Annotated in this window: 47 protein-coding genes, 4 tRNA genes and 1 pseudogene; 33 read left to right on the top strand and 19 right to left on the bottom strand. The window is 67.9% G+C overall.

Annotated features, from left to right (window positions below; all coding sequences use genetic code 11):
* Window positions 1-320: DbpA RNA binding domain-containing protein (locus E5198_RS11005; RefSeq protein ID WP_178084061.1), on the top strand; the 320-nt coding region annotated here is incomplete at its 5' end.
* A gap of 70 nt (window positions 321-390) precedes the next feature.
* On the opposite strand, the gene E5198_RS11010 is transcribed toward E5198_RS11005, so the two are convergent.
* Window positions 391-1158 carry a class III extradiol ring-cleavage dioxygenase gene (locus tag E5198_RS11010; RefSeq protein WP_136490044.1) on the bottom strand — a complete coding sequence of 256 codons (768 nt, stop codon included), beginning with the start codon at window positions 1156-1158 and terminating at the stop codon, window positions 391-393.
* A 108-nt stretch (window positions 1159-1266) separates the two neighbouring features.
* On the opposite strand from E5198_RS11010, the gene E5198_RS11015 reads away from it, so the two are divergent.
* Window positions 1267-1923 (top strand): thiopurine S-methyltransferase, encoded by a 657-nt coding sequence (locus E5198_RS11015; protein WP_136490085.1) that lies wholly within the window; start codon window positions 1267-1269, stop codon window positions 1921-1923.
* 36 nt (window positions 1924-1959) lie between these two features.
* Here E5198_RS11015 and E5198_RS11020 read toward each other — a convergent pair whose 3' ends face one another.
* The 4 genes from E5198_RS11020 to E5198_RS11035 all read right to left on the bottom strand — a co-directional run bounded on the left by E5198_RS11020 (window position 1960) and on the right by E5198_RS11035 (window position 5390).
* A complete protein-coding gene (locus tag E5198_RS11020) occupies window positions 1960-2610 on the bottom strand; it encodes a DUF2959 domain-containing protein (RefSeq protein WP_136490045.1) in 651 nt (216 codons plus the stop codon).
* Window positions 2611-2710: 100 nt separating this feature from the next.
* Window positions 2711-3586, bottom strand: coding sequence for a protease HtpX (htpX, locus tag E5198_RS11025; protein ID WP_136490046.1), 876 nt, complete (start codon window positions 3584-3586; stop codon window positions 2711-2713).
* Window positions 3587-3676: 90 nt separating this feature from the next.
* Window positions 3677-4129, bottom strand: a complete 453-nt coding sequence (locus tag E5198_RS11030) for a hypothetical protein (protein ID WP_136490047.1) — start codon at window positions 4127-4129, stop codon at window positions 3677-3679.
* A 49-nt stretch (window positions 4130-4178) separates the two neighbouring features.
* Window positions 4179-5390: a pyridoxal phosphate-dependent aminotransferase gene (locus tag E5198_RS11035; RefSeq protein ID WP_136490048.1), complete on the bottom strand. Its 1212-nt coding sequence runs from the start codon at window positions 5388-5390 to the stop codon at window positions 4179-4181.
* A 168-nt stretch (window positions 5391-5558) separates the two neighbouring features.
* On the opposite strand from E5198_RS11035, the gene msrB reads away from it, so the two are divergent.
* Together msrB and E5198_RS11045 are read left to right on the top strand one after the other, a co-directional pair.
* Entirely contained in the window at window positions 5559-5954 is a 396-nt protein-coding gene (gene msrB / locus E5198_RS11040) for a peptide-methionine (R)-S-oxide reductase MsrB (RefSeq protein WP_136490049.1), read from the top strand.
* Window positions 5955-6155: 201 nt separating this feature from the next.
* Window positions 6156-7049 (top strand): ATP-binding protein, encoded by an 894-nt coding sequence (locus E5198_RS11045; RefSeq protein ID WP_136490050.1) that lies wholly within the window; start codon window positions 6156-6158, stop codon window positions 7047-7049.
* Window positions 7050-7065: 16 nt separating this feature from the next.
* On the opposite strand, the gene E5198_RS11050 is transcribed toward E5198_RS11045, so the two are convergent.
* On the bottom strand, window positions 7066-7746 hold the full coding sequence (locus tag E5198_RS11050) for a glutathione S-transferase family protein (protein WP_136490051.1): 681 nt from the start codon (window positions 7744-7746) through the stop codon (window positions 7066-7068).
* A gap of 272 nt (window positions 7747-8018) precedes the next feature.
* Between E5198_RS11050 and E5198_RS11055 the strand changes: the two genes are divergently transcribed.
* The 4 genes from E5198_RS11055 (at window position 8019) to E5198_RS11070 (ending at window position 8461) form a co-directional block, all read left to right on the top strand.
* Window positions 8019-8094, top strand: a tRNA-Glu gene (locus tag E5198_RS11055).
* 5 nt (window positions 8095-8099) lie between these two features.
* Window positions 8100-8175 (top strand) — tRNA-Gly (locus tag E5198_RS11060).
* Between the two features lie 67 nt (window positions 8176-8242).
* Window positions 8243-8318, top strand: a tRNA-Gly gene (locus tag E5198_RS11065).
* Window positions 8319-8385: 67 nt separating this feature from the next.
* Window positions 8386-8461, top strand: a tRNA-Gly gene (locus E5198_RS11070).
* 94 nt (window positions 8462-8555) lie between these two features.
* Here E5198_RS11070 and E5198_RS11075 read toward each other — a convergent pair.
* Complete coding sequence (locus E5198_RS11075; protein WP_136490052.1) at window positions 8556-8966, bottom strand: PA2817 family protein; 411 nt, start codon at window positions 8964-8966, stop codon at window positions 8556-8558.
* Window positions 8967-9120: 154 nt separating this feature from the next.
* Here E5198_RS11075 and E5198_RS11080 point away from each other — a divergent pair, with 154 nt between their 5' ends.
* The 3 genes from E5198_RS11080 (at window position 9121) to queF (ending at window position 11745) form a co-directional block, all read left to right on the top strand.
* Window positions 9121-10050 (top strand): ABC transporter ATP-binding protein, encoded by a 930-nt coding sequence (locus E5198_RS11080; RefSeq protein WP_136490053.1) that lies wholly within the window; start codon window positions 9121-9123, stop codon window positions 10048-10050.
* On the top strand, window positions 10051-10830 hold the full coding sequence (locus E5198_RS11085) for an ABC transporter permease (protein ID WP_136490054.1): 780 nt from the start codon (window positions 10051-10053) through the stop codon (window positions 10828-10830).
* Window positions 10831-10914: 84 nt separating this feature from the next.
* Window positions 10915-11745: an NADPH-dependent 7-cyano-7-deazaguanine reductase QueF gene (queF, locus tag E5198_RS11090; protein ID WP_136490055.1), complete on the top strand. Its 831-nt coding sequence runs from the start codon at window positions 10915-10917 to the stop codon at window positions 11743-11745.
* Window positions 11746-11799: 54 nt separating this feature from the next.
* On the opposite strand, the gene E5198_RS11095 is transcribed toward queF, so the two are convergent.
* On the bottom strand, window positions 11800-12066 hold the full coding sequence (locus E5198_RS11095; RefSeq protein WP_136490056.1) for a DUF4404 family protein: 267 nt from the start codon (window positions 12064-12066) through the stop codon (window positions 11800-11802).
* A gap of 207 nt (window positions 12067-12273) precedes the next feature.
* On the opposite strand from E5198_RS11095, the gene E5198_RS11100 reads away from it, so the two are divergent.
* The 3 genes from E5198_RS11100 (at window position 12274) to rssC (ending at window position 14836) form a co-directional block, all read left to right on the top strand.
* Window positions 12274-12975 (top strand): VacJ family lipoprotein, encoded by a 702-nt coding sequence (locus tag E5198_RS11100; RefSeq protein ID WP_136490057.1) that lies wholly within the window; start codon window positions 12274-12276, stop codon window positions 12973-12975.
* 191 nt (window positions 12976-13166) lie between these two features.
* Window positions 13167-14357, top strand: a complete 1191-nt coding sequence (gene rssB, locus E5198_RS11105) for a two-component system response regulator RssB (RefSeq protein WP_136490058.1) — start codon at window positions 13167-13169, stop codon at window positions 14355-14357.
* Entirely contained in the window at window positions 14354-14836 is a 483-nt protein-coding gene (rssC, locus tag E5198_RS11110) for an anti-sigma factor antagonist RssC (protein WP_136490059.1), read from the top strand. Before rssB ends, rssC begins: the two co-directional genes overlap by 4 nt.
* Window positions 14837-14895: 59 nt before the next feature.
* Here the strand turns inward: rssC and tal are convergent, their stop codons facing one another.
* The 4 genes from tal to E5198_RS22195 form a co-directional block, all read right to left on the bottom strand.
* Window positions 14896-15825, bottom strand: a complete 930-nt coding sequence (gene tal / locus E5198_RS11115; RefSeq protein WP_136490060.1) for a transaldolase — start codon at window positions 15823-15825, stop codon at window positions 14896-14898.
* 118 nt (window positions 15826-15943) lie between these two features.
* Window positions 15944-16969: a tRNA dihydrouridine(20/20a) synthase DusA gene (dusA, locus tag E5198_RS11120; RefSeq protein ID WP_136490061.1), complete on the bottom strand. Its 1026-nt coding sequence runs from the start codon at window positions 16967-16969 to the stop codon at window positions 15944-15946.
* Window positions 16970-17009: 40 nt separating this feature from the next.
* Entirely contained in the window at window positions 17010-17174 is a 165-nt protein-coding gene (locus E5198_RS21525) for a hypothetical protein (RefSeq protein WP_168772518.1), read from the bottom strand.
* Window positions 17171-17512, bottom strand: a complete 342-nt coding sequence (locus E5198_RS22195; protein ID WP_136490062.1) for a hypothetical protein — start codon at window positions 17510-17512, stop codon at window positions 17171-17173. The genes E5198_RS21525 and E5198_RS22195 overlap by 4 nt, the downstream gene beginning before the upstream one ends.
* Window positions 17513-17787: 275 nt before the next feature.
* On the opposite strand from E5198_RS22195, the gene pcaQ reads away from it, so the two are divergent.
* From pcaQ to E5198_RS11195, 14 genes are all read left to right on the top strand, one after another.
* Window positions 17788-18726, top strand: coding sequence for a pca operon transcription factor PcaQ (pcaQ, locus tag E5198_RS11130; RefSeq protein WP_136490063.1), 939 nt, complete (start codon window positions 17788-17790; stop codon window positions 18724-18726).
* A gap of 102 nt (window positions 18727-18828) precedes the next feature.
* Window positions 18829-19548, top strand: coding sequence for a protocatechuate 3,4-dioxygenase subunit beta (pcaH, locus tag E5198_RS11135; protein ID WP_090309803.1), 720 nt, complete (start codon window positions 18829-18831; stop codon window positions 19546-19548).
* A gap of 14 nt (window positions 19549-19562) precedes the next feature.
* Window positions 19563-20153, top strand: a complete 591-nt coding sequence (gene pcaG, locus E5198_RS11140; protein WP_136490064.1) for a protocatechuate 3,4-dioxygenase subunit alpha — start codon at window positions 19563-19565, stop codon at window positions 20151-20153.
* Window positions 20143-21204 (top strand): cell division protein ZapE, encoded by a 1062-nt coding sequence (gene zapE / locus E5198_RS11145; protein ID WP_136490065.1) that lies wholly within the window; start codon window positions 20143-20145, stop codon window positions 21202-21204. The genes pcaG and zapE overlap by 11 nt, the downstream gene beginning before the upstream one ends.
* Window positions 21198-22148, top strand: coding sequence for an AEC family transporter (locus E5198_RS11150; RefSeq protein WP_136490066.1), 951 nt, complete (start codon window positions 21198-21200; stop codon window positions 22146-22148). The genes zapE and E5198_RS11150 overlap by 7 nt, the downstream gene beginning before the upstream one ends.
* 71 nt (window positions 22149-22219) lie before the next feature.
* Window positions 22220-23059, top strand: a complete 840-nt coding sequence (locus tag E5198_RS11155; RefSeq protein WP_136490067.1) for an IclR family transcriptional regulator — start codon at window positions 22220-22222, stop codon at window positions 23057-23059.
* Between the two features lie 148 nt (window positions 23060-23207).
* Window positions 23208-24065: a CoA transferase subunit A gene (locus E5198_RS11160; RefSeq protein WP_136490068.1), complete on the top strand. Its 858-nt coding sequence runs from the start codon at window positions 23208-23210 to the stop codon at window positions 24063-24065.
* Complete coding sequence (locus E5198_RS11165) at window positions 24062-24847, top strand: CoA-transferase subunit beta (protein ID WP_178084062.1); 786 nt, start codon at window positions 24062-24064, stop codon at window positions 24845-24847. The genes E5198_RS11160 and E5198_RS11165 overlap by 4 nt, the downstream gene beginning before the upstream one ends.
* Complete coding sequence (pcaF, locus tag E5198_RS11170) at window positions 24844-26049, top strand: 3-oxoadipyl-CoA thiolase (protein ID WP_136490070.1); 1206 nt, start codon at window positions 24844-24846, stop codon at window positions 26047-26049. Before E5198_RS11165 ends, pcaF begins: the two co-directional genes overlap by 4 nt.
* Window positions 26050-26292: 243 nt before the next feature.
* Window positions 26293-27681, top strand: a complete 1389-nt coding sequence (locus tag E5198_RS11175; RefSeq protein WP_372239878.1) for a 3-carboxy-cis,cis-muconate cycloisomerase — start codon at window positions 26293-26295, stop codon at window positions 27679-27681.
* A gap of 10 nt (window positions 27682-27691) precedes the next feature.
* Entirely contained in the window at window positions 27692-28495 is an 804-nt protein-coding gene (pcaD, locus tag E5198_RS11180; protein WP_136490072.1) for a 3-oxoadipate enol-lactonase, read from the top strand.
* A 15-nt stretch (window positions 28496-28510) separates the two neighbouring features.
* Window positions 28511-28903 carry a 4-carboxymuconolactone decarboxylase gene (pcaC, locus tag E5198_RS11185; RefSeq protein ID WP_136490073.1) on the top strand — a complete coding sequence of 131 codons (393 nt, stop codon included), beginning with the start codon at window positions 28511-28513 and terminating at the stop codon, window positions 28901-28903.
* Between the two features lie 128 nt (window positions 28904-29031).
* Window positions 29032-29898 carry a DMT family transporter gene (locus E5198_RS11190; RefSeq protein WP_136490074.1) on the top strand — a complete coding sequence of 289 codons (867 nt, stop codon included), beginning with the start codon at window positions 29032-29034 and terminating at the stop codon, window positions 29896-29898.
* 13 nt (window positions 29899-29911) lie between these two features.
* Window positions 29912-30868 carry a Gfo/Idh/MocA family oxidoreductase gene (locus E5198_RS11195; protein ID WP_136490075.1) on the top strand — a complete coding sequence of 319 codons (957 nt, stop codon included), beginning with the start codon at window positions 29912-29914 and terminating at the stop codon, window positions 30866-30868.
* Window positions 30869-30877: 9 nt separating this feature from the next.
* Here the strand turns inward: E5198_RS11195 and alkB are convergent, their stop codons facing one another.
* Window positions 30878-31555 (bottom strand): DNA oxidative demethylase AlkB, encoded by a 678-nt coding sequence (alkB, locus tag E5198_RS11200; RefSeq protein ID WP_136490076.1) that lies wholly within the window; start codon window positions 31553-31555, stop codon window positions 30878-30880.
* Window positions 31556-31686: 131 nt separating this feature from the next.
* Between alkB and E5198_RS11205 the strand changes: the two genes are divergently transcribed.
* Window positions 31687-32100, top strand: a complete 414-nt coding sequence (locus E5198_RS11205) for a GFA family protein (RefSeq protein WP_136490077.1) — start codon at window positions 31687-31689, stop codon at window positions 32098-32100.
* A gap of 63 nt (window positions 32101-32163) precedes the next feature.
* Window positions 32164-32574, top strand: a complete 411-nt coding sequence (locus E5198_RS11210) for a cupin domain-containing protein (RefSeq protein WP_136490078.1) — start codon at window positions 32164-32166, stop codon at window positions 32572-32574.
* A gap of 100 nt (window positions 32575-32674) precedes the next feature.
* Here E5198_RS11210 and E5198_RS11215 read toward each other — a convergent pair whose 3' ends face one another.
* Window positions 32675-33928, bottom strand: a complete 1254-nt coding sequence (locus tag E5198_RS11215) for an OprD family porin (RefSeq protein ID WP_136490079.1) — start codon at window positions 33926-33928, stop codon at window positions 32675-32677.
* 437 nt (window positions 33929-34365) lie between these two features.
* Between E5198_RS11215 and quiC the strand changes: the two genes are divergently transcribed.
* Window positions 34366-36264 carry a 3-dehydroshikimate dehydratase QuiC gene (gene quiC, locus E5198_RS11220; RefSeq protein WP_136490080.1) on the top strand — a complete coding sequence of 633 codons (1899 nt, stop codon included), beginning with the start codon at window positions 34366-34368 and terminating at the stop codon, window positions 36262-36264.
* 96 nt (window positions 36265-36360) lie between these two features.
* On the top strand, window positions 36361-37014 hold the full coding sequence (locus E5198_RS11225; protein WP_136490081.1) for a TetR/AcrR family transcriptional regulator: 654 nt from the start codon (window positions 36361-36363) through the stop codon (window positions 37012-37014).
* 63 nt (window positions 37015-37077) lie between these two features.
* On the opposite strand, the pseudogene E5198_RS11230 reads toward E5198_RS11225, so the two are convergent.
* Window positions 37078-37454, bottom strand: a pseudogene (locus tag E5198_RS11230) (GFA family protein).
* Here E5198_RS11230 and E5198_RS21530 point away from each other — a divergent pair.
* Window positions 37368-37553 carry a hypothetical protein gene (locus E5198_RS21530; RefSeq protein ID WP_168772517.1) on the top strand — a complete coding sequence of 62 codons (186 nt, stop codon included), beginning with the start codon at window positions 37368-37370 and terminating at the stop codon, window positions 37551-37553. The pseudogene E5198_RS11230 and the gene E5198_RS21530 sit on opposite strands and share 87 nt — an antisense overlap.
* A gap of 63 nt (window positions 37554-37616) precedes the next feature.
* On the opposite strand, the gene E5198_RS11235 is transcribed toward E5198_RS21530, so the two are convergent.
* The 4 genes from E5198_RS11235 to E5198_RS11250 all read right to left on the bottom strand — a co-directional run.
* Entirely contained in the window at window positions 37617-38957 is a 1341-nt protein-coding gene (locus tag E5198_RS11235) for an MFS transporter (RefSeq protein WP_256659059.1), read from the bottom strand.
* Window positions 38958-39141: 184 nt separating this feature from the next.
* Window positions 39142-40890, bottom strand: a complete 1749-nt coding sequence (locus E5198_RS11240) for an FAD-dependent oxidoreductase (RefSeq protein ID WP_136490082.1) — start codon at window positions 40888-40890, stop codon at window positions 39142-39144.
* 144 nt (window positions 40891-41034) lie between these two features.
* Complete coding sequence (locus tag E5198_RS11245; RefSeq protein ID WP_136490083.1) at window positions 41035-41355, bottom strand: NIPSNAP family protein; 321 nt, start codon at window positions 41353-41355, stop codon at window positions 41035-41037.
* A 21-nt stretch (window positions 41356-41376) separates the two neighbouring features.
* The coding region (locus E5198_RS11250; protein WP_136490084.1) for an FAD-binding protein at window positions 41377-42294 on the bottom strand (918 nt) is incomplete at its 5' end.

Consider the following 42294-nt stretch of genomic DNA (forward strand, 5'->3'; position numbering starts at 1 on the left):
CGGCTGGCGAGCGCGGCGAGCGTGCTGGTGAGCGCAGCGGCGAGCCGCGCGCCCGCCGCCCGATGGAGCCGCTGGCCGAAGGCCGCGTGCGCTGCCGCACCGCGCTGGGCAAGCGCGACGGCATCGCCGCCAAGAACCTGCTGGGCGCCATCATCAACGAGGGCAAGCTGGTGCGCGAAGCCATCGGCCGCATCCAGGTGCGCGAGACCTTCAGCCTGGTCGAGCTGCCGGAAGAGGGCCTGGAGCGTCTGCTCGGTCGCCTGAAGGAAACCCGTGTCGCCGGCAAGGCCCTGCGCCTGCGTCGCTACCACGAGGATTGATCCTGCGCTGACACGAAAACGCCCCGACTGGTTCGGGGCGTTTTCGTTTGTGCCGGCGAATGCCCGGTGCTCAGCCGAAGCGGTAGATGTCCATGGCGATGGTGGCCTTGCTGAACCCCTCGTACTCGACGCTGAAGGCGCCGCCCGCGCCGCGGGCGAAGAACAGCGGCAGCAGGTGCTCGTCGCTGGGGTGGCTGCGCACCGCCCAGGGGGCCTGCTGGCGGTAGTCGTGCAGGGCGGCCTCGTCGTCGGCAGCCAGATGCGCGACCAGCCAGTCGCGGAACTCGCGGGCCCAGGGCTCGACCGTGCCGGGGGCGGCGTCCCAGTCCAGTTCGCGCAGGTTGTGGGTGATGCTGCCCGAACCGATCAGCAGCACGCCGCGCGCCCGCAGGTCGCCGAGCAGGCGGCCGAGTCGGGTCTGCAGCGCCGGCCCCTGGCGGCTGGGCAGCGACAGCTGCAGTACCGGGATGTCGGCCTCGGGGTACATCAGCATCAGCGGCACCCAGGCGCCGTGGTCGAGCGGGCGCTGCGGGTCGAGGTGCGCCGGCAGGTCGGCGTCCTCCAGCAGTTCGACGATCTCCAGGGCCAGATCGGGGGCGCCCGGCGGCTCGTAGTCCAGCGCGTAGAGCGCCGGCGGGAAACCGTAGAAGTCGTGCCAGGCCTGCTGGCGCGGCGCCGAGGTCAGGCGCAGGTCGGTGGTTTCCCAGTGCGCGGACACCACCAGGATGGCCCTGGGCCTGGCCAGCTCGCGGGCCAGGCGGGCGAGGGCGCGGCCGGTGTCGCCGGGCTGCAGGGCGACCATCGGCGAGCCGTGGGAAATGAACAGGCTGGGCAGCATGGGGTGTCTCCGGATGGCGATGTTGCTATCTTCGGCAGGCTAATGATCGAAATCCAGCATAAGTTTTCGACCATTGATATCGAATCCGGCAATCGAAGGAAGGCCCCGATGCACGAAGAGTTCTGGCAGGCGCGCTGGACGCGCAACGAGATCGGCTTTCACCTCCGGGAGGTGAACCCCTATCTGCAGGCCCACTGGGCCAATTTGCAGCTGCCGGCAGGCAGTGAGGTGCTGGTGCCTTTGTGTGGCAAGAGCCTGGACATGCCCTGGCTGGCTGCGCAGGGTTGCCGGGTACTCGGTGTCGAGCTGGCCGCGAAGGCGGTCGGCGATTTCTTCGCCGAGCAGGGGCTGCACGCCACAGTCAGCAGCGACGGCGGGCTGCAGCGGCACGAGGCGGAGGGCATTGCGCTCCTGCAGGGGGACTTCTTCGCTTTGACGCCGGCGCAGGCCGCCGGCTGCAGCGGCTACTACGATCGTGCCGCACTGATCGCCCTGCCGCCGGAGATGCGTCGGCGCTATGTCGCTCACTTGCAGACACTGCTGCCCAGCGGCTGTCGCGGCCTGCTGGTGACCCTCGACTATCCCCAGGAGCAGATGGATGGTCCGCCGTTCGCGGTGAGTGACACCGAGGTGCACGCGCTCTACGGGGAGGGCTGGCAGATCGAGCTGCTGGGTGAGTACGAAGTGCAGGACAAGAACTGGCGCTTCGTCGAGCGTGGCCTGAGTCGTCTGCACGAGCGGGTCTACCGGCTGACCCGCCGCTGAGCCAGAGGAAGGCGGGGCGCGGCGGCCCCGCCAGCCTCAGCCGGCGCTCTGCAGGCGGCGCACGAAGGCGTCGGATTCGTCGATGGCGCGCTGCATGTCGCGCAGCAGCTGGTCGACGTTGCCCTGCAGGGTGCGGTACTCGCCCTTGAGTGCGCCGATGGCGCGGGCGTTGAGGTTGTGCTTGAGGAACAGCACCTGGTCGCGAAGCACGCTGAGCACCGGCTCGATGCGCCGTTCGGCGGTCTTCATGCGCTGGATCAGGCTGCGGTAGTCCTGGCGGGTGCGCGCAAGCTCGCGGGCGCTGGCGCTGCGCAGACTGGCGTTGCTGTACTGCGCCAGCTCGCCTTCCCATTCGTCGAACAGCGCCTCGGCCACGTCCTCCACCGCCGCGATGCGCGCGCGCACAGCCTTGGCGCTGTCCTCGCTGGCGAGGTATTCGCTGTCCAGCGCCCGGTAGCGTTCCTCCAGCTCGCCGCCGTCGACCTGCACCACGCTGCGGTAGCGCTCCAGGGCGTCGCGGAACTGCTCCTTGGCCTCCTGCTGGGCGTCGCGCGCCGCCTCGACGCGGTCGACGAGGATGTCGCGCTTGTGCACGCCGACCTTTTCCATGGCGGCGTAGTAGGTGCTCTGGCAGCCGGCCAGCAGGAGCAGGGCGGCGGCGAACAGCAGGGGAAGGGGTTGGCGCATCGGGATATCTCGCTGACGGATGACGGCGCCATGGTAGCGAGCGGACAAAAAAAGGGCGACTCGCGTCGCCCCCAGTGTGAAACCTTGCTGCAGTCGCTGGTCAGCGGCCGCGTTGCATCAGTGCCTCGATGCGGTCTTCCAGCGGCGGGTGGGTCATCAGCAGGCCGGCCAGGCCGTGCTTGAGGCCGCCGTTGATGCCGAAGGCGGTCATGCTCGAGGGCATGTGCACCGGCAGGCCCTGTTCGGCGCGCAGGCGCTGCAGGGCGTTGATCATCGCGCCGGTGCCGGCCAGGTCGGCGCCGGCCGCGTCGGCCTTGAACTCGCGATGGCGCGAGAACCACATGACGATGATGCTGGCGAGGATGCCCAGCACCAGCTCGGCGAAGATGGTCGCGATGAAGTAGCCGATGCCGTTGCCTTCCTCGTTCTTGAGGATCGCCTTGTCGACGAAGGTGCCGAAGATGCGCGCGAAGAACATCACGAAGGTGTTCACCACGCCCTGGATCAGCGAGAGGGTGACCATGTCGCCGTTGGCCACGTGGCCGATCTCGTGGGCCAGCACGGCGCGTACCTCGTCGGGCGAGAAGCGCTCGAGCAGGCCCTGGCTGACGGCGACCAGCGCGTCGTTCTTGTTCCAGCCGGTGGCGAAGGCGTTGGCCTCGTAGGCCGGGAAGATGCCGACCTCGGGCATGCGGATGCCGGCGTCGCGCGACAGCTGTTCGACGGTCTGCAGCAGCCACTGCTCGTGGCGGGTGCGCGGCTGGCTGATGATCTCGGTGCCGGTGCTCATCTTCGCCATCCACTTGGAGATGAACAGCGAGATCAGCGAGCCGGCGAAGCCGAACACGGCGCAGTAGATCAGCAGGCTGCCGTAGTTCTGGCCGGTGAAGCGATCCACTCCGAGCAGCTTCAGGGTGATGCTGGCGATCACCAGTACGGCCAGGTTGGTGGCCAGGAACAGCAGAATACGCATCATGATTTGAACCGTCTCCTTGCGGCAGAGTCGCGATGAGTCTAGGCGGCTATATAAGGCTGCCCCGGGGGGCAATTCAACCGCAGCGCTATTTCAAACTGTGTCGCCTGCGCCGCTCTGGCTCGGGGCGAACAGCCGGCGGGCATGGCGGATCAGGCGTTCGCTGTCGCCGCTGGCCAGGCTTTCCTGCAGTTGCCAGGCGAGGGTGGCGTGCACGCGCAGCACGCTGGGCGGCAGATGGCTGTCGGTCAGCGCTGCGTCGGCGATGCGGCCGCTCAGGCGCAGGAAGCCCTTCTCGCTGAGTACCGCCTGCTCCAGCGCCTCGTGGCGGATGGTGCCTTCGTGGCGCAGGTAGCCTTCCTCGCCGAGCCACAGCAGGGTGCCCAGACAGCTCTGGTGGCGCACGGCGGGCAGGCCGTATTCGTCGGGCTCGTGGTAGCCGATCAGGTCGTCGATGTAGAGGGTGGTCTTGCGCGGGAAGGCCCGGTAGAGGGCGAGCAGGGCGCGGCTGGCGTCCTGGTAGAAATCGTCGATCTGCAGGTGCATGGCGAGGCTCGCACCCGCCGCCCGGAAGGGGCGGCGGGCCGGGAGTGGCTTACTGACGGTAGCCCTTGATGAAGTTGCCGATGCGGCCGATGGCCAGCTCGAGGTCGTCGACCCGCGGCAGGGTGACCACGCGGAAGTGGTCCGGCCACGGCCAGTTGAAGGCGGTGCCCTGGACGATCAGCAGCTTCTCGGAGAGCAGCAGGTCGAGGACGAACTTCTCGTCGTTGTGGATCGGGCAGACCTTGGGGTCGATCTTCGGGAAGGCGTAGAGCGCGCCCATCGGCTTGACGCAGCTGACCCCGGGGATGTCGTTGAGCAGTTCCCAGGCGCGGTTGCGCTGCTCGTACAGGCGGCCATGCGGCAGGACCAGGTCGTTGATGCTCTGGTAGCCGCCGAGGGCGGTCTGGATCGCATGCTGGGCCGGCACGTTGGCGCACAGGCGCATGTTGGCGAGGATGTCGAGGCCCTCGATGTAGCTCTGCGCCTTGTGCTTGGGACCGGAGATGATCACCCAGCCGGAGCGGAAGCCGGCCACCCGGTATGACTTGGACAGGCCGTTGAAGGTCAGGCACAGCACGTCCGGGGCCAGCGAGGCGGTGGAGATGTGCTCGGCGCCGTCGTAGAGGATCTTGTCGTAGATCTCGTCGGAGAAGATCACCAGGTTGTGCTGGCGGGCGACCTCGACGATCTGCTCCAGCACTTCCTTCGGATACACCGCGCCGGTCGGGTTGTTCGGGTTGATCAGCAGGATGGCCTTGGTGTTGCTGCTGACCTTTGCCTTGATGTCGTCGATGTCCGGGTACCAGTTCGACTGCTCGTCGCACAGGTAGTGCACCGCCTTGCCTCCGGCCAGGCTGGTGGCCGCGGTCCACAGCGGGTAGTCGGGGGCGGGGATCAGCACCTCGTCGCCGTTGTTGAGCAGGGCCTGCAGGGCCATGACGATCAGCTCGGACACGCCGTTGCCGAGGTAGATGTCCTCGATGGTGACGCCTTCGATGTTCTTCTGCTGGCAGTACTGCATCACCGCCTTGCGCGCGCTGAACAGGCCCTTGGAGTCGCTGTAGCCCTGGGAGATCGGCAGGTTGCGGATCACGTCCTGGAGGATTTCCTCCGGGGCTTCGAAGCCGAACGGCGCGGGGTTGCCGATGTTCAGCTTGAGGATGCGGTGGCCTTCCTCTTCGAGGCGCTTGGCGTGCTTGAGTACCGGCCCGCGGATGTCGTAGCAGACGTTGGCGAGCTTGTTGGATTTGCTGACCTGCATGAGGGGACCCCGATATGACCCGCCCGCTTCGGCGCTGGCGCAAATCGTCCGGGGGGCGGCTTGGCAGGCGCAGACGCGGGTGACAGACTGAAAGCCACGCATCATACGACTGCCCCGTGCCCGGTGAAAGGGAAGGGGCGGGCTTTTTTCCAAGGCGAGGTGAATTACATGGACAAGGTCGAGAAACCGCTGGAGTCCTGGCGCGAGGAGCTGTCGGAAAGCCAGTTCCAGGTCTGCCGGCTCAAGGGCACCGAGCGGCCTTTCACCGGCGCGTACTACCACTGCACCACGCCGGGCACCTACCACTGCGCCTGCTGCGATGCGCCGCTGTTCGATTCGGACGCCAAGTACGACTCCGGCAGCGGCTGGCCGAGCTACTTCCAGCCGGCCTCCGCGGAGGCGCTGCGCCAGGTGGAGGATTTCAGCCATGGCATGCACCGCGTCGAGGTGCTCTGTGCGCGCTGCGATGCCCACCTCGGGCATGTGTTCCCCGACGGCCCGGCGCCGACCGGCCTGCGCTACTGCATCAACTCGGTGGCCCTGCGCCTCAAGCCCCGCGCCTGAGGCGGCCCGTCGCGGTGCGGGCCGGCTGGCGGGTCGGCATGGTTTCCAGCGTCCCGCGGAGCTGGCCTGCCTGGAGGAAGGGCGCCGGCTGAAGGGGATATCCATATACGAAGGGCGACGCTGTGTGGTTGCGGGTGGAGTGGCCGCCCGGTCGCCGGTGTCGGCGGCCGGCGCGTCGCCGTCATTTTCAGGGAGTCTTGCGTGGAAAGTCGTCTGAATGAATTCCTGGGGCGGGTCGAAGGCCTGCTCGAGCGCGTCCGGCCGTTGTTGCCCGAGCCGGTGCAGACCATCGACTGGGAGACCTGTCTGGCGGCGCGCTGGCAGCGCAACGGCAGTCATGGTGCGCTGCGCCCGCTCGAGGTGCGCCTCGATCTGCAGCTGCACGATCTGCTCGGCGTGGACCGTCAGCGCGAGCAGCTGGGGCGCAACACCCGGCAGTTCGTCGCCGGCCTGCCGGCCAACCATGCGTTGCTGTGGGGCGCGCGCGGCACCGGCAAGTCGTCGCTGGTGCGCGCCCTGCTGGCGGCCTACGCCGCCGAGGGGTTGCGCCTGATCGAGATCGAGCGCGATGACCTGGCCGACCTGCCGCGGGTGGTCGCCCAGCTCGCCGGCCTGCCGCAGCGCTTCGTGCTGTTCTGTGACGACCTGTCGTTCGACGCCGGCGAGGGCGACTACCGGGTGCTCAAGAGCGTGCTGGACGGCTCGCTGGAGCAGGCGCCGGAAAACGTGCTGCTCTACGCCACCTCCAACCGCCGCCACCTGGTTCCCGAGCGGCTGAGCGACAACCTCGACTGGCAGCAGGTGGACGGCGAGGTGCATCCCTCCGAGGCGGTGGAGGACAAGGTCGCCCTGTCCGACCGCTTCGGCCTGTGGCTGTCCTTCTATCCGTTCACCCAGCCGGAGTATCTGCAGGTGGTGCAGCACTGGATCGGCGTGCTGGCGGCGCGTGCCGGACTGGATTGGCAGTGGGACGAGGCGGTGGAGAAGGCGGCGATCCGCTGGGCCAGTGGACGCGGCAACCGCAACGGTCGCTGCGCCCAGCAGTTCGCACGGCACTGGGTGGGGCTCGCCCTGCTCGAGGGCGAGGCGCGCTGAGCGGGCCGGCGCTCGATCAGGCCGGGGTGGCGTTCTGTGCGCGGGCCAGCAGCTTGGCTAGCAGGGTGCACTCGTCCGGCAGCACGCCCTGCAGGCTGGCGCGCTGGCACAGGCGCACGTACAGGGCGGCCAGGCCCGGCCAGCGCGCGGCGTCGATCGACTCGCCGCCGTGCTGGAGGTTGGCGATCTGGCAGGCGAAGGCCAGATCGGCCACGCTCAGTCGGTCGCCGACGAAGTAGTCGGCGCCGCCGAGGGCCTTCTCCAGATAGTCGAAGTGCCTGGGCAGCTTCTCGGCGAGAGCCTTCTGCACCGCCTCCTCGTTGCACGGCTTGCCCATGGTCGGGTTGAGCGCGCGGTTGAGGAACACGCAGAAGGTGGTCAGCGGCGACAGCTCGTAGTCGGCGTACTTCTCCAGCCAGCGGATGCGCGCGCGCTCGACGGCGTCGCGGCCGTACAGGGCGGGTGCCTCCGGATACTGCTCCTCGATGTACTGGGCGATCACGCCGGAGTCGGCCAGGGTCAGCTCGCCGTCGCGCAGGGCCGGGATGCGCCCCAGCGGGCTGATCTCCATGAACCAGTCCGGCTGGTTGAACGGGGCGACGATTTCCAGCTGGTAGTCGAGACCCTTTTCCGCCAGCAGCAGGCGGACCTTGCGGACGAAGGGCGAGAGCGTGGCACCGTAGAGGATCAGGCTCATGGAGCGATTCCTTGTTGTGGTCGGAGGCATCGTTTATAGCATGTGGCCCGGGTTCGCCAAGCGGCTTCGCGATCCGCCGCAGTCGCTGCGAATCGTGTGCAAGCCATTGATTTGAAAAAAAATTCGAAACAGGGGTTGACGCCTGGGGAGGCGCTTTCTAGAATGCGCGCACTTCCGGAGCGAAGCCCACGACGAAGCGAAAGCCGATTCGAGGGAAAGCCGGAAGGATTGGAAAGTGTGGCAGTCAAAAGCTGTTGTAAGTTCCAGGCCGCGTCCCCTTCGTCTAGTGGCCTAGGACACCGCCCTTTCACGGCGGTAACAGGGGTTCGAGTCCCCTAGGGGACGCCACTTTTGCGGGAATAGCTCAGTTGGTAGAGCACGACCTTGCCAAGGTCGGGGTCGCGAGTTCGAGTCTCGTTTCCCGCTCCAGTTTGCATCAGGCGCCACGCGCAAGCGGGGCGTAACTCCGGAGAGATCCGGAAGCCGTCAAGGCAATGCGGGAATAGCTCAGTTGGTAGAGCACGACCTTGCCAAGGTCGGGGTCGCGAGTTCGAGTCTCGTTTCCCGCTCCAGTTTGCACCAGGCGCCGCGCGCAAGCGCAGCGTAACCCCGGAGAGATCCGGGAGCCGTCAAGGCACTGCGGGAATAGCTCAGTTGGTAGAGCACGACCTTGCCAAGGTCGGGGTCGCGAGTTCGAGTCTCGTTTCCCGCTCCAAATCGAAAAAGACGCCACCTTCGGGTGGCGTCTTTTTTTGTGCGCGTTTTTTGCCGGCGCAGCCTCTCCCTTGTGGGGAGAGGCGGGCACGGCTTCAGTGGCGCGGGCTGTCGTCGGGCAACGCCAGCAGCTGCTTCTCGCGCTCCCAGTCGAACGGCTCGTCATTCTCCTCGGCGGCGAAGCGGCGCTCGTCGAGTTGCTGGTACAGCTCGATTTCCTCGTCGGGCATGTAGTGCAGGCAGTCGCCGCCGAAGAACCACAGCAGGTCGCGCGGCACCAGGTGGGCGATCTGCGGATAGCGGTGGAACACCTGGGCCATCAGTTCCTGGCCCAGGTAGATGGCGTCCTCGGTCTGGCGCGGCAGCTCGGCGAGCAGCTCGTCGAAGCGCTCGAGGAACAGCGCGTGATTGTCTTCCGGCACCTGCTCGGCCTCGCCCAGGGCGGCCAGGATGGTGCGCAGATGGGCGAGCAGGGCGAGGTGATGGTCGATATAGGAAGTGGCCATGGCAGAATCCGGCAGTGGAACGGCGGGCGAGTATAGCAGCTGGCCTTCGTGCGATTAGCGCCCGCAAATGCCCGCTCGCCGGTGCTCCGTGGTTGCATTTGCCTTCCCCAGCCCTTATCTAGTGCGCTCGAATTGTCGCGCGTGCCTCCTTTCAATGACTTCCGCACTGACCATCCGCCAGTTGACCAAGACCTACGGCAACGGCTTCCAGGCCCTCAAGGGCATCGACCTGGAGGTCGCCGAAGGCGACTTCTTCGCCCTGCTCGGTCCCAACGGGGCGGGCAAGTCGACCACCATCGGCATCCTCTCCACCCTGGTCAACAAGACCGGCGGCACGGTCGAGGTGTTCGGCCATGACCTCGACCGCGATCCCTCCGGGCTCAAGCGCTGCCTCGGCGTGGTGCCCCAGGAGTTCAACTTCAACCAGTTCGAGAAGGCCTTCGACATCCTCGTCGCCCAGGCCGGCTACTACGGCATCCCGGCGCGTCTCGCCGGCGAGCGCGCGGAGAAGTACCTCACCGAGCTGGGCCTGTGGGACAAGCGCAACGTGCCCTCGCGCATGCTCTCCGGCGGCATGAAGCGCCGCCTGATGATCGCCCGCGCGCTGATCCACCAGCCGCGCCTGCTGATCCTCGACGAGCCCACCGCCGGGGTCGACATCGAGCTGCGCCGCTCGATGTGGAGCTTCCTCACCGAGCTGAACCAGCAGGGCATCACCATCATCCTCACCACCCACTACCTCGAGGAAGCCGAACAGCTGTGCCGCAACATCGGCATCATCGACCACGGCCGCATCGTCGAGCACACCAGCATGCGCGAGCTCTTGATGAAGCTGCACGTGGAGACCTTCCTGCTCGACCTGCGCAGCCCGCAGCCGGCGGCGCCGCGCCTGGAGGGCTACCCGGTGAGCCTGGTCGACCCGCTGACCCTCGAGGTGCAGGTGGAGAAGAGCCAGGGGGTGAACGCGCTGTTCGCCCAGCTCGCCGCGCAGGGCATCGAGGTGCTCAGCCTGCGCAACAAGACCAACCGCCTGGAGGAGCTGTTCGTCTCCCTGGTGGCCAAGAATCTCGCCGGAGGCCAGTGAATGTCCGTTGAACTGCAAGCCAACTGGGTGGCGCTGCAAACCATCGTGCGCAAGGAAGTGCGCCGCTTCATGCGCATCTGGCCGCAGACCCTGCTGCCGCCGGCGATCACCATGGTTCTGTACTTCGTGATCTTCGGCAACCTGATCGGCCGGCAGATCGGCGACATGAACGGCTTCTCCTACATGGAGTACATCGTTCCCGGTCTGATCATGATGTCGGTGATCACCAACTCCTACGGCAACGTGGTGTCGAGTTTCTTCGGCACCAAGTTCCACCGCTCCGTCGAGGAGCTGATGGTCTCGCCGGCCTCGCCGCACGTGATCCTGGTCGGCTTCGTCATCGGCGGCGTGCTGCGCGGTCTGGCGGTGGCAGCCATCGTCACCGCGCTGTCGCTGTTCTTCACCCACCTGCAGATCCACCACGCGCTGGTGACCTTCGCGGTGATCCTGCTGGCGGCGACCATCTTCTCGCTGTGCGGGTTCATCAACGCGGTCTATGCGCGCAACTTCGACGACATCTCGATCATCCCGACCTTCGTGCTGACGCCGCTGACCTACCTGGGTGGGGTGTTCTACTCGATCCACATGCTGCCCGAGTTCTGGCAGACGGTATCGCTGGCCAACCCGATCCTGCACATGGTCAACGCCTTCCGCTATGGCATCCTCGGCGTCTCCGACATCCACATCGGTACCGCCATCATCCTGATGCTGCTGGCGGCGGCGATCCTCTACACGGTCAGCCTGCAGCTGCTCAAGCGTGGCGTGGGCATGCGCCAGTGACTCCGGCCGGATGGTCGCCGGGCGGGCTTGCCTTTGCCGCCCGCGGCCGTCAGGCTTCCACTTTTACGTTTGTCGAGTTTCGCAATGGCGCAAGATGTCCACCATTCCCCGCTGGGCAAGACCACCGAGTACGTGGCCGAGTACGCCCCCGAGCTGCTGTTCCCCATCCCGCGCGAGCCCAAGTGGCGCGAGCTGGGCATCGACCCGCAGGCGCTGCCGTTCCAGGGTGTCGACCTGTGGAGCTGCTACGAGCTGTCCTGGCTGAACGACAGGGGCAAGCCGCTGGTGGCCATCGGCGAGTTCGCGATTCCCGCCCATTCGCCCTGCATCATCGAGTCCAAGTCGTTCAAGCTGTACCTCAACTCGCTGAACCAGACCCGCTTCGCCAGCCGCGAGGCGCTCGCCGAGGTGCTGGCGCGCGACCTGTCGGCGGCGGCCGGCGCATCGGTGGCGGTGCGCGTGCGCACGCTGGACGAGGTGGCGGAGGAGGGCGTGGCACGTCCCGCCGGCGAATGCCTCGACGAGCTGGACGTGGCCATCGACTGCTACGGCCCACCGGATGCCGGACTGCTGGCCTGCGATCGTGCGCAGGTGGTCAGCGAGACGCTGTACAGCCACCTGCTCAAGTCCAACTGCCCGGTCACCGGCCAGCCTGACTGGGGCACGGTGGTGATCGACTATCGCGGTCCGGCACTGGACCGCGCCGCGCTGCTGGCCTACGTGGTGTCGCTGCGCATGCACGGCGATTTCCACGAGCAATGCGTCGAGCGCATCTACCTCGACCTCAAGGCACTGCTCGCGCCAGAGTATCTCTGCGTGCATGCCCGCTACGTACGCCGCGGCGGCCTGGACATCAACCCCTACCGCAGCACCCATCCGGTCAATCCTGACAACCGCCGGCTGGTGCGCCAGTAGCCGGACAGGCGAAAGCCGACCGGTACGAGTCGGCCTCGTCGTCCTGTCGCCGGCTCAGATGCCCATGTTGGCCAGGGTCTGCAGGATCGAGCGCAGGCTGCCGGCCAGGGTGGGATGGCTGGCCTCGAAGCGCTCCACCGCCAGGTTGACCCCGTCCACCAGGCTGGCGTCCGGCTCGCTGGCGATCTCGCGAGCCAGCTGCACTTCGATTTCGCTCATCAGCTCGATCAGTGCGGCCCTGTCCTCATCGTTCAGAGGCGGATCTTCGGCCAGCTGGTCGCGCAGGTCTTGCAGTTGCTGCTGGAGTTGGCGTGCGGGCATGACGTGGTTCCTTTTGCGGTGGAGGGGTGGCGACACTGCGGCCGCCCCGTGTTTTCAAGACTAACCCACCGCGCGAGCTCGCGGGTGATCGGCGTCAAGCGCCGCGGGTCGGCAGTGGCTGCAAGAAATCGCGGCAGGCGTATACTGCGCGGATAGTAAGTGGCCGGCCAAGAGGGCTGGTCGTGTGGAAGCACGAGGAGAAGGTACATGCGCGATCGTTGCGCTCGTTGGCTGAGTCGTTCGGCCGGTCTGCTGGCTGTGGCCGGCCTGGCGCTGCTGCCTGCCGTCACCCAGGCCAGCGAGGAAGATCCCTGGGAGGCTTTCAACCGCCCGGTCTTCGTGTTCAACGATACCCTCGACATCTGGGCGCTCAAGCCGCTGGCGCGGGGCTACCAGGCCGTGACGCCGCAGTTTCTCGAGGACGGTATCGGCAACGTGTTCGCCAACCTCGGCGAGGTCGGCAACTTCGCCAACAACAGCCTGCAGGGCAAGTTCCACGCTGCTGGTGTCGACACCGCGCGTTTCCTGATCAATACCACCGTCGGCGTGGGTGGCTTCTTCGACGTGGCCCGCCACGCCGGCCTGCTGCGCAACGACGAGGACTTCGGCCAGACCCTGGGTGCCTGGGGCGTTTCCTCCGGCCCCTATCTGGTGCTGCCGTTCTTCGGCCCGAGCTCGCCGCGCGATGCTTCCGGGCTGGCGGTGGACAGCCTGCACTCGTTCTATCGGGCCATCGACCATGTGCCGACGCGCAACACCACCCGTGCCGTCGACGTGGTGGATACCCGCGCCGAGCTGCTGTCGGCCGAGAAGGTCGTCACCGGCGACAAGTACGTGTTCATTCGCAACGCCTACCTGCAGAACCGCGAGTTCAAGGTCCAGGATGGCCAGGTCGAGGACGACTTCTGAACCTGGCTGCCTGACGGGAGCTGTCGCCGTGCGGCATCGGGCCGCTGCAAGCAGCCATGTCGGCAGCCGGCCCCCGGCTTGAACCCCGCAGCCGATGCGAGTAGTGTCGCGCCATAGATCGGCGGCCCCGGCCGCCGCTGTGATCAAACCGAGTTTCGAGCCGCCTGCGGCGCCGTTTGCCTGGATGATTCATGCACACAATCAGTGCCAAGCTGCTGGTCATTGATGACGACGACGAGGTTCGTGCCAGCCTGCACAGCTACCTCGAGGATGCCGGATTCTGTGTACTGCAGGCTGCCACTGGCAGTGCCGGTCTGCAGTTGCTCGAACTCGAGCGCCCCGATCTGGTGATATGCGACCTGGCCACGCCGCAGCTCGACGGGCTGGAAATGATCCGCCAGATCGCCGAGCGCGACTGCGAGGTGCCGGTCATCGTCATTTCCGCCGCCGGGGTGATGAGCGACGCTCTCGAGGCCCTGCGCCGCGGCGCGGCCGACTATCTGGTCAAGCCGCTGGACGATCTGGTCATGCTCGAGCATTCGGTGCGCCGCGCGCTCGACCGCGCGCGCCTGCGCCAGGAGAATCGCCGCTACCGCGAGCGTCTGGAGGCTACCAACCGCGAGCTGCAGGCCAGCCTGAGTCTTCTCCAGGAAGACCAGAACGCCGGGCGCCACGTGCAGATGAACATGCTGCCGGTGACGCCCTGGGAGGCCGGCGAATTCCACTTCGCCCACCAGATCATCCCGTCGCTCTACCTGTCCGGCGACTTCGTCGACTACTTTCGGGTCGATGAACGGCGGATCGGCTTCTATCTGGCCGACGTCTCCGGGCATGGCGCCTCCTCGGCCTTCGTCACCGTGCTGCTCAAGTTCATGACCACGCGCCTGCTCTACGAGTCGCGCCGTCACCGCAACCGTCCGCTGCCCGAGTTCCGTCCTTCCGACGTGCTCGGCCACATCAACCGCGGTTTGATCAACTGCAAGCTGGGCAAGCACGTGACCATGCTCGGCGGAGTGATCGACGAAAGCACCAACACCCTGACCTACAGCGTCGGTGGCCACCTGCCGCTGCCGGTGCTCTACTGCGATGGTCAGGCGCGTTACCTGGAAGGGCGAGGCCTGCCGGTCGGCCTGTTCGAGGAGGCCACCTTCGAGGATCGCGAGCTGCAGCTGCCCGAGCGCTTCAGCCTGACCCTGTTCTCCGATGGCATCCTTGATCTGCTGCCGGGCGACACGCTCAAGGCCAAGGAAGCCATCCTGCCGCTGATGGTCGGCCAGGCCGGCGGCAGTCTGGAAGGGCTGCGCCAGGTGTTCGGGCTGGCCAACCTCGGCGAGATGCCGGATGATATCGCCTTGCTGGTGCTGAGCAGGAAGTTTGCATGAGTACGGGTAAGATCCAGTTTGCCGAGCAGGATGGCACCTTCGTTCTCAAGTTTGTCGGTGAAGTGCGTCTGACCCTGTGCTCGGCGCTGGATGCGACCATCGAGAAGATCTTCGGGGCGCGCAATTTCTCGTCGATCGTCATCGACCTGACGGAAACCTCGAGCATCGACAGTACCACCCTCGGCCTGCTGGCCAAGCTGTCGATCCTCTCGCGGCAGAAGGTCGGCCTGCTGCCGGCGCTGGTGACCACCAATCCGGACATCACCCGCCTGCTCGAGTCCATGGGCTTCGACCAGGTGTTCAACATCCTCGGTACCCCGGTGCCCTGCCCGGACTGCCTGAGCGACCTGCCGGCGCAGGATGTTTCCGAGGAGCTGGTCAAGGCCAAGGTGCTCGAAGCACACCGCATCCTCATGGGGCTCAACGAGCACAACCGCGAGGCCTTCCGCGACCTGGTGACGGCGCTGGAGCGACACTGATCCGGCCGTGAATGAAAAAGCCGACCTGAGCAGGTCGGCTTTTTTCGTTGCAGGGGGACTCAGGCCTTGCTGGCCAGCAGCGCCTCCAGCTTCTCCTGGTCGCGGGCGAACAGGCGGATGCCCTCGGCCAGCTTCTCGGTGGCCATGGCGTCCTCGTTCATCTTCCAGCGGAAGGCGCGCTCGTCGAGGCTCTCGCGGGCTTCGCCTGCGGCGCCCTCGGCGCAGAGATGGCGGGGCAGTTCGCCCTGGTCGTCGGCCAGCTGCTGCATCAGCTCGGGGCTGATGGTCAGGCGGTCGCAGCCGGCCAGCTGCTCGATCTGGCCGATGTTGCGGAAGCTGGCGCCCATCACCACGGTCGCGTAGCCATTGGCCTTGTAGTAGTTGTAGATGCGCGTCACCGAGCGCACGCCGGGATCCTCGGCACCGACGAAATCGCGGCCCTCGGCCTTCTTGTACCAGTCGTAGATGCGGCCGACGAAGGGCGAGATGAGGAACACCCCGGCATCGGCGCAGGCCTGGGCCTGAGCGAAGGAGAACAGCAGGGTCAGGTTGGTCTGGATGCCGTCGCGTTCCAGCTGCTCGGCGGCGCGGATGCCTTCCCAGGTCGAGGCGACCTTGATCAGCACCCGCTCGCGGCCGATGCCGGCGGTCTCGTACAGGCCGATCAGGCGCCTGGCGCGCTCGATGGTGGCGGCGCTGTCGAAGGACAGCCGCGAATCCACCTCGGTGGATACCCGGCCGGGGATGATCTGCAGGATCTCGCTGCCCACCGCCACCGCAAAGCGGTCGCAGGCCAGGCCCAGGTCCTGCCCGGCGCCGGCGATGGCCGCCTTGAGCTGACCCTCGTAGCGGGGCAGGGCGGCGGCCTTGAGCAGCAGCGACGGGTTGGTGGTGGCGTCCACCGGCTGCAGGCGGGCGATGGCGTCGAAGTCGCCGGTATCGGCGACCACGGTGGTGTACTGCTTGAGTTGCTCCAGCTTGGATGACATCAGACGAAACCCTGTCGTTACAGATCATCCGACATTAACCGAGCTGAGCCCCTGTGCTCAACGCCATTTCGGTGACGCCGGGCAAGGCGCAGGCGTATTTTCGCCGGTGCGCAGTTGGTCAGTGGCTGCCGAGCAATTCGATGGCGTGGTCGAAGACCCCGAGCGGATCGTCGCTCTTGTGCACGTCCACCGACAGCACCTGGCGGAAACGCCGCGCCCCCGGGAAGCCCTGGGCCAGGCCGAGCACGTGGCGGGTGATGTGGTGCATGGCGCCGCCCGCGGCCATGTGCCGCTCGATGTAGGGACGCAGCTGGCGCAGCACCTCGCCGCGGCTGGGCACCGGGCGTTCGATGCCGAACAGCTGCTGGTCGACCTCTGCCAGCAGGTAGGGGTTGTGGTAGGCCTCGCGGCCGAGCATCACGCCGTCGAAGGTCTGCAGATGGGTCTGGCACTCCTCCAGCGTCTTGATCCCGCCGTTGAGGACGAACTCCAGGTCGGGGAAGTCGCGCTTGAGCTGCGCCGCCACTTCGTAGCGCAGCGGCGGCACCTCGCGGTTCTCCTTGGGCGACAGGCCCTCGAGGATGGCGATGCGCGCATGCACGGTGAAGCTGCGGCAGCCGGCCTCGGCCACCTGGCCGACGAAATCGCACAGCTCGGCATAGCTGTCGCGGCCGTTGATGCCGATGCGGTGCTTGACCGTCACCGGGATGCTCACCGCATCCAGCATGGCCTTCACGCAGTCGGCGACCAGCGCCGGATGGCCCATCAGGCAGGCGCCGATCATGTTGTGCTGCACCCGGTCGCTGGGGCAGCCGACGTTGAGGTTCACCTCGTCGTAGCCCCATTCCTCGGCCAGCCTCGCACAGGCCGCCAGCTCGACCGGCACGCTGCCGCCGAGCTGCAGCGCCAGTGGATGCTCGCTCTGGTCGTAGCCGAGGAAGCGCTGGCGATCACCATGCAGCAGCGCGCCGGTAGTGACCATCTCGGTGTAGAGCAGAGTGTTCCGGGAGAGCAGGCGCAGGAAGAAGCGGCAGTGGCGGTCGGTCCAGTCCATCATCGGCGCAACGCTGAAGCGGCGGGACGGCTCAGGCCGCGTGGTTTCTGGGGTTGAGCTAGGTTTTGAGGTGTTCACAGCGGTGTGCATTTCCGGGGTTTTTTGGGTGTTTCCGGGTGTTTTTTGAAGGTCAGTGGTAAAATTTACCACCTGAAAAATCAGATTTACCACCAATCTCGAAGGACTGCCGCATGGCCACCATCCGTACCCGGAAGAACAGGGACTCCTCCGGCGGCAAATCTGGACGGGTGAACAGCGGGTGGAGCACACCGTCGAAGTCGAGAAACAGGATCATGGCTCGTCGTCATCGAACATGTGGAGAACCCAGCGCTCGCGCTTGAGCGTCGACATCGCGTAGCCGAAGCAGGACTTGCACAGGCGCATGCCCTCGGCCTCGCCGTCGCGCCACTGGGCCTGCAGGACGCCATGGCCGGTCTCGGCGGTGCTGGCATCGCACACCTCGCAACGCACGACCTTCGTCAACCGCAGCGCCGCGCCATCGTTCGGGTCGCGCTCCACCTCCAGGGTGTCGCCCATCGCCAGGCCGGCGGCCTGCAGAAGATCGTCGGGCAGCTCCAGGATTACGTCGCCGCTGCCGTCGCCGGCGTCACGGCAAGTCACTTTCCAGCTCATCTCAGCCCCTCCGGTGCCCGCGTCGCTCCAAGATCAGCAGAGCCTGCTGGCCCTTGCCGACATGCGCCAGGGTGAATCGCCAGCGCCAGATTATTTGCCTGCGCGACGGAGGCGCTGACGTCGGGGCGTTGCCAGCGTGTACCTGCTGAGCGCCACGTTCAAAGCCTTGTTAATCGTCAGGAGTAGCATATCCACAGGTCATGTGGAGTGCTTGCCTCAATAGTGACGTTGCACGGAGTATCTAGGCCATCCTCCCTTAGCGATGAATAGCCGTCTTGAACATCGACAACCGCATCAAGTTCCGCCACCTCACCTGCTTTCTCGAGATCGCCCGCCAGCGCAGCTTCGCCCGCGCCGCCGACAGCTTGGCGGTCAGCCAGCCGGCGATCTCCAAGACCCTCAAGGAACTCGAGGAGATCCTCGACCACCCGCTGTTCGAGCGCGGCAAGGGCGGGGTGCTGCTCACCCCGGCGGGGGAGACCTTCCTGCGCTACGCCGGTCCCTGCGTGCAGGCGCTGCGCGACGGCGTCGGTGTGATGCGCGGCCATGCGCCGCAGGCGCTCGAGGTACGCGTCGGCGCGCTGTCCACGGTGGAGAGCCAGCTGCTGCCCGAGGCCATCGCCCTGCTGCATGCCCGCCACGGCGCGCTGGTGATCCAGGTCGCCGGCGGCTCCAGCGCCCAGCTACTGGCCCAGCTCAAGGTCGGCGAGCTGGATCTGGTGGTCGGGCGGATGACCGACAGCCCGGAGATCCAGGGCCTGACCTTCGAGCACCTGTACAGCGAGTCGATGACCCTGGTGGTGCGCGCCGGCCATCCGCTGCTGGCGCTGGGTGAGGGCGCGCTGGCGCATCTGGCCGACTACCCGCTGGTGCTGCCGCCGGCCGGCACCACCATCCGCAAGTACGCCGACGCCCTGTTCGTGCAGTGGGGCATCCCGCCGGCCGCGCAGCGCCTGGAAACCCTGTCCATCGCCCTTGGCCGCCGCTACGTGCTGGACAGCCAGGCGATCTGGGTGGCGCCGCAGGACGCGGTGCGTCGCGACCTGGCCGACGGCGTGCTGGCCGAACTGGCCCTCGGCATCCGCGAGCCGGGCGGCTCCATCGGCATCTGCTCCAGCAGCGCGCGGCCGCTGCCGCTGGCGGCGCAGTGGTTCTGCAGCGCGCTGCGCGAGGTGGCCGGGCGGCGCAGTGGGGAGGCTTCACATAACCAGTAGGTTATGAACCAGGCAGTACAATTCAATTTCCTCAAGGCGGGGAGCCGGGCAGACTGAACTCACTCAGATCCGCTCCGACAACTCCAACAAGAGGAACGCAGCATGCACGACGCGGAAAACAGCCGGTTCGTCACCCGTGACCGCAACTGGCAGCCGAAGGCCTACACCCCCGACTACAAGACCTCCGTGCCGCGCTCGCCGCGCCAGGCGCTGGTCAGCATCCCGCAGTCGATCTCCGAGACCACCGGTCCGGACTTCTCGCACCTCAAGCTCGGCAAGTACGACAACGACCTGCTGCTCAACTTCAACAACGGCGGTCTGCCGGTGGGCGAGCGCATCATCATGTTCGGCCGCGTGGTCGACCAGTACGGCCAGCCGATCCCGCACACCCTGGTGGAGATGTGGCAGGCCAACGCCGGCGGCCGCTACCGCCACAAGAACGACCGCTACCTGGCGCCGCTCGACCCCAACTTCGGCGGTGTCGGCCGTACCCTGACCGACGCCAACGGCAACTACTACTTCCGCACCATCAAGCCGGGTCCGTACCCGTGGCGCAACGGCCCGAACGAGTGGCGTCCGTCGCACATCCACGTTTCGATCGCCGGCCCGTCGATCTCCACCAAGCTGATCACCCAGATGTACTTCGAGGGCGATCCGCTGATTCCGAAGTGCCCGATCGTCCGCACCCTCGCCAACCCGGACGCCGTGCAGACCCTGATCGGTCGCCTGGACATGAGCATGGGCACGCCCATGGACAGCCTGGCCTACCGCTTCGACATCGTGCTGCGCGGCCAGCGCAAGACCCACTTCGAGAACCAGTGAGAGAGGAGCCGACCATGAATTTCGACCTGCTGCCGGAAACCCCTTCGCAGACCGCCGGCCCCTACGTGCACATCGGCCTGGCGCTGGCCGCCGCCGGCAACCCGACCCGTGACCAGGAAGTCTGGAACGAGATGGCCAAGCCGGGTGCCGCCGGCGAGCACATCGTGCTGATCGGCCGCGTGTTCGACGGCAACGGCCACCTGGTGCGCGACTCCTTCCTCGAGCTGTGGCAGGCCAACCACGAAGGCGTCTACGACTGCGCCTACGACCTGGAGAAGCCGTTCAACGGCTTCGGCCGCACCGCCACCACCTTCGACGCCGGCGAGTGGACGGTGCAGACCGTCAAGCCGGGCGCGGTGGGCAGGCAGGCCCCGCACATCAACGTGTCGCTGTTCGCCCGCGGGATCAACATCCACCTGCAGACGCGCATCTACTTCGAGGACGAAGTGGCGGCCAACGCCGCCGATCCGGTGCTCAACCTGATCGAAGCGGTGGAGCGTCGGCAGACCCTGGTGGCCAAGCGCTGCGAAGTGGACGGCCAGACCGCCTACCGCTTCGACATCCGCATCCAGGGTGAAGGCGAGACGGTGTTCTTTGACTTCTGAGTCCTCGAACAACCCGCTGTACCGACAGGCCGCCGCGCAGCTCGCCGCGCGCGGCCTGTCCCTGGACGGGGCGCAGCATCAGGCCCTGACCCGGCTGGCCGACTGGCTGCAGGCACGCCTGCAGCCGTCGGCCTGGCGCCGTCGTGCGCCGGCCGGCGCCTACCTGTGGGGCGGCGTCGGGCGCGGCAAGAGCCTGCTGCTGGACAGCCTGTTCGCCGCCGCGCCGCTCACCGCCAAGCGCCGCGTGCACGTCCACCAGCTGCTGCAGGAGCTGCAGCAGCGCCTGCTGGCCCACAGCGGCCAGGCCGATCCGCTGGCGCTGGTCGCGAGCGCGCTGGCCGGCGAGGCGCGCCTGCTGTGCTTCGACGAATTCCACGTCCACGACATCGGCGACGCCATCCTCCTCGGCCGGCTGCTGCAGCAGCTGCTGAAGGCCGGGACCATCCTGCTGTTCAGCTCCAACTACGCACCGCCGCAGCTCTGCCCCAATCCGCTCTACCACAGCCGCTTCAGGCCCTTCGCCGAACTGCTCGAGCGCCACTGCCTGGTCGTCGAGATGGCCGCCGGCGTGGACTACCGCCCGCTCAGCGACCGCCACTGGGGCCACTACCTGCAGGCGCCGTTGCCCGGGCTCGAAACGCTGCTGGCCGAGCGCCTGCAGCTGGTCATGCCGGCAGCGCCGCTGGCGCTCGGTCCGCGGCAGATCCAGCCGCTGGGGCAGGGCAGGGAAGTGTTGTGGCTGTCCTTCGCCGAGCTGTGCCAGCGCCCGCTGGCCAGCGCCGACTATCTCGACCTGTGTCGGCGCTTTGCGCGCCTGGCGGTCAGCGGGCTGCCGGAGCTGGCGCGCTGCTCGGCGGACGCCCAGCAGCGCCTGGTCAACTTCGTCGACATCGCCTACGACGCCGGCCGCGAGCTGCTGCTGCACGGCGAACAGCCGCTGGAGGCACTGTGCGCCGGCGTCAATCACATGGATTTCGGCCGCACCCGCAGCCGCCTGGCGCAGCTGCGCCGGCTGACGGCGGCCGACCACAGGGAGTATCAGGCATGTTAGCCGTGCTCGGCGTCACCGCGCCGATCTTCATCCTCATCGCCCTCGGCTTCCTTTCTGTACGCGGCGGCCTGATCGACCGCGGGCAGATCCGCGGCCTGGGCGCCTTCGTCATCAACTTCGCCCTGCCGGCGCTGGTGCTGCGGGCGCTCAGCGAGCGCAGCATCGGCGAGGTGCTCGACGGCCCCTACCTGCTGGCCTACACCCTGGCTTCCCTGGCGGTGTTCGCCGGCGGCCTGGCGGTGGCGCGCTGGCTGCGCGGCCAGGACCTGTCGGCCAGCGCCATCCTGGCGATGGGCATGTCGGTGCCCAACAGCGGCTTCATCGGCTACCCCATCGTGGCCATGGTGCTCGGCCCCACGGCGGCGCTGGCCATGGCCCTCGGCATGCTGGTGGAGAACCTGGTGATGATTCCACTGGCCCTGGCGCTGGCCGAGATCGGCCAGCAGTCCGGCGTCCGCGGGCGGGTGCTGGCGCGGGAAACCGCTCTGCGTCTGCTGCGCAATCCGATGATTTCTGCCATCGCCCTCGGCCTGCTGCTGTCGCTGCTGGAGCTGCGCCTGCCGCCGCTGCTGTTCCGGGTGGTGGACATGCTGGCCAGCGCCTCGGCGCCGCTGGCGCTGTTCGTCATCGGCGGCACCCTCTACGGCATCCGCCCGCGCGGCATGTGGGCGGACGTCGGGCAGACCGCCCTCGGCAAGCTGGTCCTCCACCCGCTGGCGCTGCTGCTCGCCTTCCTCCTGGTGCCGGACATCGATCCAGAGCTCAAGGTCGCCGGCCTGCTGTTCGCCAGCGCGCCGATGATGAGCATCTACCCGATCCTCGGCCTGCGCTTCGGCCTCGAGGAACGCTGCGCCGCCTCGCTGGTGGCAGCCACGGTGCTGGCCTTCGTCACCATCAGCACGCTGATCGGCGTGCTCGGCCAGGCGGGCTACCTGCAGACCTGAGTGGCAGAGTTTGCGATTATCGGACTGTGGTTCGATAATCGCCTGACTTTCCCGCCCGCCCCGGAGGCCCCATGAGCGACCTGCAACCCACCCCGTCCGGCCTGGCGCCGCCCCCGCAGCAGCTGGCCGTCGAGCAGATCAAGGCGTACGCCGGCGACCCCAACTTCATGTCCTCGCTGGCCCGCGGCCTGGCGGTGATCAACGCCTTCCAGGAGCGCAAGCGCCACCTGACCATCGCCCAGATCAGTCACCGCACCGGCATCCCGCGCGCCGCGGTGCAGCGCTGCCTGTACACCCTGATGCAGCTCGGCTACGTCGCCACCGACGGGCGCACCTACGCGCTGCTGCCCAAGGTGCTGACCCTCGGCCACGCCTACCTGTCGTCCACGCCGCTGGCGGTGTCGGCGCAGCCGTTCCTCGACCGCATCAGCGAGCAGCTGCACGAGGCCTGCAACCTGGCCACCCTGGAGGGCGACGAGGTGCTCTACATCGCCCGCTCGGCGATCCCGCAGCGGCTGATCTCGGTCGACCTGAGCGTCGGCAGCCGCCTGCCGGCCTACTGCACCTCGATGGGCCGCATCCTCCTCGCCGCGCTGGACGACGACAGCCTGCGCGCCTACCTGACGCGCGCCGACCTCAAGCCGCGCACCAGCCGCACCCTGCACACCCCCGAGGTGCTGTGGGAATGCCTGATGCAGGTGCGCGAGCAGGGCTGGTGCATCGTCGACCAGGAGCTGGAGCAGAGCCTGCGCTCGGTGGCCGTGCCGGTGCGTGACGCCAGCGGCCAGGTGCTGGCGGCGATGAACGTCAGCACCCACGCCGGGCGGGTCAGCCGCCAGGAGCTGGAGACGCGCTTCCTGCCGGTGCTGCTGAGCAGCAGCAAGGAGCTGGGTGCGCAGTTGTGGCGCTGAGGTGCGCGGCCATTGGCGGCCGAAGAATGGTCCGATTATCGAACGGATCATCGATTATCGGATTGTTCTGCAGGGCTCGCTTCCCTACTGTTGACCCACAGCCCGGTGCGATGCGCCGGACGACGTCAACCGAGCAAGAGCACAACCAATGGCCGAAATCCTCACCCTGCGCGAAGCCGTCCAGCGCTTCGTCAACGATGGCGACACCGTCGCCCTCGAAGGCTTCACCCACCTGATTCCGACCGCTGCCGGTCACGAGATCATCCGTCAGGGCAAGAAGGAGCTGACCCTGGTGCGCATGACCCCGGACCTGGTCTACGACCAGCTGATCGGTGCCGGTTGCGCCAGGAAGCTGATCTTCTCCTGGGGCGGCAACCCGGGCGTCGGTTCGCTGCACCGCCTGCGCGATGCGGTGGAGAAGCAGTGGCCGCACGCCCTGGAGATCGAGGAACACAGCCACGCCGACCTGGCCAACGCCTACGTCGCCGGCGCCTCCGGCCTGCCGTTCGCCGTGCTGCGCGCCTACGCCGGTTCCGACCTGCCCAAGGTCAACCCGCTGATCAAGCCGATCACCTGCCCGTTCACCGGCGAGAAGCTGGTCGCGGTGCCGAGCGTGCGTCCGGACGTCACCGTGATCCATGCGCAGAAGGCCGACCGCAAGGGCAACGTGCTGGTGCAGGGCATCCTCGGCGTGCAGAAGGAAGCCGTGCTGGCCGCCAAGCGCGCCATCGTCACCGTGGAGGAGATCGTCGACGACCTGAATGCGCCGATGAACGCCTGCGTGCTGCCGACCTGGGCACTCTCCGCCGTCTGCGTGGTACCGGGCGGTGCCCATCCGTCCTACGCCCACGGCTACTCCGAGCGCGACAACCGCTTCTACCAGGCCTGGGACCCGATCGCCCGCAGCCGCGACACCTTCACCGCCTGGATCGACACCTACATCCGCGGCACCGCCGATTTCACCGAATTCCAGGCCAAGCTGGCCGCGCAGCAGGAGGCCAAGTGATGAGCTACACCACCAACGAAATGATGACCGTGGCCGCCGCCCGCCGCCTGAAGAATGGCGCCGTGTGCTTCGTCGGCATCGGCCTGCCGTCCAAGGCCGCCAACCTGGCGCGCCTGACTTCCTCCCCGGATGTGGTGCTGATCTACGAATCGGGCCCGATCGGCGCCAAGCCGACCGTGCTGCCGCTGTCCATCGGTGACGGCGAACTGGCCGAAACCGCCGACACCGTGGTGCCCACCGGCGAGATCTTCCGCTACTGGCTGCAGGGCGGGCGCATCGACGTCGGCTTCCTCGGCGCGGCGCAGGTCGACAAGTACGGCAACATCAACACCACCGTGGTCGGCGACTACTTCGCGCCCAAGGTGCGCCTGCCCGGCGCCGGCGGCGCCCCGGAAATCGCCGGCAGCGCCAAGGAAGTGCTGATCATCCTCAAGCAGGGTCATCGCAGCTTCGTCGACAAGCTCGACTTCATCACCTCGGTCGGCTTCGGGGAGGGCGGCGACTACCGTAAGCAGCTCGGTCTGCCCGGCAAGGGCCCGGTCGGCATCATCACCGACCTGTGCATCATGGAGCCGGAAGCCAGCACCAACGAGTTCATCGTCACTTCGCTGCACCCGGGCGTGACCCGCGAGCAGGTGATCGAGAACACCGGCTGGGCGATCCGCTTCGCCGACAATGTGGCCACCACCGCCGAGCCGACCGCCGTCGAGCTGGACGCCCTGCGCGCCCTGGAAGCCCGCACCGCGGCCGCCCACGGCGGTCAGGTCGGAGGTGAGGCATGAGCCGCGACGTCTTCATCTGCGACGCCGTGCGTACACCCATCGGCCGCTTCGGCGGCGGGCTGGCCGCGGTGCGCGCCGACGACCTCGGCGCCATTCCGCTACAGGCCCTGCTCGAGCGCAACCCGCAGCTCGACCCGGCGGCCATCGACGACGTGTTCTACGGCTGCGCCAACCAGGCCGGCGAGGACAACCGCAACGTCGCGCGCATGTCGCTGCTGCTCGCCGGCCTGCCGCCGAGCGTGCCGGGCGTGACCCTCAACCGTCTGTGCGCCTCGGGCCTCGACGCGGTGGGCAGCGCCTTCCGCGCCATCGCCCTGGGCGAGATCGAAGTGGCCATCGCCGGCGGCGTCGAGTCGATGAGCCGCGCGCCCTATGTGATGGGCAAGGCCGACAGCGCCTTCGGCCGCAGCCAGAAGATCGAAGACACCACCATGGGCTGGCGCTTCGTCAACCCGCTGCTGAAAGCCCAGTACGGCGTCGAGGCCATGCCGCAGACCGCCGACAACGTGGCCGAGGACTTCGGCATCTCGCGCGCCGACCAGGACGCCTTCGCCCTGCGCAGCCAGCAGCGCGCCGGCCGCGCCCAGGCCGAGGGCTACTACGCCGAGGAAATCGTTCCGGTAGTGATCAAGGGCAAGAAGGGCGACACCGTGGTGGAGGCCGACGAGCATCCGCGCCCGGACACCACGCCGGAAGCCTTGGCCAAGCTCAAGCCGGTCAACGGCGAGGGCAAGACCGTCACCGCCGGCAACGCCTCGGGCATCAACGACGGCGCCGCGGCGATGATCCTGGCCTCCGCCGAGGCGGTGGCCAAGTACGGCCTCAAGCCGCGCGCCAGGGTGCTCGGCATGGCCGCCGCGGGCGTCGAGCCGCGCATCATGGGCATCGGCCCGGTGCCGGCGGTGCAGAAGCTCTGCGAGCGCCTGAATCTCGCGGTCGCCGACTTCGACGTGATCGAGCTGAACGAAGCCTTCGCCGCCCAGGGTCTGGCCTGCCTGCGCGAGCTGGGCATCGCCGACGACGACGCGCGGGTCAACCCGAACGGCGGCGCCATCGCCCTCGGCCACCCGCTGGGCATGAGCGGCGCGCGCCTGGTGCTGACCGCCGTGCACCAGCTGGAGAAGTCCGGCGGCAAGCTGGGCCTGGCCACCATGTGCATCGGCGTCGGCCAGGGCCTGGCGCTGGCCATCGAGCGGGTGTAACGGCCAAGGCGGAGTAGGGTAGCAAACGTCTGTAGGGGCGAATTTATTCGCCAAAAAACCTGCCAAGGCGAATGAATTCGCCCCTACAGCGGATTGAGCCGTGCCGTAGGGTGGACAACTCGCGCAGCGATTGTCTACCGCTTGCCGGATGGTTCGGTGGACAAGGCTGCGCCGTTGTCCACCCTACGTTGCCTGCGGCACCGCCGACTCCGCGCTGGACCCCGCCGCGCCGCGCTGCCAACCTTGCTCTTATCCCATCGCTCACAGGATGACACCGTCTTGAGCAACCAACTGTTCGATGCCTACTTCACCAGCGCGCCGATGCGCGCGGTGTTCTGCGACCGGGGCCGGCTGCAGGGCATGCTCGACTTCGAGGCCGCGCTGGCGCGCGCCGAGGCGGCGGTCGGGCTGATTCCGGCCTCCGCCGTTGCGCCCATCGCTGGCGCCTGCCGCGCCGAGCTTTACGACGTGCCGGCGCTGGCCACCTCCATCGCCACGGCCGGCAACTCGGCGATTCCGCTGGTCAAGGCCCTCGGCCGGCAGATCGCCGCCGTCGACGCCGAGGCCGAGCGCTACGTGCATCTCGGCGCCACCAGCCAGGACGCCATGGACAGCGGCCTGGTGCTGCAACTGCGCGCCGCCATCGCCCTGTTCGAAAGCGAGCTGGCGCAACTGGCCGAGGACCTCGCCGCCCAGGCCGAGCGCCACGCCGCCACGCCGCTGGCCGGGCGCACCTGGCTGCAGCACGCCACCCCGGTGACCCTCGGCATGAAGCTCGCCGGCCTGCTCGGCGCGCTCACCCGCCAGCGTCAGCGCCTGGCCGAACTGAAACCGCGCCTCTTGGTGCTGCAGTTCGGCGGCGCCGCCGGCACCCTGGCGGCGCTGGGCGAGCACGCCCTGCCGGTCTCCGAGGCGCTGGCCCGCGAACTCGAGCTGACCCTGCCCGAGCAGCCCTGGCACACCCAGCGCGACCGCCTGGTCGAGTTCGCCGGCTGGCTCGGCCTGCTCGCCGGCACCCTCGGCAAGCTCGGCCGCGACCTCAGCCTGCTGATGCAGACCGACGTCGGCGAGGCCTTCGAGCCGTCCGCGCCGGGCAAGGGCGGTTCCTCGACCATGCCGCACAAGCGCAACCCGGTCGGCGCCGCCGTGCTGATCGGCGCCGCCACCCGCGCGCCGGGGCTGGTCGCCACCATGCTGTCGGCCATGCCCCAGGAGCACGAGCGCAGCCTCGGCCTCTGGCATGCCGAGTGGGAAACCCTGCCCGAGCTGTGCTGCCTGCTGTCCGGCGCCCTGCAGCAGGCGCGCCTGCTGCTGCCGGGGCTGGAAGTGGATGCCGCGCGCATGCGCGAGAACCTCGACCTGACCCGCGGCCTGGTGCTGGCCGAGGCGGTGAGCATCGCCCTGGCCCAGCGCATCGGCCGCGAGCGCGCCCACCATCTGGTCGAGCAGTGCTGCCGTCAGGCGGTCAACGACGGTCGCCACCTGCGTGCGGTGCTCGGCGAGCACGCCGAGGTCGCCGCCGAGCTGTCCGCCGCTGAACTGGATCGCCTGCTCGATCCGTCTCATTACCTCGGCCTAGCGCAGAGCTGGGTCGCCCGTGCCGTGGCCGAACATCGCGCCACCCACAGCTAAGGAGTCTTCCATGCCGACCGTGCAACTCGCCGATGGCGCCCTGAACTATGTTTTGACAGAGCCGCAACTCGACGGCCCGGCCGGCGCGCCGGTGCTGGTGCTGTCCAACTCGCTGGGCACCGACCTGCACATGTGGGACGCGCAGATTCCGGCGTTCGCCAAAGAGTTCCGCGTGCTGCGCTTCGACACCCGCGGCCACGGCGCCTCGCTGGTGACCGCAGGCCCGTACAGCATCGAACAGCTCGGCCGCGATGTGCTGGCCCTGCTCGATGCCCTGAACATCCAGAGGTTCTCCTTCTGCGGCCTGTCGATGGGCGGCCTGATCGGCCAGTGGCTGGGCATCAACGCCGGCGCGCGCCTGGACAAGCTGGTGCTGTGCAACACCGCGGCGAAGATCGGCACTGATGAGGTGTGGAACACCCGCATCGACACCGTGCTGGCCGGCGGCCAGCAGGCCATGCGCGACCTGCGTGACGCGTCGATTGCCCGCTGGTTCACCGCCGAGTTCGCCAGCGCCCAGCCGGCCAAGGCCGAGCCGATCGTCGGCATGCTGGCGCAGACCTCGCCGCAGGGCTACGCCGCCAACTGCGCCGCGGTGCGCGACGCCGACTACCGCGAGCAGCTCGGCGCGATCACCGCGCCGACCCTGATCGTCTGCGGCAGCCATGACGCGGTGACCACCCCCGAGCACGGCCGCTTCATGCAGGAGCGCATCCAGGGCGCCGAGCTGGTCGAGTTCCACGCCGCGCACCTGTCCAACGTCGAGGCCGGCGACGCCTTCAGCCAGGCGGTGCTGGCGTTCCTCAGCAAATAAGTCACGGAGCCAAGAATGGACGAGAAACAACGCTACGAAGCCGGCATGCAGGTGCGCCGCGCGGTGCTCGGCGACGCCCACGTCGACCGCAGCCTGAAGAACATCACCGGGTTCAACGGCGAGTTCCAGGAAATGATCACCCGCCACGCCTGGGGCGACATCTGGACCCGCCCGGGCCTGCCGCGTCACACCCGCAGCCTGATCACCATCGCCATGCTGATCGGCATGAACCGCGAGGGCGAGCTCAAGCTGCACCTGCGCGCCGCGCGCAACAACGGCGTGACCCGCGACGAGATCAAGGAAGTGCTGCTGCAGAGCGCGATCTACTGCGGCATCCCGGCGGCCAACGCCACCTTCCACCTCGCCGAGGAAGTGTGGAACGAGCTGGGCGTCGAATCGCTGGAGTGACGGAGGCGGGGCGGTGGCCGGGAGGTGGAACGTATGGTTAATAAGTTAACATTGCCCCCTGTGCCCGCCGCCGTCCGCCCGGACGGGGCAGCACTCCCTGCCTACCTGACCAGGAACCTCCTTTCCGGATGACCATGTCCCGCCCGCTCAAGGGCATCCTGCTGACCTGCGCCGCGGTGTTCGCCTTCGCCTCGCTGGACAGCCTGTCGAAGTACCTCACCGCCTTCAACAGCGTGCTGATGATCCTCTGGGTGCGTTATCTGGCGCAGACCTTTCTGCTCGCCGCCTGGCAGCTGCCGCGCCACGGCCTGCGCGTGCTCAAGGTCAACTGCCCGGGCCTGCAGGTGCTGCGCGGCCTGTCGCTGCTGTCGATCAGCCTGTTCTTCCTGTTCGCCCTGCGCTACCTGCCGATCGGCGAGGCCACCGCGGTGCACTTTCTCACCCCGCTGCTGGTGATCCTGCTGGCCATCCCCATGCTCGGCGAGCGCGCCAGCCTGGCCCAGTGGCTGCTGGTGGCGGTCGGCTTCGCCGGGGTGCTGATCATCGTGCGCCCCGGCGGCGGCCTGCTGACCCCGGCCATGCTGCTGCCGGTGGGTTCAGCCTGCAGCTATGCGATCTTCCAGCTGCTCACCCGGCGCATCGGCAGCCGCGACAGCGCCGCCGCCACCAACCTGGTCACCGGGCTGGTCGGCTTCCTCTGCCTGACCCTGCTGCTGCCGCTGTTCTGGAGCGGCCTGCCGGCCTGGCCGCAGCTCTTGGGGATGATCTCCCTCGGGCTGATCGCGGTGACCGGCCACATGCTGCTCACCGTGGCCTTCCAGTACAGCTCGCCGGTGCTGCTGGCGCCGTTCAGCTACCTGCAGATCTTCTTCGCCGTGCTCTATGGCTTCGTCCTGTTCGACCACGCACCGGACTCCGGCGCCCTGCTGGGCATGGGCGTGATCGCCCTCAGCGGTCTGGGCAGCGCCTGGCTGCAGAGCCGCCGCCACGCCTGATCCGGAGACTCCCATGCACAACCAGCCGATCCGCATCCTGCTCGCCGGCGAGGGCGCCATCGCCGGCATCCACATGAACGCGCTCCGCGAGTTGCCCGGCGCCGAGGTGGTCTGCGTCGCCGGCGGGGTGGCCGCCGATACCGCGGCCTTCGCCGCGCAGTGGGGCATCCCCGCGCATTCGCAGGACTTCGCCGCCTGCCTGGCACGCGACGACATCGACGCGGTGATCCTCGCCAGCCCCAGTGCGCTGCATGCCGCGCAGGCCAGCGCGGCCATCGCCGCCGGCAAGCACGTGCTGGCCGAGATTCCCATGAGTCTCAACCTCGCCGACGCCGAGCGCCTGGCGGCCGAGGCCGCGTCGACCGAAAAGGTGTGCATGGTCGCCCATACCCGGCGCTTCAGCGCGCCGCACGTTGAGATGAGGCGGCGCATCGCTGCCGGCGAATTCCATTTGCAGCATCTGGTGGCCGAGACGTACTTCCTGCGCCGCGACAACCGCAACATGTTCGGCCAGCCGCGCAGCTGGACCGACTGCCTACTCTGGCACCACGCCTGCCACAGCGTCGACCTGTTCGCCTGGCTGCTCGACGACTTCGAACTGGAGGTGTGGGGCAGCGCCGGCCCTCGCCATGCCGAGCTGGGTATCCCGATGGACATGAACATCGGCCTGCGTTCGCGCAGCGGGGCGATGGCCACGCTGGTGCTGTCGTTCAACGCCCGCGGCCCTTTCGGCGGCCACTACCGCTACATCGGCGAGGAAGCGACCCTGCACGCCTACCGCGACGAGCTGAAGGATCACGAGGGCATCATCCAGCCGGTGCCCGAGGGCAGCAGCTTCGCCCGCCAGGACGCCGAGTTCCTCGCCGCCATCCGCGAAAGGCGCACGTCCGAATCTTCCTTCGCCGCCTGCCTGCCGAGCATGCGCCTGCTCGACAAGCTGGATCGGACGATGGGCCTTACCCCGCGCTGAGTCCGGGCTTCACCCGGCCTTGCGCAGGGTGAAATTGATCCGCTGCGCGCCGAGCAGCGGATGCACCGCCTCCTTGATCGGCAGGATGCCGTGAAAGCGCAGGCGGTCCGCGCCGCCCCACACCACCACGTCGCCGTGCAGCAGCGGCACCCGCTGCGCCGGATCGCGCCGCGCGTGGCCGCCGAACAGGAACAGCGCCGGGATGCCCAGCGACACCGAGACGATGGGGTGTTCGAAGCTGTGCTCGTCGCGGTCCTGATGCAGGCTCATGCGCGTGCCCGGCAGGTAGCGGTTGACCAGACAGGCGTCCGGGGTGAAGTCGGCGAAGCCCGCGGCCGTCGCCGCCTCCCGCGCCAGGCGGAGGAACGCCTGCGGCAGCGCCGGCCACGGCAGTCCTCTCTGCGGATCGACCGGGCTGTAGCGATAGCCGCCGCGGTCGCTGATCCAGCCCAGCTCCCCGCAGTTGGTCAGCGCCACCGACATCGACTGGCCGCCGGGGGTGAGCATGATGCGGAACGGCGCCGCCGCCTCGACCGCCGCCAGCGCCGGCAGCAGCGCGTCGACGAAGGGCAGGGCGAAGCCGCGCAGCAGCAGGGCCTGGGCGCCCAGACGCTCCTCGCGCGGCAGCTCGGCGGGCGTCTCGCCGAACAGGTCGGGGGTGAAGGGCGGATCGGTGCGGTGCGGCATGGACGGCGTTCCGGGCTGCTGGCCCGGTCGATTCTCCAGCCGAGGCCGCCGTGCCGTCCAGCCGGTCCCGCCCGTGCCTGCGCTGTCGGCTATGCTGCACCACACATGCCGAAGACTCCGGAGGCGCTGACATGACCATGCGCGGCAGCTGTCGGTGCGGAGCCGTGCGCTACGAGATTGCCGGCGCCTTCAAGTTCGTCGGCAACTGCCATTGCTCAATCTGCCGCAAGTCGCACGGGGCCGCCTTCGTCACCTGGGGCATCATCGATCCCGGGCAGTTCCGCTGGGTAGCGGGCGAGGAGTGCGTCCAGGGCCATGAGTCCTCGCCCGGCACCCTGCGCTGCTTCTGCGGGAGCTGCGGCTCGCCGCTGGTGTGCATGCATGCCGGCAAGGTCGGCGAGGTCGCGGTGGGAAGCCTGGACGATGATCCCGGCGCGCGGCCGCGTGAACATATCTTCGTCGGATCGAAAGCCTGCTGGCACGACATCACCGATGCGCTCCCCCAGTACGAGGAGTGGCCCCCTGGCATGGACTCCGCGCAGTAGTGCACAGGACTCCCGCTATAGTTGTCTGGTGTCAGCCGTTGCGCACTCGCGGAGGAAACAGCCATGGCCGCAGACGAGCGCAAGGTGCAAGCCGTACGCCCCGATACCGAGGTGATGACCCGCCAGCGGCTGCCCTATTTCGTCGGCATCTCGGGGCAGACGGTTGGCGCACAGGGGCTGTCCATGCACCTGGTGGTCATCCCGCCCGGCGGGCGGGCCGAACCGCACCTGCACCTCGGTTACGAGACAGGCATCTACGTGCTCGAAGGCCGCGTCCTCACCCGCTGGGGCGCGGCACTGGAGAACGAGATCGTCAGCGAAGCCGGCGAGTTCCTGTTCATCCCGCCCGGCGTGCCGCACGAGGCAATCAACCTCAGCACCAGCGAGCCGGCCCGCGCGGTCGTGGCGCGCAACGATCCGGCCGAGCAGGACAGGGTCGAGCCCTATGCCGGCACGCCTGTCCCCAGGCCATAGACTCCGTCGAAAAAAGAGCCCGTCGCGAGGACGGGCCGAAGAGGGACGAATCATCCCGGGAGACGGCCGCCGCTGCCACAGCGACCGGTGTTGCACGCGATCAGAAGATGTTCAGCGGGTAGTTGACGATCAGGCGGTGCTCGTCGAAGTCGGTGCCGTTGCTCACCCAGTCCTTGCGGATGCTCGAGGTGCGCCACTTGACGTTGAGGCTCTTCAGCGGACCGGCCTGCACGGTGTAGGCCAGCTCGATGTCGCGGATCCACTCCGAGCCGTCGTCGATGGCGGCGTTGACGTCGATGTCGTCGCCCTTGATGTAGCGGACCATGCTAGTCAGGCCGGGCACGCCGAGGGCGGCGAAGTCGTAGTCGTAGCGTACCTGCCAGGAGCGCTCGTCGGGGTTGTCGAAGCTGGCGTTGAGGCTGTCGTTGGCCAGGGTGCCGCCGCTGGTGCCGTTGACGCGCATCCAGCCGTTGTCGCCGCTGACCTTCTGCAGGCCGACGTAGAAGGTGTGCGCCTTGTACCTGGCGGAGAACAGGCCCGAGGCGGTCTTGTTGTCCAGCTCGCCGGCCAGTTCGTCGCCGTGCTCGCCGCCGATGAAGTAGCCGAGGTTGGCGCCCAGGGTCCAGTCGCCGAGCGGCTGGCTGTGCACCAGGTTGAAGTACTGCTGGTCGTAGATGTCCTCCAGCTCGGCGTACCAGACGCCGACCAGGGTGCGGTCCTGGTTGAAGCGGTACTCGCCGCCGGCGTAGTTGAAGCGGTCGGAGGTGGCGCCGAAGGCGTTCATGTCCTCCATGCTGGCGTCGTTGCGCGGGCTGTTCTGGCGGAACTGGCCGCCGTGCAGAGTCAGGCCGGTGATTTCCCTGGAGGTCAGCATGCCGCCCTGGAAGGTTTGCGGCAGCGAACGGCCGTCGTCCGAGCGCAGGATCGGCAGCACCGGCATCATCTCGCCGACCTTCAGCTCGGTGTTGGACAGCTTGGCCTTGCCAGCCACCGCCAGGCGGCCGTAGTCGTCGGCCGGCTTGCCGTCGTCGTGGATCGGCAGTAGCTGGGTGCCGCGGGTGCCTTCGCCGCCGTCGAGCTTCACCGAGTACAAGCCCATGGCGTCGACGCCGAAGCCGACCGGACCCGGGGTGTAGCCAGACTGCACGTTGAGGATGAAGCTCTGTGTCCATTCCTCGGCGCGGCTCTGTGCGGTGCTGTCGGCATGGCGGAAGTCGCGGTTGATGTAGTAGTTGCGCAGGTTCAGCGAAGCCTTGCTGTCCTCGACGAAACCTGCTGCTGCGGCCGGCAGGGACAGGGCGGACAGACTGCCGAGGGCGGCGATGGCGACGGCGAGGGGGGTGCGGGACATCATTTGTTGTTGTTCTCCGTTTTTCTGGACGAGCTGACCCGTGCGGCTCGCGAAGGAGCGCAGTGGGCAAGATCTGGGAGTCCCCCGGCAGGGGGCGGGGCTGGCGCGTCAGTCCGCGGCGACTGGCGGGCTGGTGCCGGGCATGGCAGCAGGCATTCGGGGCATGGCGACTTCGCTCTTGTTGTTGTCGTGGCATGCGGCGACGCGGCGCCGGAGGCGGCGGGTCGACCGAGATATGGCCGCATGGTGCGTGGCGGGCTGGACCCGGGTCAATCGGCCGGGGAATGGATCCGTTCGCTGATCGAACACAAAACTAACTGGTTAGTACATTTTTGTTGCCGCTGCCGGAGGGCTGCCCGATACTCGAGCCATTCCATCCCGTCGGCGCGAGCCTGCCTTGCTGTTGCGCTGCACCGACCGCCTTCATCCCAGGAGGACGCATGCACCGTTCAATCGCCACCGTCTCGCTCAGCGGCACCCTGCCGGAGAAGCTCGAGGCCATCGCCGCCGCCGGTTTCGACGGCGTGGAAATCTTCGAGAACGACCTGCTCTACTACGGCGGCAGCCCGCGCGAGGTGCGCCGGCTGGCGGCCGATCTGGGCCTGGAGATCACCCTGTTCCAGCCGTTCCGCGACTTCGAGGGCGTGCGCCGCGACCGCCTGCAGCGCAACCTCGACCGCGCCGAGCGCAAGTTCGACCTGATGCAGGAGCTGGGCACCGACCTGGTGCTGGTGTGCAGCAATGTCGCCGCCGACGCCCTTGGCGACCGGCAGATCCTCATCGACGACCTGCACCTGCTGGCCGAACGCGCCGGCGCGCGCGGCCTGCGCATCGGCTACGAGGCGCTGGCCTGGGGCCGCCACGTCAACACTTACCAGCAGGTGTGGGACATCGTGCGCGCTGCCGACCACCCGAGCCTGGGCGTGCTGCTCGACAGCTTCCACACCCTGTCGCTCAAGGGCGACCCCAGCGCTATCGCCGAGATTCCCGGCGACAAGATCTTCTTCGTGCAGATGGCCGACGCGCCCCTCCTCAACATGGACGTGCTGGAGTGGAGCCGGCATTTCCGCTGCTTCCCGGGGCAGGGCGACTTCGATCTACCCGGCTTCCTCGCACCCATCCTCAAGAGCGGCTACCGCGGCCCGCTGTCGCTGGAGATCTTCAACGACGGCTTCCGCGCCGCGCCGCCGCGCGCCACCGCGGTGGACGGCCTGCGCTCGCTGCTGTACCTGGAGGAGAAGACCCGCCTGCTGCTGGAGGAACAGCACCAGCCGGTCGAGGAGGGTGTGCTGTTCGCCCCGCCGCCGGCCAGTCGCTACGACGGCATCGAGTTCCTCGAATTCGCCGTCGACGGCGAGCACGGCGCGCAGCTGGCACAGTGGTTGACCCGCTTGGGCTTCGTCGAGGCCGGCAGCCACCGTTCGAAGAACGTCAGCCTGCTGCGCCAGGGCGACATCAACCTGGTGCTCAACGCCGAGCCGTATTCCTTCGCCCACAGCTTCTTCGAGGCCCACGGCCCGTCGCTGTGCGCCACCGCGCTGCGCGTGCGCGACAGCCACCAGGCGCTGGAGCGCGCCAGCCAGTTCGGCGGCCAGCCGTACCGCAGCCTGATCGGCCCCAACGAGCGCGAGATCCCCGCGGTGCGCGCACCGGACGGTAGCCTGATCTACCTGGCCGACCGCGACGCCGAGGGCCACAGCATCTACGACACCGACTTCGACCTGAAGGGCAACAGCGACGCCGGCATGCTCAAGCGCATCGACCACGTGGCCATGGCCCTGCCGGCCGAGGGCATGGACTCCTGGGTGCTGTTCTACAAGAGCCTGTTCGACTTCGAGGCCGACGACGAGGTGGTGCTGCCCGATCCCTACGGGCTGGTGAAGAGCCGGGCGATCCGCAGCCGCTGCGGCAGCGTGCGCCTGCCGCTGAACATCTCGGAGAACCGCAACACCGCCATCGCCCGCTCGCTGTCCACCTACCGCGGCTCGGGCGTGCACCACATCGCCTTCGACTGCGACGACATCTTCGTCGCAGTCGAGCGCGCCAAGGAGGCCGGGGTGCCGCTGCTGGACATCCCGATGAACTACTACGACGACCTGGCCGCGCGCTTCGACTTCGACGATGACTTCCTCAGCAGGCTGGCCTACTTCAACATCCTCTACGACCGCGACGCCCAGGGCGGAGAGCTGTTCCACGTCTACACCGAGCCGTTTGCCGAGCGCTTCTTCTTCGAGATCCTGCAGCGCAAGAACTACGCTGCCTACGGCGCCGCCAACGTCGCCGTGCGCCTGGCCGCCCTGGCCCATGCCCGCTCCGGCCGGCGCAGCCCCAAGCTGTGACTCCCCCAGGCCACGCCGCCGCGGGCGGCGTGGCTTCCCTCCCGCCGGGCGGCAACCGATAATCGCGCAATACCTTTGCCAACGAGTTCGCCAGCCATGTCGCCAGTCACCGCTCCCCTCGAGGCACGCCAGCCGCGCAAGAACAACCCGGAGAAGACCCGCCAGGACATCCTCGAGGCGGCCATCGCCGAGTTCGCCGAGCACGGCCTCAGCGGCGCGCGGGTGGATGCCATCGCCGAGCGCACCAACGTCTCCAAGCGAATGATCTACTACTACTTCACCAGCAAGGAGCAGCTCTACCTGGCCGTGCTGGAGAAGCTCTACGGCGACATCCGTGCCACCGAGGCGGCGCTCAAGCTCGACGAGCTGGACCCCGAGGCGGCGATCCGCCGCATGGTCGAGTTCACCTTCGAGCACCACGACAGCAACGTCGACTTCATCCGCCTGGTCAGCATCGAGAACATCCACCACGGCGCCCACTTGGCCGAGTCGCAGGTGATCCGCTCGTTGAACCGCTCGATCCTCGCCGAGATCGCCAGCATTCTCGACCGCGGCGTGGCCGCCGGGGTGTTCCGCCCAGGCATCGAGCCGCGCGACCTTCATCTGCTGATCAGCTCGTTCTGCTTCTTCCGCGTGTCCAACCGCTACACCTTCGCCACCATCCACCAAGTCGACTTCACCGACCCGGAAACCCGTGCGCGGCACAAGGAGATGATCTGCGAGGCGGTGATTCGGTACGTGAGGGCTTGAGACATTGGCCGCGGCATGCGAGGCATGCCGTGGGGAGAGGGGGCTGCTGCCGACCCGGAGCAGTCAGTCGGACTGTGGCCAAGGATCCCGAATTTCATACCAGGGTGCCTTGGATGTCACCTGGATGTGCTTCTGCTTCTCCGACGTGAACGGAGTATCCAGGGTGCCGAGCGCTATCGAGATCCAGTCGGAGTGTTCACCTTGGCTTTCGACCAGAACAGTGACGAGCCACAGTGGGCACAGAACTGGCGAAGCACCGATGCCGAGGTAGAGTATGACTTGATGTCATCCGCGCCCTGAACCAGAAGCAGTTCATTACGCAACACGCTGCCATAGCTGGCGAATGCGGCTCCATGGCCTTTGCGACATTGGCTGCATACAACCTCAAGGACTGCGAGCTGGTGACGCGCATCTTCGCAAAGCCTATCGACTACGACCATTACGTGACGCGCCAACTGCAGCCGGTGGCCGACGCCATCCTGCCCTTCGTGCACAGCGACTTCCAGCGTCTGGTGGATGGTCAGCTGGAGCTGTTCTGAAGCGAGAAAAGTCGATGCCGCGCTGGTGCGCGGCATCGGCTTTTGCCTTGGCTGGAAGGCGGATCAGCCTTCCAGCTTGCGCGGCGCCATGAAGTACAGCCAGGTCAGCGCCAGGAAGTACATGGCCGGGATGATGGTGAACAGCACGGCGTAGTTGTTGTTGGTGACGGTCAGCACGTAGCCGACGATCTGGGTCATGAACATGCCGCCGATCGCCGCGCACATACCGCCGAAGCCGAACACGGTGCTCATCAGGTGCTTGGGCGTGTAGTCCATCACCAGGCTCCAGATGTTGGCGGTCCAGGCCTGGTGGGCGCCCACGGCCAGGGAGATCGCCAGCACCGCGACCCACAGGCCGCTGGCCTTGGCGGCGAACACCACCGAGCAGATGCAGGCAGCGAAGATCAGCATCGACACCAGGCGGGCGCGGATCGGGTTGACCCCGCGGCCAATCAGGAACGACGACAGGATGCCGCCACCGATGCTGCCGAAGTCAGCGGTCAGCCAGATCAGGATCAACGGGATGCCCATCTGGGTGACGCTGATGCCCAGGCCGTACTGCTGGTTGAGGAACGGCGGCAGCCAGTACAGGTAGAACCAGAACACCGGCGCGGTGATCATGTAGGCCACGGCGAAAGCCCAGGTGCCGCGACGGCGCAGGATCTGCGAGAAGGGCACCTTGGTCGGTTCGGGCTCGACGTCCTTCTGGATGTATTCCAGCTCGGCTTTGCTGACGGTCGGGTGTTCTTCCGGGTTGTAGTAGTTCAGCGCCCAGAACACCAGCCAGACCAGGCCGAGCAGGCCCATGCCGATGAAGGCGGCCTGCCAGCCCCAGACGGACAGGATCAGCGGCAGCAGGGCCGGGGTGACCATGGCGCCGACGTTGGTGCCGGCGTTGAAGATGCCGGTGGCCAGGGCGCGCTCCCCGGCCGGGAACCACAGACGGGTGGTTTTCACGCAGGCCGGGTAGTTGGCCGCCTCGGTGAGGCCGAGGATGAAGCGGCAGATCATGAAGCCGACCGCCGAGGTCGCCAGGCCATGGGCGCCGGTGGCCAGGCTCCACAGCAGCACGGCGAGGAAGAAGGCGCGCTTGACGCCGACCCTGTCGATGAAGCGACCCTGCAGCAGGAAGCCGACCGCGTAGCCGACCTGGAACCAGAAGTTGATGTTGGCGTAGTCCATGGTGGTCCAGCTCATCTCCTTGGCGAGGATTGGCTGCATCACACCGAGGGCGGCGCGGTCGATGTAGTTCAGGGTGGTGGCGAAGAACACCAGGGCCAGCATGCCCCAGCGCATCTTGCCGACGGCGAGGGCGGCGCGGATCTTCTCGCCGACACCGGCGTGGGGGTGCACCGAGGCGAACGTCTGCGGCGATACGACTGGGCGAGCCGTGGAGTTGGACATGAGCGTTTACCCGATTCTTGAAATTGTTATGGATCAGCTTCAGCTGACTCGGCCGGATGGCGATCTGCGGCAGGCAAGGGAGCATCCGGTCTGGTGTAGATGTTGGGATTCGCGCTGGCTGGGGTCAATCCGATAAACGCCCATCCGTTCGATTATCGAACAAAACCTAACCAGTTAGTCCATTTTAGCCTGAGAAGGGATTGGCTCTAGTCGAAGGTCTATTGTCGTCCGTCGCGGGCCGCAAACCGGCCAGTGCCAGGCCGGCCAGATAGCCGAAGGTCATCCCCGGGCCGAGGGTGATGCCGCCGCTCGGATAGTGGCCATCCATCACGCTGGCCATGTCGTTGCCCACGGCGAACAGTCCGTCAATGGGCTGGCCGCCGGCATCCAGCACCCGCGCGCAGGCGTCGGTGCGCAGTCCGGCGAAGGTGCCGAGGCTGCCGGGGACCAGCTTCACGGCGTAGAACGGCCCCTGTTCCAGTGCCCCCAGCGACGGGTTGGGGCCATGGCGGGGCTCGCCCTGGGCGCGGTTGTAGGGCGAGGCGCCGCGGCCGAAGTCGGGGTCCTCGCCGCGGGCGGCGTGCCGGTTGAAGAGCGCCACGCTGGCGGCGAGCTGCTCCGAGTCGATATCGCACTGACGGGCCAGCTCGGCGAGGCTGTCGCCTCGTTTCAAGTAGCCGTTGCCCAGCCAGGGCGCATCGGGGAAGGGGAACGGCCGCACCGCGCCGATGCCGTAGCGGCTACGCGCGCGGCGGTCGGCGATCAGCCAGGCCTCAGCCGCCTCGCCGGTCGGGGTGGCGGCGAACAGCGAACTCATGAAGGCATGGTAGGAGTCGGACTCGTTGGCGAAGCGCCGGCCGTCGCGACGCACGGCGATGAAGCCCGGCTTGGCGCGCTCCATCAGATGCGGGAAGGCGCCGAAGTTGCCATCCCGGCGCGGCACCCGCGACACCGGCGCCCAGGCGCCGGCGTGGACCAGATCGTCCGCCACCCGTCCGCCGACCGCCTCGCCCAGGCGCAGGCCGTCGCCGCTGTTGCAGGGCGGCGCCGCCGAGTGGTGACCGTGACCATCCGGCGCGTGGGGGAACAGCTCGGCGATGCGCGCGCGATCGTGGGGAAAGCCGCCGCAGGCCAGCACCACGCCACGGCGGGCGTGGATCTCGGTCGGCATGCCGAGATGATCGAGCAGGGCGCCGATCACCCGGCCGTCGCGCTCGAGCAGGCGGCGTACCGGCGCTTCGCTGAGCAGGCTGACCTTGAGGTCCAGCGCGCTGCGCAGCAGGCGGGCGACCAAGGCGTTGCCGTTGACCAGGTGCAGGCTGCGGCCGTGCAGCAGGCAGTCGCGAAAATGCCGCAGCAGGCGCCCGGCGGCGTACAGCGCCGATCGTGGCGCGCGGGTGGCGTCGAGGAAGTGGGCGAGATCGGCGCCGCCGGCGATGCCCATGCCGGCCAGGCTGATCAGGTCCAGCGGTGGGCGCAATTTCTCGATCCACTCGCCGAGCTGGCGGCCGTCGAACGGAGCAGCGCACAGCGAGCGCCCGCCCGGCACCGCGCCGGGGCCGTCGTGCATGTCCGGCATGCGGCTGCCGGACTGGAACTGCACGGCGGTGTGGCGCTGGAAGAACTCGACCATCGCCGGGCCGTGGGCGAGGAAGGCGCGCTGGCGCGGGTCCAGTTCGCTGCGCTGCAGCTGCTCGCGCAGGTAGCGCTCGGGGGCATCGGGCTCCTCGAGCTGGCCGTCGGCGACCGCCAGCGGATTGCGCGGAATCCACAGCCAGCCGCCGGACCAGGCGCTGGTGCCGCCGAGCAGCGGCTCCTTTTCGGCGACCACCACCTTCAGGCCGTGGTGCGCGGCGGTCACCGCGGCGGCCAGCCCGGACGCGCCGGAGCCGATCACCAGCACGTCGCATTCGATTCTGTCGGGCGTGTGCATGTTTTGCCTCTTGTTGTTGTAGGAGGGGCAATCGCACGCAGCTGGCGTGGACTCACCCCCTGTAGGAGCGAATTCATTCGCGACCCCGGCGGCTCGGTTGCGAATGAATTCGCTCCTACAGCGTTCATGCGATTGCCTTGGGGCTTACTGCAAGGGCGAAAAACCGGTCGGCTTCATCAGCCGCGACTCCAGGCGCTCCACCGCGTCCAGCTCGCGGTTCTTGCGCGCGAACGCCGTCCAGCGCGGGTCGGCGGCCATGCTGGCGCGCCGCACGGCGCGGTCGTCGAGGCTCTCGTAGGCCCAGATGTGCACCACCTGGTTGGCCTCGCCGAACTCGGTGGTGAAGAAGCCGACCAGCTTGCCCAGATGCTCGGTCTGCACCGCCAGGGCGTCGCTCTGGTACAGCGCCAGCCAGTCGGCGAGGCGGGTCGGCTTGATGGTGTAGGTGCGCAGTTCGTAGTACATGCGGGTATCTCCGTCGAAAGGTCAGTTGCCGGCCAGCAGGCGCTCGGCGATGTGGCTGGCGGCGATGTAGCCGAAGGTGATGCCGGGGCCGAGGGTGATGCCTGGGCCGGGGTAGGTGCCGTCCATGATCGAATTCATGTCGTTGCCGGCGGCGTATAGCCCGGGGATGGGTGCGCCACTCAGATCGACCACGTTGGCATGGCGGTCGGTACGCAGGCCGCGCGCCGAGCCCAGGTCGCCGGTGTCGATGCGGATCGCGTAGAACGGCGCCTTCTCCAGCGGCGCCAGGCACGGGTTGGGCTGCTGGTGCGGGTCGCCGAGGTGGCGGTTGTAGCTGTTGCCGCCCTTGCCGAACTGGCGATCGACGCCCGTGCGGGCGTCGGCGTTGTGCAGCTCGAGGGTGGCGCGCAGGCCCTGCGGGTCGACGCCGATGGCGCGCGCCAGCGCCTCGGGCGTGTCGGCGCGGTGCAGGTAGCCGGCGGCGATCAACGCCGAGTTGTCGACCGGCTTGGGCCGCGCCAGGCCCATGCCGTACTTGCCCAGGGCTTCGGCGTCGGCGATCAGCCAGCAGGGCGCGTGGCCCTGGAACATCGCCTCGACGAAGCAGTGGTAGGAGTTGGACTCGTTGACGAAGCGCCGGCCGCTCCTGTCGACGGCGATGATCCCCGGTTTGGCCCGGTCGGTGACCAGGTGTGGGAAGCGCTCGAGACTGCCGTCCGGGCGGCGCAGCACCGACACCGGCGCCCAGAAGAAGTTGGCGGCCAGCTTCTGCCCACTGGCGGCGGACACCGCCGCGGCCAGGCGCAGGGCGTCGCCGGTGTTGGTTTCCGGCGACATGCTCCAGTGCGCCGCGGCGCTCTGCGGCCGTTCGCTCGCGGCCTGCGCGGCGGCGCCGAAGCCGCCGGTGGCGCAGACCACCCCGCCGCGCGCCAGCACCCG

The organism is Pseudomonas sp. A-1, from assembly GCF_004801855.1.
GTDB lineage: Bacteria > Pseudomonadota > Gammaproteobacteria > Pseudomonadales > Pseudomonadaceae > Geopseudomonas.

Coding starts and splice junctions, on each gene's coding strand:
- rssC (WP_136490059.1), top strand. CDS start 14,354: ATGAGTACGGGTAAGATCCAGTTTGCCGAGCAGGATGGCACCTTCGTT.
- E5198_RS11035 (WP_136490048.1), bottom strand. CDS start 5,390: ATGCAGGTCAGCAAATCCAACAAGCTCGCCAACGTCTGCTACGACATC.
- E5198_RS11075 (WP_136490052.1), bottom strand. CDS start 8,966: ATGGCCACTTCCTATATCGACCATCACCTCGCCCTGCTCGCCCATCTG.
- E5198_RS11080 (WP_136490053.1), top strand. CDS start 9,121: ATGACTTCCGCACTGACCATCCGCCAGTTGACCAAGACCTACGGCAAC.
- E5198_RS11245 (WP_136490083.1), bottom strand. CDS start 41,355: ATGTACTACGAACTGCGCACCTACACCATCAAGCCGACCCGCCTCGCC.
- dusA (WP_136490061.1), bottom strand. CDS start 16,969: ATGCACACCGCTGTGAACACCTCAAAACCTAGCTCAACCCCAGAAACC.
- E5198_RS11020 (WP_136490045.1), bottom strand. CDS start 2,610: ATGCGCCAACCCCTTCCCCTGCTGTTCGCCGCCGCCCTGCTCCTGCTG.
- E5198_RS11190 (WP_136490074.1), top strand. CDS start 29,032: ATGACCATGTCCCGCCCGCTCAAGGGCATCCTGCTGACCTGCGCCGCG.
- pcaD (WP_136490072.1), top strand. CDS start 27,692: ATGCCGACCGTGCAACTCGCCGATGGCGCCCTGAACTATGTTTTGACA.
- pcaF (WP_136490070.1), top strand. CDS start 24,844: ATGAGCCGCGACGTCTTCATCTGCGACGCCGTGCGTACACCCATCGGC.
- E5198_RS11240 (WP_136490082.1), bottom strand. CDS start 40,890: ATGCACACGCCCGACAGAATCGAATGCGACGTGCTGGTGATCGGCTCC.
- E5198_RS11010 (WP_136490044.1), bottom strand. CDS start 1,158: ATGCTGCCCAGCCTGTTCATTTCCCACGGCTCGCCGATGGTCGCCCTG.
- E5198_RS11150 (WP_136490066.1), top strand. CDS start 21,198: ATGTTAGCCGTGCTCGGCGTCACCGCGCCGATCTTCATCCTCATCGCC.
- htpX (WP_136490046.1), bottom strand. CDS start 3,586: ATGATGCGTATTCTGCTGTTCCTGGCCACCAACCTGGCCGTACTGGTG.
- E5198_RS11155 (WP_136490067.1), top strand. CDS start 22,220: ATGAGCGACCTGCAACCCACCCCGTCCGGCCTGGCGCCGCCCCCGCAG.
- tal (WP_136490060.1), bottom strand. CDS start 15,825: ATGTCATCCAAGCTGGAGCAACTCAAGCAGTACACCACCGTGGTCGCC.
- E5198_RS21530 (WP_168772517.1), top strand. CDS start 37,368: ATGGCCTTTGCGACATTGGCTGCATACAACCTCAAGGACTGCGAGCTG.
- E5198_RS11015 (WP_136490085.1), top strand. CDS start 1,267: ATGCACGAAGAGTTCTGGCAGGCGCGCTGGACGCGCAACGAGATCGGC.
- pcaG (WP_136490064.1), top strand. CDS start 19,563: ATGAATTTCGACCTGCTGCCGGAAACCCCTTCGCAGACCGCCGGCCCC.
- E5198_RS11210 (WP_136490078.1), top strand. CDS start 32,164: ATGGCCGCAGACGAGCGCAAGGTGCAAGCCGTACGCCCCGATACCGAG.
- E5198_RS11205 (WP_136490077.1), top strand. CDS start 31,687: ATGACCATGCGCGGCAGCTGTCGGTGCGGAGCCGTGCGCTACGAGATT.
- pcaC (WP_136490073.1), top strand. CDS start 28,511: ATGGACGAGAAACAACGCTACGAAGCCGGCATGCAGGTGCGCCGCGCG.
- E5198_RS21525 (WP_168772518.1), bottom strand. CDS start 17,174: ATGATCCTGTTTCTCGACTTCGACGGTGTGCTCCACCCGCTGTTCACC.
- E5198_RS11100 (WP_136490057.1), top strand. CDS start 12,274: ATGCGCGATCGTTGCGCTCGTTGGCTGAGTCGTTCGGCCGGTCTGCTG.
- E5198_RS11030 (WP_136490047.1), bottom strand. CDS start 4,129: ATGCACCTGCAGATCGACGATTTCTACCAGGACGCCAGCCGCGCCCTG.
- E5198_RS11195 (WP_136490075.1), top strand. CDS start 29,912: ATGCACAACCAGCCGATCCGCATCCTGCTCGCCGGCGAGGGCGCCATC.
- E5198_RS11235 (WP_256659059.1), bottom strand. CDS start 38,957: ATGTCCAACTCCACGGCTCGCCCAGTCGTATCGCCGCAGACGTTCGCC.
- msrB (WP_136490049.1), top strand. CDS start 5,559: ATGGACAAGGTCGAGAAACCGCTGGAGTCCTGGCGCGAGGAGCTGTCG.
- E5198_RS11225 (WP_136490081.1), top strand. CDS start 36,361: ATGTCGCCAGTCACCGCTCCCCTCGAGGCACGCCAGCCGCGCAAGAAC.
- E5198_RS11085 (WP_136490054.1), top strand. CDS start 10,051: ATGTCCGTTGAACTGCAAGCCAACTGGGTGGCGCTGCAAACCATCGTG.
- queF (WP_136490055.1), top strand. CDS start 10,915: ATGGCGCAAGATGTCCACCATTCCCCGCTGGGCAAGACCACCGAGTAC.
- E5198_RS22195 (WP_136490062.1), bottom strand. CDS start 17,512: ATGAGCTGGAAAGTGACTTGCCGTGACGCCGGCGACGGCAGCGGCGAC.
- E5198_RS11050 (WP_136490051.1), bottom strand. CDS start 7,746: ATGAGCCTGATCCTCTACGGTGCCACGCTCTCGCCCTTCGTCCGCAAG.
- quiC (WP_136490080.1), top strand. CDS start 34,366: ATGCACCGTTCAATCGCCACCGTCTCGCTCAGCGGCACCCTGCCGGAG.
- rssB (WP_136490058.1), top strand. CDS start 13,167: ATGCACACAATCAGTGCCAAGCTGCTGGTCATTGATGACGACGACGAG.
- alkB (WP_136490076.1), bottom strand. CDS start 31,555: ATGCCGCACCGCACCGATCCGCCCTTCACCCCCGACCTGTTCGGCGAG.
- E5198_RS11095 (WP_136490056.1), bottom strand. CDS start 12,066: ATGCCCGCACGCCAACTCCAGCAGCAACTGCAAGACCTGCGCGACCAG.
- pcaH (WP_090309803.1), top strand. CDS start 18,829: ATGCACGACGCGGAAAACAGCCGGTTCGTCACCCGTGACCGCAACTGG.
- E5198_RS11160 (WP_136490068.1), top strand. CDS start 23,208: ATGGCCGAAATCCTCACCCTGCGCGAAGCCGTCCAGCGCTTCGTCAAC.
- E5198_RS11215 (WP_136490079.1), bottom strand. CDS start 33,928: ATGATGTCCCGCACCCCCCTCGCCGTCGCCATCGCCGCCCTCGGCAGT.